At 61.5% G+C, this 56,079-nt stretch carries 60 protein-coding genes, 2 tRNA genes, 1 other RNA gene and 1 riboswitch (2 of these 64 cut by a window edge); of the genes, 7 read left to right on the forward strand and 56 right to left on the reverse strand.

The features are described 5' to 3' along the window. The 13 genes from fabK to HGA39_00905 all read right to left on the reverse strand — a co-directional run. On the reverse strand, positions 1–921 hold the 5' portion of the coding sequence (gene fabK / locus HGA39_00845) for an enoyl-[acyl-carrier-protein] reductase FabK (GenBank protein NTW27905.1). 36 nt of this gene lie to the left of the window's left edge; the window shows 921 of its 957 coding nt (coding positions 1–921); its start codon is at positions 919–921; the stop codon falls past the left edge of the window. A gap of 1 nt (position 922) precedes the next feature. Beyond that, positions 923–1,930, reverse strand: coding sequence for a ketoacyl-ACP synthase III (locus tag HGA39_00850; GenBank protein ID NTW27906.1), 1,008 nt, complete (start codon positions 1,928–1,930; stop codon positions 923–925). Between the two features lie 107 nt (positions 1,931–2,037). Then, positions 2,038–3,042: a phosphate acyltransferase PlsX gene (gene plsX, locus HGA39_00855; protein NTW27907.1), complete on the reverse strand. Its 1,005-nt coding sequence runs from the start codon at positions 3,040–3,042 to the stop codon at positions 2,038–2,040. A 63-nt stretch (positions 3,043–3,105) separates the two neighbouring features. Continuing rightward, entirely contained in the window at positions 3,106–3,282 is a 177-nt protein-coding gene (rpmF, locus tag HGA39_00860; protein NTW27908.1) for a 50S ribosomal protein L32, read from the reverse strand. 136 nt (positions 3,283–3,418) lie between these two features. Next, positions 3,419–3,967 (reverse strand): DUF177 domain-containing protein, encoded by a 549-nt coding sequence (locus HGA39_00865; protein ID NTW27909.1) that lies wholly within the window; start codon positions 3,965–3,967, stop codon positions 3,419–3,421. 43 nt (positions 3,968–4,010) lie between these two features. Then, the gene (locus HGA39_00870) at positions 4,011–4,469 is read right to left on the reverse strand and encodes an ATP synthase F0 subunit B (protein ID NTW27910.1); all 459 of its coding nucleotides are present in this window, start codon (positions 4,467–4,469) and stop codon (positions 4,011–4,013) included. A 12-nt stretch (positions 4,470–4,481) separates the two neighbouring features. Further along, positions 4,482–4,973 (reverse strand): pantetheine-phosphate adenylyltransferase, encoded by a 492-nt coding sequence (gene coaD / locus HGA39_00875; GenBank protein NTW27911.1) that lies wholly within the window; start codon positions 4,971–4,973, stop codon positions 4,482–4,484. Further along, positions 4,970–5,557, reverse strand: coding sequence for a 16S rRNA (guanine(966)-N(2))-methyltransferase RsmD (gene rsmD / locus HGA39_00880; protein NTW27912.1), 588 nt, complete (start codon positions 5,555–5,557; stop codon positions 4,970–4,972). The genes coaD and rsmD overlap by 4 nt, the downstream gene beginning before the upstream one ends. Beyond that, complete coding sequence (recG, locus tag HGA39_00885) at positions 5,554–7,671, reverse strand: ATP-dependent DNA helicase RecG (GenBank protein ID NTW27913.1); 2,118 nt, start codon at positions 7,669–7,671, stop codon at positions 5,554–5,556. The genes rsmD and recG overlap by 4 nt, the downstream gene beginning before the upstream one ends. Before the next feature lie 7 nt (positions 7,672–7,678). Then, entirely contained in the window at positions 7,679–8,533 is an 855-nt protein-coding gene (locus tag HGA39_00890) for a DegV family protein (protein ID NTW27914.1), read from the reverse strand. A 32-nt stretch (positions 8,534–8,565) separates the two neighbouring features. Continuing rightward, entirely contained in the window at positions 8,566–10,197 is a 1,632-nt protein-coding gene (locus tag HGA39_00895; GenBank protein NTW27915.1) for a DAK2 domain-containing protein, read from the reverse strand. A 21-nt stretch (positions 10,198–10,218) separates the two neighbouring features. Then, complete coding sequence (locus HGA39_00900; protein NTW27916.1) at positions 10,219–10,569, reverse strand: Asp23/Gls24 family envelope stress response protein; 351 nt, start codon at positions 10,567–10,569, stop codon at positions 10,219–10,221. A gap of 1 nt (position 10,570) precedes the next feature. Then, the gene (locus tag HGA39_00905) at positions 10,571–10,795 is read right to left on the reverse strand and encodes a DUF1858 domain-containing protein (GenBank protein ID NTW27917.1); all 225 of its coding nucleotides are present in this window, start codon (positions 10,793–10,795) and stop codon (positions 10,571–10,573) included. 195 nt (positions 10,796–10,990) lie between these two features. On the opposite strand from HGA39_00905, the gene HGA39_00910 reads away from it, so the two are divergent. Next, on the forward strand, positions 10,991–11,179 hold the full coding sequence (locus HGA39_00910) for a 50S ribosomal protein L28 (protein NTW27918.1): 189 nt from the start codon (positions 10,991–10,993) through the stop codon (positions 11,177–11,179). A 93-nt stretch (positions 11,180–11,272) separates the two neighbouring features. On the opposite strand, the gene HGA39_00915 is transcribed toward HGA39_00910, so the two are convergent. The 3 genes from HGA39_00915 to thiT are packed head-to-tail and all read right to left on the reverse strand — an operon-like array spanning position 11,273 to position 14,119. Continuing rightward, positions 11,273–12,832 (reverse strand): GAF domain-containing protein, encoded by a 1,560-nt coding sequence (locus tag HGA39_00915; GenBank protein NTW27919.1) that lies wholly within the window; start codon positions 12,830–12,832, stop codon positions 11,273–11,275. Between the two features lie 32 nt (positions 12,833–12,864). Next, on the reverse strand, positions 12,865–13,533 hold the full coding sequence (locus tag HGA39_00920; protein NTW27920.1) for a thiamine diphosphokinase: 669 nt from the start codon (positions 13,531–13,533) through the stop codon (positions 12,865–12,867). Between the two features lie 4 nt (positions 13,534–13,537). Continuing rightward, positions 13,538–14,119 carry an energy-coupled thiamine transporter ThiT gene (gene thiT, locus HGA39_00925; protein NTW27921.1) on the reverse strand — a complete coding sequence of 194 codons (582 nt, stop codon included), beginning with the start codon at positions 14,117–14,119 and terminating at the stop codon, positions 13,538–13,540. Between the two features lie 304 nt (positions 14,120–14,423). Here thiT and HGA39_00930 point away from each other — a divergent pair, with 304 nt between their 5' ends. Further along, positions 14,424–14,699 (forward strand): FmdB family transcriptional regulator, encoded by a 276-nt coding sequence (locus HGA39_00930; GenBank protein NTW27922.1) that lies wholly within the window; start codon positions 14,424–14,426, stop codon positions 14,697–14,699. A 97-nt stretch (positions 14,700–14,796) separates the two neighbouring features. Here HGA39_00930 and glpX read toward each other — a convergent pair whose 3' ends face one another. From glpX to HGA39_00960, 6 genes are all read right to left on the reverse strand, one after another. After that, the gene (gene glpX, locus HGA39_00935) at positions 14,797–15,762 is read right to left on the reverse strand and encodes a class II fructose-bisphosphatase (GenBank protein NTW27923.1); all 966 of its coding nucleotides are present in this window, start codon (positions 15,760–15,762) and stop codon (positions 14,797–14,799) included. Between the two features lie 51 nt (positions 15,763–15,813). After that, entirely contained in the window at positions 15,814–17,175 is a 1,362-nt protein-coding gene (locus tag HGA39_00940; protein NTW27924.1) for an rRNA methyltransferase, read from the reverse strand. Beyond that, positions 17,172–18,098 carry a methionyl-tRNA formyltransferase gene (locus HGA39_00945; GenBank protein ID NTW27925.1) on the reverse strand — a complete coding sequence of 309 codons (927 nt, stop codon included), beginning with the start codon at positions 18,096–18,098 and terminating at the stop codon, positions 17,172–17,174. Before HGA39_00945 ends, HGA39_00940 begins: the two co-directional genes overlap by 4 nt. A 27-nt stretch (positions 18,099–18,125) precedes the next feature. Next, positions 18,126–18,650: a peptide deformylase gene (gene def / locus HGA39_00950; GenBank protein ID NTW27926.1), complete on the reverse strand. Its 525-nt coding sequence runs from the start codon at positions 18,648–18,650 to the stop codon at positions 18,126–18,128. 90 nt (positions 18,651–18,740) lie between these two features. Beyond that, positions 18,741–20,981: a primosomal protein N' gene (priA, locus tag HGA39_00955; protein NTW27927.1), complete on the reverse strand. Its 2,241-nt coding sequence runs from the start codon at positions 20,979–20,981 to the stop codon at positions 18,741–18,743. 87 nt (positions 20,982–21,068) lie between these two features. After that, positions 21,069–22,301 carry a methionine adenosyltransferase gene (locus HGA39_00960; protein ID NTW27928.1) on the reverse strand — a complete coding sequence of 411 codons (1,233 nt, stop codon included), beginning with the start codon at positions 22,299–22,301 and terminating at the stop codon, positions 21,069–21,071. Between the two features lie 110 nt (positions 22,302–22,411). After that, positions 22,412–22,526: riboswitch (SAM riboswitch) on the reverse strand. A 114-nt stretch (positions 22,527–22,640) separates the two neighbouring features. Here HGA39_00960 and HGA39_00965 point away from each other — a divergent pair. From HGA39_00965 to HGA39_00975, 3 genes are all read left to right on the forward strand, one after another. Continuing rightward, positions 22,641–24,104, forward strand: coding sequence for a glutamate--tRNA ligase (locus HGA39_00965; GenBank protein NTW27929.1), 1,464 nt, complete (start codon positions 22,641–22,643; stop codon positions 24,102–24,104). Between the two features lie 104 nt (positions 24,105–24,208). Next, positions 24,209–24,282, forward strand: a tRNA-Gln gene (locus tag HGA39_00970). Between the two features lie 14 nt (positions 24,283–24,296). Continuing rightward, positions 24,297–24,372, forward strand: a tRNA-Glu gene (locus HGA39_00975). A 98-nt stretch (positions 24,373–24,470) separates the two neighbouring features. Here the strand turns inward: HGA39_00975 and HGA39_00980 are convergent. After that, entirely contained in the window at positions 24,471–26,180 is a 1,710-nt protein-coding gene (locus HGA39_00980; protein NTW27930.1) for a glutamine--tRNA ligase/YqeY domain fusion protein, read from the reverse strand. Between the two features lie 137 nt (positions 26,181–26,317). Here HGA39_00980 and rnpB point away from each other — a divergent pair. Further along, an RNA gene (gene rnpB / locus HGA39_00985) (RNase P RNA component class A) lies at positions 26,318–26,667 on the forward strand. A gap of 24 nt (positions 26,668–26,691) precedes the next feature. On the opposite strand, the gene HGA39_00990 is transcribed toward rnpB, so the two are convergent. After that, positions 26,692–27,321, reverse strand: coding sequence for a hypothetical protein (locus HGA39_00990; GenBank protein ID NTW27931.1), 630 nt, complete (start codon positions 27,319–27,321; stop codon positions 26,692–26,694). A gap of 71 nt (positions 27,322–27,392) precedes the next feature. Further along, positions 27,393–28,265, reverse strand: coding sequence for a deoxyribonuclease IV (locus HGA39_00995; GenBank protein NTW27932.1), 873 nt, complete (start codon positions 28,263–28,265; stop codon positions 27,393–27,395). Between the two features lie 79 nt (positions 28,266–28,344). Here HGA39_00995 and dinB point away from each other — a divergent pair, with 79 nt between their 5' ends. Beyond that, entirely contained in the window at positions 28,345–29,598 is a 1,254-nt protein-coding gene (dinB, locus tag HGA39_01000; GenBank protein NTW27933.1) for a DNA polymerase IV, read from the forward strand. Here dinB and HGA39_01005 read toward each other — a convergent pair. From HGA39_01005 to trpS, 31 genes are all read right to left on the reverse strand, one after another. Then, positions 29,562–30,251, reverse strand: coding sequence for a metal-dependent transcriptional regulator (locus HGA39_01005; protein NTW27934.1), 690 nt, complete (start codon positions 30,249–30,251; stop codon positions 29,562–29,564). The two genes, dinB and HGA39_01005, sit on opposite strands and share 37 nt — an antisense overlap. Positions 30,252–30,688: 437 nt before the next feature. After that, positions 30,689–31,054 carry a 6-carboxytetrahydropterin synthase QueD gene (gene queD, locus HGA39_01010; protein ID NTW27935.1) on the reverse strand — a complete coding sequence of 122 codons (366 nt, stop codon included), beginning with the start codon at positions 31,052–31,054 and terminating at the stop codon, positions 30,689–30,691. Between the two features lie 20 nt (positions 31,055–31,074). Then, complete coding sequence (locus HGA39_01015; protein NTW27936.1) at positions 31,075–31,527, reverse strand: ribonuclease HI family protein; 453 nt, start codon at positions 31,525–31,527, stop codon at positions 31,075–31,077. Beyond that, positions 31,524–32,240 (reverse strand): hypothetical protein, encoded by a 717-nt coding sequence (locus HGA39_01020; protein NTW27937.1) that lies wholly within the window; start codon positions 32,238–32,240, stop codon positions 31,524–31,526. The genes HGA39_01015 and HGA39_01020 overlap by 4 nt, the downstream gene beginning before the upstream one ends. Positions 32,241–32,251: 11 nt before the next feature. Continuing rightward, complete coding sequence (locus HGA39_01025; GenBank protein ID NTW27938.1) at positions 32,252–33,358, reverse strand: hypothetical protein; 1,107 nt, start codon at positions 33,356–33,358, stop codon at positions 32,252–32,254. Further along, positions 33,355–34,176, reverse strand: coding sequence for a histidinol-phosphatase HisJ family protein (locus tag HGA39_01030; protein NTW27939.1), 822 nt, complete (start codon positions 34,174–34,176; stop codon positions 33,355–33,357). Before HGA39_01030 ends, HGA39_01025 begins: the two co-directional genes overlap by 4 nt. Further along, complete coding sequence (gene mnmA, locus HGA39_01035; protein NTW27940.1) at positions 34,161–35,255, reverse strand: tRNA 2-thiouridine(34) synthase MnmA; 1,095 nt, start codon at positions 35,253–35,255, stop codon at positions 34,161–34,163. The genes HGA39_01030 and mnmA overlap by 16 nt, the downstream gene beginning before the upstream one ends. Then, the gene (locus HGA39_01040) at positions 35,243–35,716 is read right to left on the reverse strand and encodes an iron-sulfur cluster assembly scaffold protein (protein NTW27941.1); all 474 of its coding nucleotides are present in this window, start codon (positions 35,714–35,716) and stop codon (positions 35,243–35,245) included. The genes mnmA and HGA39_01040 overlap by 13 nt, the downstream gene beginning before the upstream one ends. Before the next feature lie 31 nt (positions 35,717–35,747). Then, complete coding sequence (locus tag HGA39_01045; protein ID NTW27942.1) at positions 35,748–36,935, reverse strand: cysteine desulfurase; 1,188 nt, start codon at positions 36,933–36,935, stop codon at positions 35,748–35,750. Beyond that, complete coding sequence (locus HGA39_01050; GenBank protein ID NTW27943.1) at positions 36,932–37,387, reverse strand: Rrf2 family transcriptional regulator; 456 nt, start codon at positions 37,385–37,387, stop codon at positions 36,932–36,934. Before HGA39_01050 ends, HGA39_01045 begins: the two co-directional genes overlap by 4 nt. Positions 37,388–37,821: 434 nt before the next feature. After that, positions 37,822–38,490, reverse strand: coding sequence for a riboflavin synthase (locus tag HGA39_01055; protein ID NTW27944.1), 669 nt, complete (start codon positions 38,488–38,490; stop codon positions 37,822–37,824). A gap of 53 nt (positions 38,491–38,543) precedes the next feature. Further along, positions 38,544–39,209 carry a ribulose-phosphate 3-epimerase gene (locus HGA39_01060; protein NTW27945.1) on the reverse strand — a complete coding sequence of 222 codons (666 nt, stop codon included), beginning with the start codon at positions 39,207–39,209 and terminating at the stop codon, positions 38,544–38,546. Between the two features lie 29 nt (positions 39,210–39,238). After that, positions 39,239–40,258, reverse strand: a complete 1,020-nt coding sequence (locus tag HGA39_01065) for an NAD(P)-dependent glycerol-3-phosphate dehydrogenase (GenBank protein NTW27946.1) — start codon at positions 40,256–40,258, stop codon at positions 39,239–39,241. Then, positions 40,255–40,926 carry a glycerol-3-phosphate 1-O-acyltransferase PlsY gene (plsY, locus tag HGA39_01070; protein NTW27947.1) on the reverse strand — a complete coding sequence of 224 codons (672 nt, stop codon included), beginning with the start codon at positions 40,924–40,926 and terminating at the stop codon, positions 40,255–40,257. Before plsY ends, HGA39_01065 begins: the two co-directional genes overlap by 4 nt. A gap of 3 nt (positions 40,927–40,929) precedes the next feature. After that, positions 40,930–42,243: a ribosome biogenesis GTPase Der gene (locus HGA39_01075; protein NTW27948.1), complete on the reverse strand. Its 1,314-nt coding sequence runs from the start codon at positions 42,241–42,243 to the stop codon at positions 40,930–40,932. A 7-nt stretch (positions 42,244–42,250) separates the two neighbouring features. After that, positions 42,251–43,561 (reverse strand): DUF512 domain-containing protein, encoded by a 1,311-nt coding sequence (locus tag HGA39_01080; GenBank protein NTW27949.1) that lies wholly within the window; start codon positions 43,559–43,561, stop codon positions 42,251–42,253. A 59-nt stretch (positions 43,562–43,620) separates the two neighbouring features. After that, positions 43,621–44,460 (reverse strand): 4-hydroxy-3-methylbut-2-enyl diphosphate reductase, encoded by an 840-nt coding sequence (gene ispH / locus HGA39_01085; protein ID NTW27950.1) that lies wholly within the window; start codon positions 44,458–44,460, stop codon positions 43,621–43,623. Beyond that, positions 44,457–45,137, reverse strand: a complete 681-nt coding sequence (locus HGA39_01090; GenBank protein ID NTW27951.1) for a 1-acyl-sn-glycerol-3-phosphate acyltransferase — start codon at positions 45,135–45,137, stop codon at positions 44,457–44,459. The genes ispH and HGA39_01090 overlap by 4 nt, the downstream gene beginning before the upstream one ends. After that, positions 45,134–45,802 (reverse strand): (d)CMP kinase, encoded by a 669-nt coding sequence (locus HGA39_01095; protein ID NTW27952.1) that lies wholly within the window; start codon positions 45,800–45,802, stop codon positions 45,134–45,136. Before HGA39_01095 ends, HGA39_01090 begins: the two co-directional genes overlap by 4 nt. A 64-nt stretch (positions 45,803–45,866) precedes the next feature. Continuing rightward, positions 45,867–47,210 (reverse strand): 3-phosphoshikimate 1-carboxyvinyltransferase, encoded by a 1,344-nt coding sequence (gene aroA, locus HGA39_01100; GenBank protein NTW27953.1) that lies wholly within the window; start codon positions 47,208–47,210, stop codon positions 45,867–45,869. Further along, a complete protein-coding gene (locus HGA39_01105; protein ID NTW27954.1) occupies positions 47,207–48,355 on the reverse strand; it encodes a prephenate dehydrogenase/arogenate dehydrogenase family protein in 1,149 nt (382 codons plus the stop codon). Before HGA39_01105 ends, aroA begins: the two co-directional genes overlap by 4 nt. After that, the gene (aroF, locus tag HGA39_01110; protein NTW27955.1) at positions 48,352–49,377 is read right to left on the reverse strand and encodes a 3-deoxy-7-phosphoheptulonate synthase; all 1,026 of its coding nucleotides are present in this window, start codon (positions 49,375–49,377) and stop codon (positions 48,352–48,354) included. The genes HGA39_01105 and aroF overlap by 4 nt, the downstream gene beginning before the upstream one ends. Before the next feature lie 77 nt (positions 49,378–49,454). Continuing rightward, positions 49,455–50,558, reverse strand: coding sequence for a histidinol-phosphate transaminase (gene hisC / locus HGA39_01115; GenBank protein NTW27956.1), 1,104 nt, complete (start codon positions 50,556–50,558; stop codon positions 49,455–49,457). Between the two features lie 100 nt (positions 50,559–50,658). Continuing rightward, positions 50,659–51,243, reverse strand: coding sequence for a histidine phosphatase family protein (locus HGA39_01120; GenBank protein NTW27957.1), 585 nt, complete (start codon positions 51,241–51,243; stop codon positions 50,659–50,661). Positions 51,244–51,247: 4 nt separating this feature from the next. Beyond that, positions 51,248–52,018, reverse strand: coding sequence for an adenosylcobinamide-GDP ribazoletransferase (locus HGA39_01125; GenBank protein ID NTW27958.1), 771 nt, complete (start codon positions 52,016–52,018; stop codon positions 51,248–51,250). Between the two features lie 15 nt (positions 52,019–52,033). Then, positions 52,034–53,053, reverse strand: a complete 1,020-nt coding sequence (cobT, locus tag HGA39_01130) for a nicotinate-nucleotide--dimethylbenzimidazole phosphoribosyltransferase (GenBank protein NTW27959.1) — start codon at positions 53,051–53,053, stop codon at positions 52,034–52,036. Positions 53,054–53,143: 90 nt separating this feature from the next. After that, on the reverse strand, positions 53,144–53,758 hold the full coding sequence (locus HGA39_01135; protein ID NTW27960.1) for an adenosylcobinamide kinase/adenosylcobinamide phosphate guanyltransferase: 615 nt from the start codon (positions 53,756–53,758) through the stop codon (positions 53,144–53,146). Positions 53,759–53,760: 2 nt separating this feature from the next. Then, entirely contained in the window at positions 53,761–54,549 is a 789-nt protein-coding gene (locus tag HGA39_01140) for an rRNA pseudouridine synthase (GenBank protein NTW27961.1), read from the reverse strand. Next, complete coding sequence (scpB, locus tag HGA39_01145) at positions 54,521–55,144, reverse strand: SMC-Scp complex subunit ScpB (GenBank protein NTW27962.1); 624 nt, start codon at positions 55,142–55,144, stop codon at positions 54,521–54,523. The genes HGA39_01140 and scpB overlap by 29 nt, the downstream gene beginning before the upstream one ends. Beyond that, the gene (locus HGA39_01150; protein NTW27963.1) at positions 55,141–55,923 is read right to left on the reverse strand and encodes a segregation/condensation protein A; all 783 of its coding nucleotides are present in this window, start codon (positions 55,921–55,923) and stop codon (positions 55,141–55,143) included. Before HGA39_01150 ends, scpB begins: the two co-directional genes overlap by 4 nt. A 37-nt stretch (positions 55,924–55,960) precedes the next feature. Beyond that, a protein-coding gene (gene trpS, locus HGA39_01155; protein ID NTW27964.1) for a tryptophan--tRNA ligase crosses the window boundary here: on the reverse strand, positions 55,961–56,079 show its final stretch. The gene runs 955 nt beyond the window's last position; 119 of the gene's 1,074 nt are visible here — the last part of the coding sequence; its start codon lies off the right edge, out of view; it ends in the stop codon at positions 55,961–55,963.

The following is a 56,079-nucleotide window of genomic DNA, read 5'->3' on the forward strand; positions in this document are numbered from 1 at the left end:
TTGGATCACCGATTCGGCCTCCGTGGCTATTTCGGTGATGATCTCGGCAGCCGGTTGGATCCTTCTTACGAGCCCCGCCACCTGCCCCGCCATGAGAGAACCCATCTCGATGTCGCCCTGACGCATCGCCAGAGCAAGTCTGCCCGTGCCGAGACGATCGATCTCGTCCACCTTGTTGTCGCGATCGAGTTCCTCGATCTGCCTCGAAAGCTTGTTCTTGAGGACCCGCACCGGATGGCCGGTGGAGCGGCCGGTGACCACCGTGTCTCTATCGCCAGCCTTCAAGACGCGCTCCTTGACCGCCATGTGGATGGTGCACTCCGTGGCGCACATGAACCTTGTACCCACCTGCACACCTTCCGCACCCAAAGCCAGAGCCGCCGCCAATCCCCTGCCGTCAGCGATGCCGCCGGCGGCGATGACGGGAACGTTCACCGCATCGACGAGCTGCGGAACCAGAACCATCGTCGTAAGTTCGCCGATGTGTCCTCCGGCTTCCATACCTTCGCCGATGATCGCGTCGGCACCTACCGACTCAAGGCGTTTCGCGAGAGCGACTGAGGGTGCGATCGGAAGTACTTTGATGCCGGCGTTCTTGAGTGCCGGCATGTACTTGCCGGGGTTGCCTGCTCCCGTCGTTACGACTCGCACGCCTTCTTCGATGACCATGGCCACGAGTTCATCGATGTGCGGAGTCAGCAGCATGAGGTTCACGCCGAACGGGCGGTTCGTCAGTGTCTTCGCGTTGCGAATCTCAGTCCGCAGGACTTCCGTGGGCATCTGGCCGGCGCCGATGATTCCGATGCCACCTGCGTTGCTGACGGCGGCGGCAAGTTCAGCCGTCGCCGTCCAAGCCATGCCGCCCTGAATGATCGGGTATTCGATGCCCAGCAACTCAGTGAGCCGAGTATGAAGCGCCATGCTAGGAGACCTCCTCGTTCGGAACAGCCATCGACCATCGCAACGTTGCAGCGCCCCACGTGAGGCCCGCGCCGAATCCGACCAGCGCGATCAGGTCCCCGGGTTGTAGCTTCCCGCGCGAATACAGTTCATCGAGCGCAAGCGGTATCGAGGCCGCCGACGTGTTTCCGGTCATGGAAATGTCGTTGTACACCCGCGACTCGTCCATGCCGAGACGTTCCTCGACGGTGTCGGTTATCCGCTTGTTGGCCTGGTGCGGAATCAGCCACGCAAGATCTTCGACCGTGTGGCCGGACTGCTCCAATGCTTCGAGCGTAACCTTGGGGATCGCTCGGACGGCGAACTTGTAGATTTCGTTGCCGGCCATTCGAAGATACTGCAGCCCGGCATGCAGGCCATCTTCCGTAAGAGGGACTGCCGAACCGCCGGCCACTACGGTAAGCAGATCGGACCCTGATCCGTCGGCACCCAAGACGATGGAGAACACTCCGGGTTCGCCTGATGCCTGAAGAACCACTGCCCCTGCACCGTCGCCGAACAGGATGCAGGTCGACCGGTCTGTGAAGTCCACGCGTCGTGTAAGCGCCTCAGCACCTATCACAAGGACCGTCTCGGCCCTGCCAGATTCGATCATGGACGTTGCCGTGTGCAGAGCATAGATGAAACCTGTACAGGCCGCATTGATGTCGAAGGCCGGGCACGTGAGGCCGATCTTGTCCTGGACGATACATGCCGTCGAAGGAAAGAACCTGTCCGCGGTTGCGGTTGCCATAATGAGCATGTCGACTTGATCGCGAGGTACCCCGGATCTCGCCAGCGCACGCTCTGCTGCGCGTGCGGCAAGGTCCGATGTGGCTTCTCCGGGGGCGACCATGTGGCGTTCTCGAATCCCCGTCCGCGAGACGATCCATTCGTCAGACGTGTCAACCATGCGCTCGAGATCCTGGTTGGTGATTATGGCCTCGGGCAGGTAGGAGCCGGTCCCCGTGATCGAAGCATAACGTGTCATTGTGAGGTGATCATCCCTGTTCTCTCGGGAAGTCGCACAGCTTGCGTAACGCGAGCATGCAACATCGGCGCAGTGTACACGACCTCATCAGGAGCAAGAAGAACCGGTCAGTCTAGTTTCGCGATCTTCTCGGCGACACGCTCGGTCAAGCCCCCCCGCACGGCCTGTGCGGCAACACGGATTGCGTTTGCCACGGCGGTTGCGTTGGAGGAGCCATGCCCGATGATACAGACACCTTTTACCCCTAGAAGCGGCGCGCCACCGTACACGTCAGGGTCGAGACGATGCTTCATGTCGGAGAGCGCAGGCTTGAGAACCGCCGCCGCAAGACTCAGGATGGGTGTTGAGGTCATCGCCTTTTTGATCTCGCCGAGCAGAACCTTGCTGGTTCCTTCCAGCAGCTTCAGTGCGACGTTTCCAGTGAACCCATCGGTGACGATGACGTCACAGGCGCCGTTCATCAGATCGCGCCCCTCAACGTTGCCGACAAAACCCGCGACGTGTTCGCTCATGAGAACGTGAGCTTCTTGTGCGAGCTGAGAGCCTTTGGTGGACTCCTCGCCGATATTGAGCAACGCGACGCGTGGAGCCGGCACCGAGAGCACTACAGACGCATAGACGGCGCCCATCCCGGCAAACTGCACCAAGTCTTCAGGCTTGCAGTCGGCATTCGCGCCCACATCGAGAAGTACGCATGGGATGCCGACGGTTGGAATCACGGTTGCGATAGCGGGACGCCTCACGCCGCGAATGCGGCCCATCACAAGAGTTGCGGCCGCCATGGCGGCCCCCGTCGAACCCGCAGAGAAGAACGCATCGGCGTGCTCGTCGGCAACGAGGCGGCAGCCCACGACGATCGACGAGTCCTTCTTGGAACGTACGGCGCTCGCAGGGTGCTCGTCCATGGCGATGACTTCTGTTGTCGGGACGGCTACTACCTTGTCCGAATGCCGTTCCGCGAAGGGCGTGATCACTTCGTCAGATCCCGTGAGAACGATCCGGATTTCAGGGTCGCTTGCGAGTGCAAGTTCTACGCCCGACAGGATCTCGGAAGGAGCTCTGTCGCCGCCCATTGCATCTACAACAACCGTGACCGGGCACACTTGGCTCATGAGCCCTCCTCGTTGTATCTGTTCACGCCGAAGGGCGAAGATGTGCTTGGCCCAGCAGAGGAACTAGTTGGTCTCGATGATCTCTTTGCCGTTATAGAAACCACACGTCGGGCACACGCGATGCGGCACCTTGGGCTCGTGGCACTGCGAGCAAAGCGAACTTGCTGTCGCTTCCAGGCTATGGGATGAACGACGCGAGTTGGTCTTCGCGCGGCCGGTCTTTCGCTTCGGGACAGCCATGTTCCTGGGTCCTTCCGTTCTCAGCGCCAAAGGGCGCAGATCAATTGGTTTACCATACTTGAATCACACGAGGTGTGATGGTATCACGCGATGCGATGTATGTGTAGAAGCTTGATACCACGATATTTCAGAAACGCTATTGAGATGAGCCGGCACTATCCTGATCGACGAGAGTCCTGAGCGCCGAGAACGGATGCCCGGGCGCCCCGTCGCCTCTCCCGCAACCGCATGTCCCTTCGTTGAGATCCGCGCCGCACTCGAGACATATCCCCGCGCAGTCCTCGGCGTGCAAGGGTGCGAATGGCGCATCGAGCACCAACGCGGCGAGCATGGCCGGGGCGAGGTCTACCGTTTCGTCGGAGTTGATGTACTCGACTTCCTGTTCCTCCGGCACGTCACTGTCTTTGCCGGGAAACACATAGAAACCCTCGACCTCGCCATTGATATCGAGAGGAAACTCGCAGAGGCACCGAGCGCACGTTGCGACCGTGGGCAGCGAAACGCCACCGTAAGCGACGATGGCTGTTCCTGTGTGAGTCACTGTGATTTCGTACTTCGCCGGGCCGCGGACAATGAACTCCTCCGCACCCACCGTCAAGTCGTCTACTTGCAGTTCACCTGACACGACAACGGTGGCGCCCAGATCTCCGAGAATCGGCGACACATCAACAAGACACGCTTCCATGCCCTCGCCTCTCTGAAGTCTCTTTGCGATATTCGTCAGTACGTTACTGGCGCTGCGAGAGCTTCCCCTGGAGACGGTCACGGCCACGCTGGACGGCGGTGAGCAGCTTACCGAGGTTCACCTCAAGGTTCGCCATCATCTCGTCAGCGTAGTCTTCGGCGCCGAGACGAATCTCACGCTCTTGGGTACGGGCCTTGTCGAGAATGTCGGCGGCTTGCGACTCCGCAAGCCGAACGACTTCCTGTTCGCTTGCAATCGAGTGCGCCCGGTCACGAGCCTCTTCCAGAATGCGGTTGGCTTCTTTCTCGGCTTCTTCCAGCATCTCCTGGCGCTCCTTGACGATCCAGCGCGCCTGCTTGAGTTCGTCGGGGAACTGAGCCCGGATCTCGTCAATGATCTCGTAGACCTTGTCCGGGTCGACCATCTTGTTGCTCGTGAAAGGTACTCCACGCGCGTTGTCAATTGTCTCTTCGAACCGGTCGATCAGGGCCATGATATCCATCAGACTGCCTCCCTAGCAGGTGCTTTTCATCTTCCGGGCGAGTGCGTCGCATACCACATCAGGAACCAAGCCACGAACAGACCCGCAGTGCGCTGCAATTTCCTTCACTGCTGAGGAGCTCAGGAACATGAACTCCGGAATAGCCATGATGAACATTGTCTCAATCTCCGAGTTCAGACGCCAATTGAGTGCGGACATCTGAAACTCGCGCTCGAAGTCGGTCATGGCCCGCAGACCCTTGATGATAACCGAAGCATTCATCTCTCGAGCAAAATCTACCAACAGCGTATCAAAAGATATGACCGAAACGTTAGGAAGATGAGCGGTTGCCGCCCTAATGAGCGCAACACGTTCTTCTGCGGTGAAGAGAGGGCCGCTTCCTTTGCCTTCCGAATGCGCGACTCCAACAACCAGCTCATCGAACAGCGGCGCGGCTCTTTCGATGATATCAAGGTGGCCGGAGGTCACAGGGTCGAACGTGCCGGGCACGATGCCACGTTTCACGACGCTCCTGTCCCCTTCTCATAGACGGCTATGTCGACTTCGGTAGTACCATACCTCTTACGCCATTCGAGTTGGAAATCTTGCGCCCATAGAGGCTCGATCCCAACCGCATGTTCGAAAACGACGACGGCCCCATCTTGGATTCGACCATGCATCGCCAGTGCCGAAAGCAACCCAGCGACTACTTCCTGCCCAAGTCTATACGGCGGGTCGAGTAGAAGCAATGTGAATGGTCCACCCGGAATTGCGTTTCGTGTCGCCAAACCAATCGCGTCACCTGCAACGATGCATGCGCGAGTTCCGACTCCCAATACCGTCACATTCGACCGAACCGTCATCACGGCTGCGGAATCGAGTTCCACAAAGGTTGCGGAGGCGCACCCGCGCGACAGTGCCTCTAGGCCCAGAGCCCCGCTGCCCGCGAACGCGTCCAGAACCGCCCCTCCGGCAAGGCCGGGTCCCAGTCGGGAGGTCAGTGCCGAGAACACCGCCTCTCTGACTCTATCCGAGGTGGGTCTTGTAGTGTCCTGCCCGCGGGGAGCCTCCAGGTGGCGTCCGCGCAGACTTCCCGAAATGATCCTCATCCGCTGCTCACCCACTCCCACGCCGAGGAGAAGACGCGACGGACCTCTTCGCGCAGTGGGGCATGCGCGGGCAGCACAAGATGAGGATCCTTCTCGACGATCGCACGGGCATCGGCTCTGGCCTGTTCGATGAGCTCCCCGTCCGCTATGACCGACGCGAGCTTCAGAGCCGGAAGCCCGTGCTGCTGGTCGCCGAGGATATGGCCTTCTCCGCGCAACTTCAAGTCCAGCTCAGCGAGTTCAAAGCCGTCTTCGGTCGCCATGATCGCGTTCATACGCTCTTGGCTATCCTGGTTGCGCGGATCGGCGACGAGATACACGCATCCCGAATAGGCGCCACGTCCGACACGCCCTCGGAGCTGGTGAAGCTGCGCCAAGCCAAACCGGTCGGCGTCTTCCACCATCATGACGGTCGCATTGGGGACATCGACGCCAACCTCAATCACCGTGGTTGCTACAAGCACGTCAATCTCGCCGCTGCGAAACTCGTGCATTGTCTTGAGCTTGTCCGATGACCGCATCCTGCCGGTGAGAAGACCGATCCTGAGTTCGGGAAAGACCTGACTTCGGAGACGCTCCACCTCAACTTTCGCGGCCTTGGCTTCGGCTGCTTCCGACTCTTCGACAAGCGCGCAGACGACATACGCCTGCCGGCCTTCTCTGACGGCCGTCCGGATGGCGTCGTATGCCTTCTGACGCTCTCTGGGACGCACCAAGGCGGTCGTCACACCAGAGCACGCATTGGGCCGTATGCGGAGGTAGGAGGTCTCCAGATCGCCGTAGAGGGTCAGCGCCAGCGACCGGGGAATGGGGGTAGCGGTCATTACCAGCAAGTCTGTCGCTGTCCCTTTCTCGCGCAGGCCAAGTCTCTGGTTCACACCGAAACGATGCTGCTCATCAACGATCGCAAGGCTGAGCCGATCAAAGACCACGCTTTCTTCCAGCAGTGCGTGAGTCCCAAACAGCACTTGTACCGCGCCTTCGGCGACTCGGCCGAGAATCTCCCGCTTCTTGGCTGCAGGCGTAGATCCGGTGAGCAGCCCCCACGATACTCCGGATGAGTCGAGCAGAGGCCCGATGGCGCTAGCGTACTGCGTGGCGAGTACTTCTGTTGGAGCCATCATCGCGGATTGTGCGCCCGTGTCGGCTGACGCGACCAGGGCATGGGCCGCCACAAGGGTCTTGCCGGTCCCCACGTCCCCAAGCAGAAGTCGGTTCATAGGGTGAGGAGACACCATGTCGTCATGGATCTCAGCGATCGCGCGCGCTTGGTCCTTGGTCAGAGTGAACGGGAGTGCCGCCTCAAGCGCTCTGAGATGAGGTCCACCGACGATATGTGCGGTTCCTGTGCGTTCGCGCGTGAGTGCATGTCGGCGTATCGCCGTATACAGCTGCAGCAGGAGGATTTCGTCGTATGCCAACCGCGTACGAGCTTCCGTGATGGAAGCGAGATGCTCGGGGAACTGGATTTCCCTGAGCGCAGAGCCTAGCGGCATCAAGCATCGCGCTTCACGCAGTGCGGAAGGCAGATGGTCCGGAATGCCGCAGTAGTCGTCGACAGCTGCGGCGACGAGTCTCCTAAGCCAGTTGGTGCTCAGTGCTTCCGTCGCCCGGTGAACAGGAAGGATGCGACCCAAGCTGGTGATCACTCCGTCTTGCTCCGTCGGAAGCTTTTCGACAAACGGCGTCTTGATCTGTTTGAACCCGTAGTCGAGTTCAACTTTCCCGGCAAAAGCAACCCTGTCTCCCGGTGCAAACCTGCGTTCCACGTATGGTTGATTGAACCAGACGCCGAGCAACACTCCGGTGCCGTCGACAATGCCTATTTCAGTGATGGTCAGGCGAGGCCGAGGCTTCTTGATCCGGATTTCGTGTACGCGCCCAACGACGGTCACCTCGGCTCCAACCTTGACCTCTCGGAGGCTCGCAACCGTACTGAGATCGAGATAGCGCATGGGATAGTGGCGGATGAGATCGCCGACCGTGTTGACACCCATGCTGCGCAAGGCCTTCGCCCGCGCCGCGTCAACGAAGCGAGCGCTCTCTATCGGCGATGCGTGAGCGGCCAGCCGAGTACACCTGTCCGGAGAGTGGTGTACTGGGGTTTCGGACACCTTGTGACTAGCCGACAGGATAATAGGCGGCGCCGACAGTGCGTTGGCCGGTATGGACTCCGATCACGGAACCGATGAGGCCGTGGGAGTCATATTCCACATCAGCGCCGGCGGCGGTGATCGCATCCTCGAGTTCCTGCGCCGAATCGTCGCAGCAGCCGTGGAGCATCGCCACCCTCATGTGGCCGTTGGCCTTGGAGTCTTCCGCTATGTGCTGTGCCAGTGCCGCTATGGCTTGCGGTCGGCCGCGAACTTTCTTGAATGGCTCGATGATGCCGTCCGAATTTACGCGCAGAACAGGTTTGATGTTCAACAGCGCCGCTGCCAGCCCTGCCGCCTTTCCAGCGCGACCGCCTTTCACGAGGTTATCGAGGGTGTCGAGCACGAAGAAGAGGCGAGTTGAGCGGGCTACTTTCAGTGCGACAGCCTCGATTTCCTCGGCGGTCTTGCCTTGAGAGCGCGCTTCCACCGCAGCTTTGACGACCAGACCTGTAGCCTGAGATGCCAACTTCGAGTCGACGATCCTCACCGGAACGGAGGCGGTCTCGGCGGCCAGCATTGCGGACTCGAACGTGCCTGAGAACGTCGAAGAAATCGTTATGACGACGATCTCCTCAGCACCATTAGCGACTTCGCGACCGTAGGCGGCGGTGAAGTCCGCTGGTGAAGGCTGCGAAGTCGTAGGCAACTTCGCCGAAGCGGCCAGCCGCTCGTAGAACTGCGTCGGCACCATCTCAATCCAGTCGCGGTAGCCTTCATCTCCGAAATGCACGATGAGGGGGACCATCGTCACATCCATCGCGGCTAGCTGGTCAGGGCCAAGATCACACGTGCTGTCCGTAACAAGTCCGACTTTCGGCATTGCTGCTCCTCTTTTGTTCGTGTGCGAAACGACTATTCGGCGGCCAGAATGACCGGGTAGAGGGGCTGGCCACCACGATGCGTCTCAATATCCACATCGGGATAGGCCTTGCCGAGTTCTTCTGCGAGTGCCTCAAGGTCAGGATCGGACAGATCCTCTCCTGCAAGTACAGTGAGTGTCTCGGCTCCATCGGCGAGAAGCACGCCGGCCAAACGCACAGACACCTCGCCGACCGCTGATCCTATGATCTCGATCTCGTGTTCGCTGATGCCGATGATGTCACCGGTCTTGATGTCCCCTGCCTTGCCTTTGGCGTCTTTGACGGCCGTAGTGACCTCGCCGCTTCGGACTCCCTCGGCAGCCTCCGTCATCGCTGAGGCCAAAACATCCAAGTCCTGTCCGCCATCAACAGCAAGCATCGCCGAGAATGATTGCGGCACCGAGGTGGTAGGAACCACCACCGTCGGCCTCGACGCGACCGAAGCCGCCGCGTTGGCCGCCATCACGATGTTCTTGTTGTTCGGAAGTACGATGACCTTGTCCGCATGTACGGACTCAATAGCCTCAAGAAGCTCCTGTGTGGACGGATTCATGGTTTGACCGCCGCTGACGACGACGTCTGCGCCCAAGGAATGCAGTATTTCCGCTAGACCGTCACCGGCTGCCACGGCCACAAAGCCAATCGGTTTCGCCGGAGCCGTGCGCTTGGCGGCCAATGCCGCCGCATTCTCCGCTTTGAGGCCGCGATCACGGGCCTCGGTCTGGCGGCGCATGTTGTTGACGTGAACCTCGGCAACCTCGCCGAGTACCGTCATGTACTGCAGAACAGCACCAGGGTTGTTCGTGTGAACGTGGACTTTGTATTCTCCGTCGCTGCCGACGACGAGCTCGCTACCACCTTGCGAGGACACGTACTCCTCGATCAGTGCCGGATCAACGTTATCGCCATACAGCAGGAATTCCGTGCAGTACAGGTATTCGCTGTCATCCCAATCGTCCACGGGCACGACACCCATGAGGGGAGCCGAGGCCGACGACACGTCTTCGATATGTACCGCTGCCCCCAAAGCCCCGGCCACAAACCCTTCGATCAGAATGGCCAGCCCAAAACCACCGGCGTCGACAACCCCGCTTTCCTTCAAGACGGGGAGCAGTTCGGGAGTGCGACGAACGGACTCAAACGCCGCCGCGCTGATGCGTGTGAGGGCATCGGCAATGGGAGCGCCGTCATTTGCCGCCCGTCGAGCCGCTTCCGCAGTGTCACGAAGAACAGTCAGGATCGTACCTTCAACCGGTTTACGCACAGCCTGAAACGCAACAACAACCGAGCGCTCAAGAGCCTTGGCGACCGCTTCTGCGTCGAATTCGGTGGCGCCTTCAGCGCCTTCGCAAAGCCCCCGCAGAATCTGGCTCAATATGACCCCCGAGTTGCCTCGGGCCCCCATGAGCGATCCATGTGTGATGGCTTGCGCGATGGTGTGGAGGTTCGCGTCGTCACCCAGTTTGCCGACCTCGGCTACGACGACATCCATTGTGAGCGACATGTTGGTTCCCGTGTCACCATCGGGAACCGGAAACACATTCAGCCGGTTCACTTCCTCTTTGCGCTCTTTGAGAGTCTGCGCAGCAGAGGATACCAGGCCGACGTACAGAGATACGGTCATAGGAGCTGCTCCGGATTCGTATTACTGGTTGCGGACCTTAACACCCTGCACGTGCACGTCTACAACGACAACCTTAAGGTCGGCCGTGTCAGTCAACACGTATCGAACGCGATTTGCAAGGTTATGCGACACCTCGGCCAGATTGGTGCCGAATTCGATGATGACGTACAGGTCGACTGCAACGCCATCCTCGGTTGGCGAAACCCTGACGCCGCGACGCAGCTTCTGCGCCGGGAGGAGCTGTGCTACACCGTCGCGCAGGGACGGGCTTGCCATTCCGACGATGCCATAGCTTTCCAGAGCTGCATATCCTGCCAAGTCTGCAAGCACATCGTTCGCAATGTTCACACTGCCGGAGATTGGCTTTGGCATGTCACTCCTCCTCCGTGGAACCGGCATTTAGCGCGTTCAGATCCGCAAGCAGGCTCTCGACCGACACCTCATGCATGCTTGCAACCGCTGCAACAGTCTCCATGCCAGAGGCTAGGCATGAGGGACAGCCGAGACCGTGATCTATGAACACGTCGGCAGCTCCTGGGCAAGCCCTGAGTACGTCGCTGATGAGCATGTCCGGCGTAATCGTGTTCACTGTCTGCATCGCCCACCCTGGTCAGCCGGCTGATCAATGTCGCGCAGGCATCAGTATAGCCGAGAATTGCATCATAGCCGGGGAGAACATGCCCCGAAGACGTTCTTGTCGCGGCAATACGGCGTGTGATAGCATTACCTGCGTTTTTCCATTGAACAGTCCGAGGGATCAACAGATCTCTTACATGCAAGAGGAGCGTATCCGATGTCACAAGTTTGTGCAGTCTGCGGGAAGCACCCGGTTGCCGGCCGCAACGTCAGCCACTCCCACCGCGTGACCAACCGTGTCTTCAAGCCCAATATCCAGAGGGTCACGGCAGTCATCGAGGGGCACGTGAAGAAGGTCAACGTGTGCACCAAGTGCATGAAGGCCGGCAAAGTAACCCGCGCGTAGCGTTTGCTGCGAGGATCGCCTGAAGGCCGCCCTTGGGCGGCCTTCTTCGTTTTGCATCGATCGAGATATCAGCGGTTCAAAGACGCTCTCGGACTATTCGCCTAGGTTCAACACCGCAACGAAATGTTCAACTATGTCGGGGTCGAATTGCCTGCCGGCTTGAGCCCGCAGCTCGGATATCGCGCTCGCGCGATTCAGTGTTGCACGGTACGGCCGGTCGGAAGTCATAGCCACATATGCGTCGACAACGGCTAGTGTTCGCGCTCCGAGAGGTATGTCTGTTCCGGACAATCCGGCCGTATACCCCGCTCCGTCGTATCGTTCGTGATGGTGGGACACGATCGGCACAACGGCATGGAGTGCCGGCATTCTCGCGAGTACGTCTCCGGCAATCGCAGGGTGCATCTTGAGCATCCCCCACTCAACTGTAGATAGCGGCCGATTGGATACGGTTACGGCTTCACCCGCCGCCAACATGCCTACATCGCGCAACATGGCAGCAATGCGCAATGCCTCCAGATCCGCATCGGAGAAGCCCATAGCTTCTCCCAATAGCATTGAAAGCCCGATGACCTTCTCAGTTCCTCGATGCGAATAGGGATCCTTGGATTCCAGTGCCAGCACAAGTGCTTCAAGCGTCTGAAGGTACATCTCCCGCGCCGAATCCATCGACCAGGCGTTTCTCAGCGCGCTTGCCGCTGCTCGTCCGAGTGTCTCGAGCGCATCTACGTGATGGGGCATGAAGCCAGCCCCGAAGTCCGCCGATCCCACGTTGATGACACCGAGGCTACCTTGATCGTCACGAATCGGAACACTCATGGCGGAGCGCACGCCGCGCCGCGAGTTCCGGAGCGCATCTCCGTTTAGATCTTCAATGACGAGCCCGTGACCACTGGCGAGCACCCAGCCTGAGATCCCTTCGCCCTCGGCGACTTCCGTAGATGCGACGACGTCCTCAGGAAGACCCTCGGAAAACAGTATGCGCATTCGCGTATTGTCAGCGTCGAGAAGCATGACGCTCCCAGTCTGCGCATGGCTAAGCCGCATTGCGGTATGCAGTGCCTCGCGAACTACTCCATCGGCGGACTTCGCCTGCGTCAGTGAACTGCCGGCTTCAAGCATGATTCGAGATATCGTCAGATCAACTCGGGCAACGTGAAGAGCCAACGCCGCCGTCAACGAGCCTCGAAAACGTGCCGCGATCATGGTGAGAACCTCAGAGTCCGGTCGGGTGGCACACGTCATGTCCACCACAGCCACTCCCCGAACCTCCGGGGTATCGAGCGGAATCACGAACTGCCAAACCTTTCGGCATTCGTTCGCACAGAGAGCGTCGTCGGCTTCCTCGAGCTTCGACATGCCGGTAGTCAGGGCGTCACCCAGAAGCGTCCCTGTGGTTGAAACCGGCAGCAAACCGCATGCGGCGTCGCCTTCGGTGATCACCAACCGCAGCGTACTTGAGTAGCTGTCCTCAATCCATAAGTGCGCCGCGCAAGCGTCTTGGACCTTTCGGACGCTCGCGAGCAACGCACGCAACACGTCGACCGGCTCGACGCCTCGGGGTGCGCTGAGATCAACCCGGTCAAACGCCGAGGTAGAAGATGTTGTTTGCCTGGAAACGAGAGCCTCCCCCACATTGATATTGAATGACACGCAGCTTCATATCATGCCGTAGTAGACACTGACTACTCTTCAGTGGCACGCCCTTGGCCATCGATAGCAGACGATATCACGATGAGCGTGCCACTCTGCACGCTCACACATGCAGTATCGGCTTGGTTGATCACATTACTTAGTCCCAAAGTCGAATCCGGTGCAATCTCATGCTCAGCCAACGGCCACTTCACGCCGGTGACAGACACTGTGGCCGGTCCGCCAAACGCAACAAGTGAGATGATACTGCCCGTGCCACAGAGATGCAGATTCTCCCGTCCGCCGGGGGTCAGGATCCAGATGGCGGTGGCGCGCTCAAGGAGCCGAGGACGCAGATCCGCGCCATGAACTAGCGCCGACAAGCCGAGGAGTTCGTGATCGGCACGCCCTCCCCATCCCCCGGTCACGGTTGCCCTCTTGGCTCCCATGGAACGCGCCTGATTAAGCGCCAGCACAAGATCGCTCTCGTCCTTGTCGGCGGGCAGCTGCACCAATTGGGTGCCTGCCATTTCCAGAGCGATCTTGTCGGCGGGGGTAATTGAATCCAGGTCGCCGATGAGAGTGTGAGGCACGATGCCTGCACGCAAACACAGGTTTCCGCCGCCATCAACGGCGATGACGACATCCTCTTGCGCGGCGAGTTCTGCGACCCACTCAGGATCCGGCGCTGCCGGCGATGCGCATACCAAGAGGACGTTCACTGCCCTACCCTTTCGCGGATGATGACCCGGTTGGCACTGCACGCTCAAGAACCGGAAGCACTACTGCTGCGACGATGATGGACCCTATCAGTGAAGGCGCCAAGTAGCTGAGATTGTAGACAACGGAGTAGAGCCAGACAGGCTGATCGGCCGGCGCATAAGCTGCGAAGAAAAGTACCCCTGAGACCCAGTGGGAAGCGAATCGGGCAACTCCCCCGGCGAGCATCGCGAGTACCGCGAGAGCAGACGCCTTCAGCGGGGACAAGGCAATCAGTCGCTTGTATGTTGTTGCCCAAAGCCCGCTGAGACCGACCAGAGCGAATGCAATCGGGTAGTCTAGGAGAACCTGTGCCCAGAATACGATGTAGGGCTCGACGAGCAGATCGACGGTGCCCCAGATTGCCCCGGCAACAAGCCCCACTGCAGGCCCTCGGCGCAAAGCGATTATGAAGAGAGGTACCATCGCGAGCGAAATCTCGCCGCCGGCGATATTGATGGGCAGCCTGAAACGCAGCATGTTCAGAACCGCACACAGAGCAACCGTCAGTGCGATTTCAACTAAGGTGCGGATTCGTTCAGATCTCATCGTATCCTGTCCTTCTCCTGGGCCCATGACGAGAGCCGAAAAGGCCAGACAGGGAGACGTCGCAAGAAAACGTCGTACCATCGTGCGGCTCCGCATTATCGGAGCCGTCCTTTCGGTCGCGGCGCGTACGCCGCCTCTCAGCCGCCTTTCCAAGCAGCTCCCGACACGGTATGTGATTATCTTCACGCATTCTCGCCCAGAGGACGCAAGTTCGCAAGCGCTCTCGGTTGTGCGCTCGCCCAAACCGCGAGTATCCTGCATTCTCACGCAACTACTTGCCGAGCCGAAAGGAGCGCCCGTACCAATGACCCGCTACGATTATCGCTGCACCGCTTGTGCCGAGTCGTTCGAAATCAGCAAGCCGATGGGCAAGACTGACGACGAACAGTGCCCGGTATGCGGTGCATCAGCAAAGCGCATCTATTCTGCCGCCGCAATCGCATTCAAAGGTTCCGGGTTCCATAACACGGACTACAGATCTCAGCCCAAGGACGGCCAAAGCCACTCGGATTCCGCCCCCGGCTGCCCCGCCGAGAGCGGGACAGGATCCTGCGCGTCATGCCCGGCGGCGACTGGCTGATCTGCTTCACCGAAGCACACAGACGGCCTCCCCATGAGTTATGGGGAGGCCGTCTCATTCCTATGACCCTTGGGCGGGGCAGGGATTCTGCTTATTGTTAGTCCATCCGTACCCAGAACTTCTCGGTTCCGGTGCGAAACACCGTATCTACGAAGCGGACCGTCCTGCTGCTGGCATCCATCGCCACTGAGTGCGTGCGTGCGCCAGAACCGAAATACCGCACGCCGCGCAGCATCTCACCGTCCGTCACGCCGGTTGCAATGAAAGCGGCCTCGTCGGTATTGACGAGAGTGTCCATGGTAAGGATTCCGTCCAAGTGAGGGGTACCCATTTCGACGGCACGAGCCCTCTCTTCATCACTGCGCCACTCAAAGCGGCCCATGAAGCAGCCGCCAATGCATTTCATCGCCGCACACGCGAGAACACCTTCCGGGGCAGCACCGGTTCCAAGGTACAGGTGGATTCCGGTGCCCTCGATAGCGGTGGCAACAGCGCCGAAGACATCTCCGTCCGAGATCAGCCTGATGCGTGCTCCCGTTCGGCGCACCTCGGCGATCAGATCAATGTGCCGCTCCCGCTCAAGGATGCAGACGACCAGGTCCCCAACATCGCGCTTGAGCGCGTTGGCGACGGCATTGATGTTCTCCGTGGGAGTGGCATCGATGTGAACTGCATCAGCTGCTTCAGGTCCGACTGCGATCTTCTTCATGTAGGTGTCCGGCGCATGAAGCAACGTACCGTGAGGGGCGAAAGCCAGAACAGCAAGAGAGTTCGACTGGCCGTAGGCCGTCAGGTTTGTTCCCTCGAGCGGGTCAACAGCGATATCGATGAGCTCGCCGCCTTTTCCGACCTTCTCGCCGATATAGAGCATCGGGGCTTCATCGCGCTCACCTTCGCCGATTACGATCGTTCCGTCGATCTCAACGGAGTTGAACGCTGCTCGCATTCCCTCCACAGCGGCATCATCTGCAGCGTGCTTGTCGCCCTTCCCCATCCAACGACCGGCAGCCAAGGCCGCAGCCTCGGTCACTTCCATCATTTCCATGACACGAGTAGCGCGCATGTTTCCTCCCTCGGGACACATGGAACCCATCGGCGGGTCACCATGAATTCATTATGAAATGCGTACAAGCCGAGCAGCAAAATGGCCGTCGAGACCTCCGGGCTCAGGAAGGGACTGAAAGTACCCTTCCGCCGTGACGAACCGCTTCCACGTTTCCGGGACGTCTCCAGCGACCGAATCCACTCGGAAATCGTGTCCGGACACCGATTCGAGAAATCCGCGAATGACTGCATCGTTCTCTCGCTTCGCGATGGTACACGTCGAGTACACCACGAAACCCCCTACACGGACAAGACCGGCAGCCTCAGTCAGAAGTTCCTGGCCAAGTGATGCCATTGCATTGACGTCTTCCGAGGTCACACGCCACCTCTTGTCCGGATGGCGCCTGAGTGTTCCGAGACCCGAACAGGGAGCATCGACCAGAACCGCATCCACAGAGCCCGACACGGGGGCGTCGGCGATGGACGACATGTCCCGCGCGTCGCCGGTGAGTCCAACGACGCCGGGCACGCCGAACGACGCCATGCGCTCCGCAAGTATGCGTGTCTTGAACTCGTGAGAATCGATCGCCGTGATGCTTGCGGGACCTCCGGAGCGAACCGCCTCCGCCTGAAGCAGTATGGACTTGGTGCCTCTCCCCGCCCCAACCTCAACGATTCGCTCTCCGGACCGAGGTCGTACGAGCATGCAGACCAATTGCGCGCCGGCATCGGCGACGAGGACTTCACCCCGCGCGAGCGCGTCGCCGCCAACCGCGGATGCGGGATTATCCACACTCAGGCATCCAGGCAGGATGCACGATGTCGCTGTGGTTCCCTCCGCTCTGAGAGTCGCAAGCGCTTCCTCCGCCGAGGCGACAAAGGGATTCACGGCCAAGTGGAGCGGTGCGGGCTCGTTGTCCGCAGCCAGGACTGTCGCTGCGATGGCGTGACCCAGTTCGGTGACCCACATGTCTGTCAACCACAGCGGGTGCCCGTAGAGTCGTGCGAGCGCCGCCGAGTCGGCATTCGGGTCACCCCAGGGAAACCCTGCGACATCGTCTGCAAGACGGCGCAGGATGGCATTCGCGAGCCCTGCCGCCTGCCGCCTGACCTCGCGAACGAGTTCCACGCCCTGATGGACCGCCACTCGGTCCGGCGTGCGAAGGTAGATCAACTCGTACGCTGCGACACTGAGTGCGTCCATGATCCGCGGCTCGACGCGCTTGCCGTCGAGATAGCGCTCGACGGTCTCCCTCAGCGTTCCGCTGGTCTGGATAGACCCGTACGCAATTCTCGTTGCCAAGGCGGTGTCAGCACTCGACAGATTCGCTGCCTTGAGCGCGGCGTCAAGCGTTTCATGCGCGAATGAGCCGCGCTCTCTGACGCGGGTGAACACCTTGCGCGCTACCCGCCGAGCAGGACTGGCGCTCAAAGGACAACTCCCCAAACGGCATTCGCGAGGTCACGAGCTCCTCGGGCCCATGCGCACACGTCCATTTCACTCCTGCTTTCGGGTTTCACTCGAGTAACCTCAAGCACTCCATCTGCGAAGCCAAGGAGCAGTGCCTCATCCTTGCAGACAACTGATCCGGAAGGTATGTGATCCGACCCCACATGTGCATCAAGAAGCGTCAGAACGTAGCCGGCAACCTGTACCCGTGACGGGGCTGTCGGAAGCGAGGCGCGGATTCGGCGCAGAGCTTCGTCGGCACTCATTTCGGGTCCGACCAAGACGTCACCCTTGGTGACCTTCTCGGCGTATGTTACGAGGGCCTCGTCCTGCCGAGTCCACTCGGCACTTCCGCCTTCGATCGCCGGAAGCGTTGACACGAGCAGTCCCGCGCCCATCACGGCCAGCTTCTCGGTCAGATCGCGCGCAGTCAGATCGTCAGATGGTATCCCGGCTTGGGCGCAATACGCGCCGGTGTCCAGACCCTCTTCCACCCGCATGATCGAAACGCCGACGGCACTGTCACCGGCCAGGATGGCGCGCTGAATGGGAGCCGCGCCCCGCCAGCGAGGCAACAGGGATGCGTGCACATTTAGTGTGCCCAGAGTCGGAATCTCAAGGATGTTCGCCGGTAGGATCAAGCCATAGGCGACCACGACGATCAGGTCGGGGGCCAGTTCGCGCAGAATCTCATGCTCGTCTGTGGACCGTAGCGTCCTTGGCTGGTGAACGGGTATGCCGAGCTCATCCGCAGCAACCTTCACCCCGCATGGTCGCCGAGCAGACCCTCGGCCCGACACAGAGTCGGGGCGTGTGTAGACGGCGAGCAGAGTGTGCCCCGCTGCATCCAAAGCCTTCAACGAAGGCACGGCAAACGCGGGCGTCCCCATGAATACGACGCGCATGAACAATCCCCTCACATTTGCGTCGGACTAAATGATATGCGTTTGACCCGGCTTCGCGCCGTGAGCGAGTGCATCGCGGTATCGTTGCAGTGCTGCTTTGCGCTCTTCGGGCGTTGCCCTGTCAATGATCAGCATTCCGTCCAAGTGGTCGATTTCGTGCTGAAGGACGCGGGCGTGGAAATCCGACGCCTTGATGCGAACCTTCTTGCCGTTGAGGCTCAGTGCCTCGCATGTGACTCTCACAGGGCGCAGTATCGGCACGGTAATCCCTGGGAGCGAAAGACAGCCTTCGTCGTCGACTTCGCATGCGTCACTGGCTTCGACGATCCTCGGATTGCACAGAGCGATCGCGCTGCGCTTGCCTTCGTCGACGTCGTAGACGATTACGCGCTTCAGCACGCCGACCTGCGGGGCAGCCAGACCCACCCCTGGCGCCTCGTACATGATCCGGGCCATCTGCCTGGTCAATTCACGCAGTTCATCGTCCGCTGTCGGATCGACCTCTTCCGACCGCGCCTTCAGGACTGTATTCGGATGCAGAAGTACTTCCATCGTTCTTGCTTTCCTCGTGTCTCGTGGCAAACGAACCTACGCAGCGCTCAATATCGCCTTCTTCTGCAGGTATCATACCAGCCCTTCAGCTCAGAGCATGTCGACCGGATCGATATCGGTGACAACCGATACGTCGCTGCGGCGGCGCACCTGATGCAGCACATCCCCAACCAGACCCGGAAGGTCATCTCCGAGAGGAGCCTTCACCATTGCGTGCCAACGCCAGACTCCTTTGAGACGAGCGATCGGCGCCGGACTTGGCCCAAGAATCAACCACGCTTCAGGTGCAGTTTCGCGCAACCGGGCCGCAATCTCGTGTGCGCATTCAGAGACCTGTGCCGCGTCTTCGCCCCAGATCATGACGTTCGCCAACCGAGAATATGGTGGGTAGCTGAGCTCTCGGCGCAGCTCTCTCTCCGGAACGTAGACAATCTCAGGATCGTGCGCCGCGACGGCGGCGATGGCGGGGTGGTCGGGCCAATAGGTCTGTATGACGACGAGACCGGGCCTGACTCCACGGCCGGCTCTACCGGCGACCTGTTCCAGAAGCTGGTATGTCCTCTCGGCAGCACGGAAATCGGGCATATGAAGGGTCGTATCGGCGTTGATAACCCCCACCAGCGTCACGTCGGGATAGTCCAGCCCCTTGGCGATCATCTGGGTGCCGAGGAGGACGCCGCTTTCGAGGCTCTCAAACTCCGCAAGAGCCCGTTCGTGACCGCCCTTGCCTTTGGTCGTGTCCGCGTCCATGCGCACACGCGGGAGATCGGGAAGAAGAGCAGCCAGTTCGGCCTCTACACGCTGGGTGCCCGCTCCGAACTGCCGCAGATACGGACTCGCGCACCTCGGACACACCGGAGGGACACTCTGCGAGATGCCGCAGTGGTGACAGACAAGCTTGCTTCCGACTTCATGATAGGTCAGCGACGTGGAGCAAGTTTCACACGTGGGCACGAACCCGCACTCCCGGCAGAGCAGAAACGAAGCGAAGCCGCGCCGGTTCAGGAAGAGAACCGCTTTCTCACCCCGAGCCGCGACTCCGTGCAGCGCCTCAGCAAGCGGGCGAGAGAACATGGACCGGTGACCTGCCGCGAACTCTGCCGACATGTCGACAACGCAAACCGCAGGCAAGTCCCGGCCTGTCACGCGCTCAGGCATGTGCACGCGCGTCCATTCACCGTCTTGGCAACGGCGTTGCGCCTCCATTGACGGCGTAGCGCTGCCGAGCACCAAGGGTGCGCCTGTCAGACTGGCGAGCTTGGCGGCCACTTCTCGTGCATGATAGCGGGGCGAGGATCCTTGTTTGTACGAAGGTTCGTGCTCCTCGTCGATCACGATGAGGCGCAGATTGTTGAACGGAGCGAAGATCGCAGATCGGGCGCCGATGACCACGTGCGCCGAGCCCTCGCGAACGCGGTCCCACTGGTCGTAGCGTTCGCCGGAGGAAAGGCGGGAGTGGAGCACGGCGATATCCTCGCCAAACCGTGAGCGGAACCGTCCGACGGTTTGCGGCGTCAGTGAGATTTCCGGCACTAGGACGCAAGCACATCCTCCGCATGCGATTGCGGACTCGATCGCCCGAAGGTAGACTTCCGTCTTTCCTGAGCCGGTCACTCCGTCCAGAAGAATGACTTCCCCTACACCCTGTGAGACGGCACCTTCGATGGTCTCAAGCGCCAGTTTCTGCCCATCAGAAAGGTTCGAGTGTCTCGGAGCGGCGCGACGGACTCCGCCAGCACTCCGAACGCGTCGTCGGTACTCGATGCCGACAGCACCCGCCTCTTGGAGCCGCTTGAGAGCCCCGTCACAACTGCCGAGATTGGCGACAAGCTCCGCCGCCCGAACCGGTCCTTCGCTGAGGGCGTCAAGCACGGCTCGCTGAAGTGTAGCTCCGCGCTTGGGGACGAAACCGTTTCTCTCTGGCGTCCGAACCACCCAGCGGTCATCGACAGGGCCGACTTCGGCGGCTTTGAGAACCCACTGCGCACCCGTTTCCCTGCCTCTGACGATCCGTGGTGTTGCCCCTGGTGGCAGGAACAGCCTAACTGTCTCCGCGAGGGGTGCCACGTATTCCTTGGCCATCCACTCCGAGAGCCATACCCCATGATCGCGGAAGAACGGCTCCCCCATCACGGCTTTGATTGGCAGGAGCTGTTCATGCGCGCTGACCTCGGCCAGCCCGACCACATAGCCTATTGCTGGCCTGTGTCCGAAATCCACAAGAACACACGATCCGACTTGGACGTTGCCAAGGCCGACCGGAACGTCATAGTCAAACGGCTTATCGAGCTGCCGTGTCGGAATATCGAGGATGACGCGTGCGACGCTCAAAGGGCCTCCGTGTTCGCTGAACGTGGCAAGCATACACAAGACCGCCGACACGCCAAGGCGTCAGCGGCCCGGAAGTGCCCGTCGCCCCTAGGAATCCAACCGTGCGGCCGCGACCAGCTGGTCAACCTTGTCGGTGCGTTCCCACGTGAAGTCCCTGTCGGTACGCCCGAAGTGTCCGTATGCAGCTGTCTTGCGATAGATTGGACGCAGCAGATCGAGATCGCGAATGATCGCGCCCGGGCGCAGATCGAACACCTCTCGCACCGCCTCCACGATGCGGGCAACCGGGAGCGTCTCGGTCCCGAACGTCTCCACCATCAGCGAGAGCGGATGCGCCACGCCGATCGCGTAGGCGAGCTGGATCTCACAGCGTTGCGCGAGGCCGGCCGCCACGACGTTTTTCGCGACCCAGCGGGCGGCATACGCGCCGGAACGGTCGACCTTGGTCGCGTCCTTTCCGGAGAATGCTCCGCCTCCGTGGCGCCCCATGCCGCCGTACGTATCGACGATGATCTTGCGTCCGGTGAGCCCGGTGTCTCCCATGGGTCCGCCGATGACGAAACGGCCTGTAGGATTGATGAAGATCTCGGATGCCGACCAATCAAGGTTTTCGAGTTGAAAGACGGGCGCAATCACGTGTTCGATGATGTCGGGCCGGAGAAGCTCCTCGACGTCGACGCTCTCGGCATGCTGGGTCGAGATGAGGATCTTCTCGACGGCAACCGGTCTTCCGTCGACATAGCGGACAGAGACCTGAGTCTTCCCGTCCGGGCGCAGGTATCCCAGTACTCCGCCTCTCCTGACGGCGGCAAGCCGTTCAGCCAACCGATGGGCCAGGTATATCGGCATGGGCATCAGTGTCGAAGTCTCGTCGCAGGCATATCCGAACATCATGCCTTGGTCACCGGCGCCGATCTCGTCCAGTGGATCCGCGGTCTCGCCTCTCTGGGCCTCGAACGACTCGTCAACTCCCAACGCGATGTCGGGACTCTGCTCGTGTATCGTTGAGACGACGCCGCAGGTCTCAAAATCAAACCCGTATTTCGCCCGTGTATATCCGATGTCACTGACCACGCCCCGGGCGATGGACTGAACGTCGACATACGCGTTCGTCCTGATTTCGCCGCCGACGACGATCAACCCGGTCGTGATGAACGTCTCGCATCCGACTCGTGCGCGGGTAACGTCACCATCTTTGCCGAGTTCGATCTCCCGGGCGAGTATCGCATCCAGAATGGCATCGGATATCTGGTCGCAGATCTTGTCCGGATGACCCTCCGTCACCGACTCCGACGTGAAGAGGAATCCTCTTTCCGACATGATGTCTCCTTGCCTCGCTATTCGTAAGCTTCAGTCGCGCAAAACAAAAGAACCCCGGTCTGGAAAGACAGGGATTCTGCTTGAAGGCTGGCATGCAGCCGTCAGCTGTTCCTTCATCTTCCAGGCCTTTGTGCAGCCTGCCGAGACTTGGCACCGTACGTCGCTTTTGACGCCGGTTGCCGGGGTTTCACAGGGCTCGGTCCCTCGACCCGCTGCGATCGAAACACGATCGCCTCTTGATGATAGGAAGACTGTAGCACGATATCGGCAACCGACAAGAGCTCAAGTGCTACCATAATGGGTCATTCGACCCAAGATTCTCTCAAGGAGCTTCCAGTCGTGACCGACACCGTCCGCGTTCGCTTTGCCCCAAGCCCGACCGGAAACCTTCATATCGGAGGAGCCCGTACTGCCATCTATAACTGGGCCTTCGCCCGCCGTCATGGTGGCACGTTTGTCCTGCGAATCGACGACACCGATCCTGAGCGTTCAACCGACGAAAACACCCTCGCGATTCTTCGAGCCATGAGGTGGCTCGGGCTTGATTGGGACGAAGGCCCCGAGGTGGGCGGCGATTTCGGCCCCTATTTCCAGACGCAACGCTTCGCCCGCTACGCCGAGGGTCTGGAACTCCTCAAGGCCGCTGGTGCGGCATATCCCTGCTTCTGTTCGGCAGAGGAGCTGTCGGCCAAGCGCGAATCCGGACGTTTGGGCGACGGCCCAGCGGGCTATGATCGCACATGCCGTTCGCTGTCCGCCGAGGAGGCCGAAGCGCGAATCGCTGCCGGGGAACCGCACACATGGCGCCTCTTGGTGCCCGAAGACCGCGGAGAAATACTCTTCACCGACGCCGTGCGCGGCGAGGTGTCCTTTGCTGCGGAGTCCATGGACGACTTCGTTCTGATGCGCAGTGACGGCACTCCGACCTACAACTACGCCACGGTCTTAGATGACGTGGACATGAGGATCACGCACGTCATTCGCGGTGACGATCACCTGTCGAACACTCCGCGCCAAATCCTTGTCTATGAGGCGTTGGGTGCTCCCGTGCCGATATTCGCGCACCTTTCGATGATCTGGGGGCCCGACGGTAAGCGCCTCTCCAAGCGCCATGGAGCAACCAGCGTAGAGTCCTATCGGGACATGGGCTATCTCCCTGAGGCTCTCATCAACTACCTGGCTCTTCTCGGCTGGTCACTCGACGGCGAAACCACGATCATCAGCCCAGCTACGCTGAAGGAGAACTTCTCTCTCGATCGCATCTCCAAGAACCCGGCCATCTTCGACGCCGAGAAACTGGATTGGATGAACGGCGTCTACATGCGTGAGTTGTCCCCCGCCGAGTTTGTCGACCGCATGCTTCCATGGCTAGAGGCAGCACATCTCTCGGACGCTGCGGATGTGGATTCACGTCGGGAATGGTTCCTTCGTCTCGCACCCCTCGTCTCAGAACGAGTCAAACGGCTTGACGAAATCGTGCCCAAGGTTGCCTTCCTCTTTGCCGACGTCACTGTCGACGACGATGCGCGCGTCAAGGTTCTCGGCAAGGAAGGTGCCGGGCGCTCCCTCTCGGCGGCAGCCGAAGCCCTCAAGTGTGCGCCATGGACCACCACCGAGATCGAGACCGCCCTGCGCGATCTTCCGGCACAGCTCGACCTCAAGTCGAAGATCGTGTTCCAGGCGATACGCGTGGCGGCGACGGGCACCGCTGTCTCTCCGCCGTTGTTTGAATCGCTCGAACTGCTCGGCAGGGAGAAGACGCTCGCTCGAATCGCCGCTGCCGTGCCCCTGGCGCGTGAGTAATCGGGCCGCTGACGGCGAAGAAAGGGGTTGACACTCGCCTGCGGCGTCCGTAACATTCCGTCCTGCGCCTTTGCAGGGCGCGCTTGAAAGAAGCGAGTAGCCGTTGGGGTGTCGTCTAATGGTAGGACAGCGGCTTCTGGTGCCGTATGTGAGGGTTCGACTCCTTCCACCCCAGCCAAGACACCATCGCATGGCCCGTTCGTCTAGCGGTTAGGACACCGCCCTCTCAAGGCGGAGATCACGGGTTCGAATCCCGTACGGGCTACCAGCAACATCACAGGCCAGAGGTTCAATCCTCTGGCCTGTTCTATGCTCTGATGAAGGACTCCTCAAGACAGACTCTCTCGAAGCCCAGAATCCGGTCTGCTATGCCGTGTCGTGACGTCCCTGCGCCATGAGCTTGGCCCACGTGTCCTTAAGGGTGAGTGTGCGGTTGAAGACAGGCGCTCCGACAGCGGAGTCCGAGTCGGCGCAGAAGTAGCCGATCCGCTCGAACTGCACGGTCTCCCCTATCGCCGCTTCTCCAAGCATCGGCTCCACGTAGCATCCGGAGAGCACCGTTTCTGAGTTCGGGTTGACGTCACCGAGAAGATCGCGGCCTTCGCTGCCCGGATGCGAGCTGACAAAGAGGTGGTCGTAGAGCCTCACCTCGGCAGGTATGGCATGCGCAGCCGAGAGCCAGTGCAGCGTCGCCTTCGGCCTGCGGCCGTCCGGTGCGCTCCCACCCCGGGTCGCCGGGTCATAGGTGCAGCGCAGCTCGACGACAGCACCGTCGGCGTCCTTGACGACCTCGTTGCAGGTGATGAGGTACGCCGAGCGCAACCGCACTTCTCGGCCCGGTGCGAGACGGAAGAACTTCTTGGGAGGATCCTCCATGAAGTCCTCGCGCTCGATCCAGAGTTCTCGCGAGAACGGCACGCGCCGAGTTCCTGCGGACTCATCTTCAGGGTTGTTGGGGACTTCCATCTCCTCGACTTGGCCCTCGGGGTAGTTCTCGATGACGACCTTCAGCGGGTCGAGCACCGCGAATCGGCGAAGCGCCGTTCGGTTCAACACGTCGCGTACCGCGTGCTCAAGCATCTCAATCTCAAGCACGCTGTCCGCGCGGCCGACACCGATCATAGCCGCGAAGTTGCGAATGGCCTCAGCAGGGAAGCCGCGACGTCGCAGGCCGGCAAGAGTCGGCATCCGAGGGTCGTCCCAGCCGCGCACTCGGCCGTCCTTAACGAGCTGCAGGAGCAGACGCTTCGAGAGCACCGTATGCGTGAGGTTCAAACGGGCGAACTCGTACTGATGAGGGCGAGAGGGAACCGGCAGATTCTCAATGAACCAGTCGTATAGCGGCCGGTGGTCTTGAAACTCGAGGGTGCAGATCGAGTGTGTGATGTGCTCGATCGCATCCGACTGTCCATGCGCGAAATCGTACGACGGATAGATGCACCATGCGTCGCCCGTACGTGGGTGCTCGGCATGCAGGATGCGGTACATCACCGGGTCGCGAAAGTTGATGTTGCCCGAGGCCATGTCGATCTTCGCACGCAGTACTCGGGAGCCGTTGGGAAACTCACCTGCACGCATGCGCTCGAAGAGATCGAGGTTCTCCTCGGCGGATCGATCACGCCAAGGACTGTTCTTGCCGGGCTGTGTCAAAGTGCCGCGGTACTCGCGAATCTCCTCGGCGGTCAGGTCATCGACGTATGCCTTGCCTTCGCCGATGAGGTGCACGGCCCATTGGTAGAGCAGCTCGAAGTAGTCGGAGGTGTAGTACAGGTACTCGCCCCAGTCGAAGCCCAGCCAGCGCACGTCGGCTTTGATCGAGTCGATGTACTCCTGCTCCTCTTTGATGGGGTTCGTGTCATCGAAACGCAAGTGACATCGGCCGCCGAACTCCTGGGCCATGCCGAAGTTCAGGCAGATCGACTTCGCGTGCCCGATGTGGAGGTAGCCATTGGGTTCCGGCGGGAACCTCGTGACGACATGGTCGATACTACCCCCAGCAAGATCGCTCGAGATGATGTCGCGAATGAAGTTGCCGCGCTCTGACGAATCCGTTGAAGAGAGAATGTCGTTGTCCATAGAGGCGAAGATATCACAGAAGCGGTGGGTCTGCCTCCTGCGCGTGCAGGGCAAACCGCAGGATTCGGGGAGCAGCGGATGCGGCTTCTGTCGTCTTTAAGACGCACGACGCGGGATTGGCTGGTACACTTGTCGGCGGAGTGGGCCGGGCGGTCGCGCGTCCCTTCGTGGGGCGTGAGGAAAGTCCGGACCCCATAGGGCAGGATGCCTGCTAACGGCAGGGCGGGGCGACCCGACGGAAAGTGCCACAGAAAAGAAAACTCCCTCGCTTCTAACGCGAGGGAAAAGCTGAAACGGTGCGGTAAGAGCGCACCAGCGCCGGGGCAACCCGACGGCTTGGCAAACCCCATCCGGAGCAAGGGCAAATAGGAGCGACTAAGACCGGCCCGGTCAACGCTCGGGTATGCCCGCGAGAGGCCGACGGCGACGTCGGTCCCAGATAGATGATCGTCCACGACAGAATCCGGCTTACAGGCCCACTCCACCCACAACCTGTCCGTGCGTTTGCAGGCTACCTGCGCTGGAACGTCCCGCACTCATCCGGTGACTTCAGCCCCGCATCAGGGCATGTCTCCGGAAACACGCACGTCTCGCACGAGTCTGAGTCGATCGGCTGGGCTTCCGCATTCTGAGGGTCCGGCGCGCCAGAAACGCCCTCGTCGGCCACGGTCGCTGGTTCATCTAAAGACGGCGGTGTCGCGCATATGTCCTCAACGACACTTGCGATCAAGGTTCGAAGCGACGCCGCGGCGACTTGGAATGAATCACCATGAGGGTCGATGACGAACAGGTCGGAATCCGCAGACAACACCGCAGTCTGAGGCTCGAGAACGAGCTCCGCGTCTTTGGTGGGAAGCGTCTCGACGGCCGACTCGGCGCGCACGCTCGGCACCGCCGGGACTGCGATCTCGGGCGTCTGCGCGCTTGGAACGCCGACAGGTGCCACCGGAGGCCAGACGATGAGCACCGGCTGTGCCGTCTCGATATCGAGTAGGTAGACCTCGGCACCGCGCAGATTGGACTCAGCCTCGCCGGCCAGTGTTTCAAGCCGCACAAGAGCATAGCGCGAAGCGGTGAAGGGCTCTTTCGAAAGCAATCGCACGGAGCCGTCAGGGTCACGCGCAATGAGCACCAAAGCCATCTTCATGCCTTCCTGCTTGGAGTGATCGTCCTCATTCTAGGGACACTGACAGCCGAGAACAACCGGAGGCTTTACAGACCGTCGTTGCACGCAGCTTCGCGAAGGACCTTGAGCCGCGCGATGTTGACGATATCCTTCTCAGGCGCCTGCCCTGGCATCTCAGTACACGCGCACGTATCGCGTAACTCCGCCATGTGGACCATCGCCGAGAACCCCGTTTCGCCGATGAAGCCCTGACCGATCCACGCATGCCGGTCTCTTCGGGAGCCGCGCTCGAACATGCTGTCATTGGCGTGCACGAGACCAAGGCGTTCGATTCCGCACGTGTTCGTGATGGTGTGTAGCGTCTGTTCCCAACCATCAGCCGTGTCCAAAGCCATGCCGAATGCGAACCCGTGGCATGTGTCCAAGCAGACGCCCAAACGTTCCGAGGGAAGTCCGGAGGCCTCGATGCAATCCGCCAGTTGCTCGAACGACGATCCGAAGGTGTGGCCGGCACCAGAGGTGTTCTCCAGGAGCAGACGGGTGTTGCATGCGTCGCCGCCCGCCAGTTCGAACGCGGCATTGACCGCCTCTCCTATCCGCCGTGCAGCCGCAGCGCAGTCATCGTCCGGATCGCTGCCTAAATGAGTCACCACGCCTGCAGCGCCAAGCGCGGAGCCACGAAGGAGTTCATCACCGAGAGCCGCAATCGATTTCTCCCGATGGACTGGATCAGAAGTCGCTAGGCTGATCAGATATGCACCGTGCGTGAAGACAGGTCCAAAGCCTCGCTCTGCGCGCAGAGACCGAAACCTCTCGGCGGCCAGCGGATTGATGGGTTGCGCATTCCATTGCCGAGGACTCTTGGCGAATATCTGGATGCATTCACAACCTACCTCAACCGCATAGTCCAGCGCCTTCTCGTATCCCCCGCCGACCGAAACATGAGCGCCGATGAGCATGTGCCTCTTCTCTCCGATACCTGTCCCAGCGGCCTGAAGGGAACAACGCCGTGACAGTGTCAGGTTGTACACTCACAGCATGAGCGAAACAGTCGACAACTGCGAGTCTACGCCTTGGGAGGGACGCGCGATCCTGCATGTGGATCTCGATGCGTTCTTCGCGGCCGTAGAGCAGCTCGATCATCCCGAATGGCGCGGCAAACCCGTCATCGTTGGAGGGGATTCGCGGAGCCGAGGCGTCGTTTCGACGTGCAGCTACGAGGCGCGCGTCTTCGGCGTTCATTCTGCGATGCCGTCCTCACAGGCCGAGAGGCTCTGTCCGCAGGCGATCTGGGCCCCTTGCCGTTTTGCTCGCTATCACGAAATATCCCTTGCGGTTCGCGCCATCTTTGCCGAGGAGACTCCTCTTGTGCAACCCGTATCGATTGATGAGGCGTATCTCGATGTGACTCCAGGCCGCCATCTCTCTGAACACCCCGTCGCGATCGCTCGACGAATACGATCCAAGGTTGCGGCTCTCGGAATCACGTGTTCGGTGGGCATCTCCGCGGTCAAGTCCGTCGCCAAGATAGCCAGCGACTACCATAAGCCTGATGGCCTTACGGTCGTGTGCCCGGGCCACGAACGGGAGTTCCTCGCGCCGCTCCCCCTTCGAGCGCTGCCTGGGCTGGGTCCCAAGACCGCGAGACGGCTGGAAGGTCTGGGTATCCGCACGCTGGCCGACCTAGCGGGTTTGGACGACCTCACGACGATTGAGGTGCTGGGCGCTCACGGATCGGCACTTGTCGTGCGCGCGCGCGGACGAGATTCGCGAGATGTTCACGAAAACGATGGCGTGAAGTCTCTCTCAAGCGAGCACACCTTTGCTACCGATGTCCGAAGTCTGGAAGATATCCAGGATGCGTTGCACGCACTGACGGCCAAAGTGGGACGCCGCCTCCGTCGCAAAGGGCTGGCCGGAAGAACCATCACCGTCAAGCTGCGCTTCTCGGACTTCACGACCAAGACAGTGCGCCGAACGCTACCGGTCCCCACGGACGACGAGTCCTGCTTCATGCCTGTTGCGCGGGAGTTGCTCGCATCGGCATGGTCGCCGGGAATCGGGCTCAGACTCCTCGGAGTGGGCCTTTCCGGATTCGACGAGAAAGCGACCCAGCTCAACCTGCTCGAAGGCCTCGGCCACTCGGCGACGGCCGACGAAGCCAGCCCGCGACCTGAACGGCTGGTTCGAAGCATCGACTCGGTCCGTGACAAGTTTGGCGAGAAGGCGATCCGTTTCGGAAGGGACATGCGAACTCACTCGGCTGCCGAGGATCCTTCCGAGGACGCATGAGCCGTGTCGCGTGATTCAACGGTAACCAGGCCTGCAACCTCGCAGGACAAGGCGATGCGTTTGCCGCCTATATCGATGCTCAGAGGTCCGTTGAATGGCGCTCTTTCTGATACCAAGACCGACGTGCCAGGCGTTAATCCCAGTTCACCGAGATAGCCCAAGAGCTCGTCGTTGCTCTCATCAACTCTCAACACCGTCACTCGCGATCCACTTTCTGCTTCAGACAAGAGGAGACCGGGCACCGTCGTGACACGCCCATCGGCCGAGGGGATGGGGTGACCGTGCGGGCAAGACTCCGGGTTCTGAAGAAAGCGCTCAAGCGCTTCGAGAACTCGCGGCGAGAGTGCATGCTCAAGCAAACAGGCGTCCTCGTGCGCGACACCCCAGTCCATGCCGAGCGTGTTCACGAGAAATGCCTCCGCAACGCGATGCCGCCTTACGATGTCAAGAGCCCGTGCGGTCCCCTCGGCCGTGAGTACAACCGCGGTGCCTGTCCGCGTGATAAGGCCCTGTCCTTCCAGCCGGTGCAATGTCGCAGTGACAGTCGCACCAGAAACGCCAGCCGCCTCCGCAATCTGTGAGGGTTTGACACAACCCCGCAGTGACAACTTGTAGACCGTCTCCAAGTACTCTTCGAGAGTGGCTGTAGGCATCAGGTGGCTTTCTCGTTGACGGGATGACGATCTCGCGTCGTGATTTCAGTCTAGGCAGTTTGCCAAGTTGGCGCAAATGCGGTGATTGTGCTGGTGAGGATAACCGTCAGTACCGTTAATCAGTCTATTGGAACCACTGATAGTAAGTCTATGACCGTATGTCAGGAATACCACGATCAACGCAAAATCGCGTTGACACAGTCATGAAGTCTGAGTAGAGTCCATCTTGTCCCGAGAGGTCGGACGCAGCGGACTCCGAAAGACGGTTGACCAGCAGCTGCCCGAGAGGGACCCGATGAAGGTGACAAGCCGTGAGGTGGTCACGCTGATACGGGGCCTTGGAGGTAAGAAACGGAAAACCGTTCCGGTACGAGGAACCCGTCGGCGAGGTCTCTCGGGATTACTACGTTCTCACACCCGGCTTGCCTGCCATCGTTTCAAGGCCGATACGTCAGCTTGGCGACCGGTGACTCCCATACACTCACTTCGACAACCTTGATCGACGGGTCGACGCGCAAGGCAAGACGCTCGTAGATCTCCCGCGCAAGGTTCTCCGCGGTTGGATTCCGGGTGTCAAACGGTGCAACGTCGTTCAGGTACTTGTGGTCGTAGTCTTGCAGTACTCCAGCCAAGTCCTCTTTGAGACGCTTGAAGTCGTAGACGATTCCTATCTCGTCGAGCGTTTCAGCAGCGATCATGACCTCGATATCCCACGTGTGACCGTGCAACTGCCGACATTCGCCCGGATAGCCGTGCAGCGCGTGGGCGGCGTCGAAATGTGACTTGACCGTGAGTTCGAACATGGCAGTCTCAGGCTCGCTTCCTAGAACAAGGTTGGGGCGGAGGAACCGCCGGGGCCGCACGGAGCGTCGCCGACCGTCCCCCGTGAATCCATCGCCGCATTTGCCATCGCGTCTGCTTGGACATTTTGCTCCCGGCGTACGTGAACCACCTTGGATGAACGAAAGGCTCGCAACAAGGCGGCGGCGCGCACAAAGAGCGGACGCAGGTTCTCATTTCGTACTCGGTACTGACCGTTGATCTGTTTGACCAGCAGCTCACTGTCCGCGTAGACGGTCACCTGGTCGAAGCCAAGCGCGGCTACATTCTCCAGTCCCCAGATCATCGCCTCATACTCGGCAACATTGTTGGTCTGGCTGCCAAGAAACCGACCGCCTCGGCAGATGATTTCGCCGTCGCGCTCGATCACAAACCCGGCGCCGGCTGGTCCCGGATTGCCGCGCGAGCCGCCGTCGGTTCGCAGTACCGCGCTCACTCATGATCCGATCTCACGACGATCATGCGGTGGCACTGTGGGCAGACGCCTATCGCATCCCCGGCCTCGAGACTGGCAACCCGCTGGGCGGGCAGCAGCATCCGACAGGCCGAGCACGCTCCAGCCTCCAGCCTCCCAACACCCACGCCGCCCTTGCTCGCTCTGACGGCCTCGTAGCGCTCGGCGAGCTCGACCGGCAGGCTGCTCGCGAGTGCGGCGCGCCTCGCCTCGAGTGCGGCGATTTCGCTCTGCGCCGCTCTTCCAACCGTTTTGTAACGTTCTACCAGCGCCGCATCCTTGGTCTTGAGCTGTTCAAGCGCTTCATCGATCGTGCCGATCTGCCCGGTCGCCTTTTCAACGCGCTCCATGAGCGCTATGGCCTCGACTTCCAGCTTGTCCCGCCTGCGTCTCAGCCCGTCCATCTCCCGGGTCATCGAGGTGATGGCACGATGATCCGTAGACGCCGAGACCTTCGCCTGTTCACCCTTGATCTTCTCGGAGAGCATGAATACCTCGTCTTGGTGAGCCTTGAGATCCTTCTGCAGCTTGCCGAGCAGTACCTCCGCTCTGGCATGCAACGCCATTACCTCACGCTGTTTCGCTCTCAATTCGAGGATCGCTTGTTTCTCCGGCAGTTCATCTAGACGCTTCTTGTTGCGGAGGATCTCCAGGTCAACGGCCTGAAGGTCGAGCAGTGCTGCAGCCTGAGTCATCCGGATCTCCTTTAAGGGGTCCACCACCCTGGTATGGCTGGCAGAACATGCACTCCGTTTTGGTCGATGCCTGCAACCGACAGAACCGCGTCGCGCAGGAGATCGACAAGCGGCCATTCTGAGACGTCGTGTCCAAGCTCAATCACAGAAAGCCCTGAACCGACAGCTTCCAAGGCATCATGATAGCGTACCTCACCGGCGATCAAGACTGACGCACCGCTCGCGCGGACATCTCTCATCAATCCCCCACCTGACCCTGTTGCCGTCACGACGCGCTCGACCTCGGCGTGAGGGTTTCCCCAGACCCGCGGTCTGGCTCCAAAGACGCTGTGTGCTCGATCGGCAAGCTGCCCGAGTGGGACCGGCTCCCGCGTACAACACAGCATTCCCATCCGCGCCGACGAACGAAGAACCGCCGCCTCGAAGGCAACGATGACCGGCTCTTCGTACGGATGAGCCGATCGAGCGGCAGCCAGAACGGCGAGTCTGTGTCTTCTCGGCGCAACCATGCGTACCTCCACCTCGGTTGCGGAGGATCGTTCACCCGGTGAGCCAATGTAGGGCGTACCAGTCTCAGGAGCCGTGAACTCGCCGGCTCCGACGGCGGACGTAAACGCGCAACCCACATAGTCGCCCACACGACCTGCTCCGGCTGCGGTCATCGCGCTGATGATGCCCTGTGCGCTCTCGGGCGGCACGAAGACGCTGATGAGCAGCATCGGCATCGGCGCCTGCTCAACGGGTCCTTCGGGCACGAGGTCCAGCAACTCGCCGAGGAGTCGCCCGGCACGCGGAGCGCGATCGAGATTGGTGTGCGCATTCACGAGAGCGACCCCGGCGTCGACCGAAGCGAAGACAATGCCTGCTGCTCCGTCGCTGGGCACAAGCCGGTCGGGAGACGTCAGGAACGCCGGATGGTGCGTCACAAGCACATTGGCACCGAGCGAGACAGCCTCAGCGAGCGCTTCGCGTGTAGGGTCGAGAGCGCACACCACGCCCGTAACCAACCGGTCGGGATCGCCCACGAGTAGTCCGACGCGATCCCAGTCCTCCGCCCACTCCGGTGGGAAATTCCGAGCGAGCGCATGCTCTATGTCTGCGATGCGAACGGTTGTCACAGCGCCAACTCCCTCCATCCTCCGGAGCCGTCGGGAAAAGCGACACTCGCGTAGCCTGCGCGCGCCATGGCGTCGTAGACCTCTGAGATCCCTTCGCCTACCTCACTTGGCGCGTGAGCGTCTGATCCTGCAGTCGCGCTCACGCCGGCGTGGTGGAATGCGCGCAGCAGATCGAATGCGGGGTAGATCTCTCCTACCGGCTTGCGCAGCCCCGCCGATGAGACCTCGACCCGTACACAGCCCTCTGACGCGGCTGCTGCGGCCTCGCGGTAGAGATCGCATGGGTCAAACGACGGACGGTGTCCGAACTTCTTCACCAGGTCCGGGTGCGCCATCACGTCGAAGAGCCCCGAGCGCGCCGCGCCGCACCACCGGTCGAAGTAGGCTCGCCACACCGAGTCGATATTTCGGGTATCCCATTCGGCGATTCGGCTGGGGTCGTCGAATGCCCAGCCGTCTTCCAGAAAGTGAACACTGCCCAAAACGACGCTTACACCGCGGAGACGCAGTTCCTTAAGGGTCGCAGCCGTCTGTGCTGCACGGCCGGGAAGATAGTCGGCTTCAAGGCCGGTCACGATGGCAATCTCCGGATGCAAGTCCCGAACTGCGGCGATCTCGGCGAGGTAATCACTCATCTCTTCCGACCTCATGGACAGCGTGCGAGACGGATCGAGGTCCTCCGGCAGCGCGAGATGCTCTGTGAAGACGATACCCGATAGGCCTCGCTCGATGGCCACGCGGACGCATTCCTCCGCTGTGCCGGCTGCGTGGCCACACCGGCGCGTATGAATGTGGCAGTCTGTCAGTTCGCGCGACATATGGTCCCTCCGCCGATCACGACGTCTCCCCTATAGCATACGACGGCCTGGCCGGGAGCGACTCCAAGAAGAGGAGAATCGAACACCACGTCAAGCGTATCACCCACAACTGAAGATTTCGCGGCCTGTGGCTCCATGCGGTATCGCACGACGGCGGCAACATCCTCTGTCGGCTCGCCGCCCCAGACGATGTCATCTGCCTCGACCCGCGTTATGGCCGAGGCTTCACGCGGGCCGACGACGACCCGGTTTGTTCCGAACTCCACGCCGAGTACATAGAACGGCCCTCCGCTGAGGCCAAGCCCCTTGCGTTGGCCTACAGTGTAGTTGGCGATCCCTTCGTGCGTGCCCAGAAGTTTTCCGTTGACGTCAACGATCTCTCCGGGCACCAGAGCATCGGGCCTTCTCTCGCGCACGACACGAGTGTGCTCCCCAGCCGGCGCGAAACAGACCTCTTGGCTGTCTGGCTTCTCTGCAACGTGGAGGCCGAGGCGCTGGGCATACGCGCGAACGTCATCTTTGTGAAATTCGCCCACAGGGAAGAGAACATGCTCCAACTGAGTACGTGTGAGCCGGTAGAGGAAGTACGACTGGTCCTTCCACAGGTCCAAGCCGCGCGCAAGCCTGGGTACCCCGTCCGGTTCGCGCACGATTCGCGCGTAGTGTCCTGTAGCAAGGAAACCGGCCCCCTGCAGCGACACCTTGGCGAGCAGCTCAGAGAACTTCAGGCGATCGTTGCAGACGATGCAAGGATTGGGAGTAAGCCCTCGTGCGTAATCGTCGGCAAACGGGCCAACGACCTCACGCTCGAAAGCATCACGAAAGTTCAAGGTATAGTGCGGTATTCCGAGGAGGTCGCACACCCGCCGAGCGTCCCGGACGGCCGAAACCGAGCAACAGCCGCCTTCATCTTCCGATGACGGCCACAGCTGCATTGTGACGCCTGTGACGTCGTATCCCTGCTCGATGAGCAGGGCAGCCGATACGGACGAGTCGACTCCACCGCTCATGGCGACGAAGACGCGTTTCGTCGCGCCTTTCCCCGCGCTGTCAGCGGGGCGAATGCTCACAGGCCGCATGCCTCGGCGTCATCGTGTGGCTCGTCCTCGTCGGAATGAGGATCGAAGTTTGGGTCGGCCGACTTCACTTCGCCGGCAATGCGTTCACGCCCGTGCTTGACCAAGTAGTCGTCGACTGCGACCTTGAGGCCGTCGGTGGCAAGTACCGAGCAGTGCATCTTCGCGGCCGGCAGACCACCCAACTCATCGGCAACTTGCTGCTTCGATATGCCTACGGCGTCCTGAATAGACATGCCTCTTGCAAGTTCAGTGACGATCGATGAGGTCGCGATGGCAGCGCCACACCCGAGCGTCTGGAATTTGACGTCGGAGATATGGTCCGTGTCGTCAACCTTGATGGTGATCTTCATGATGTCGCCGCAGACAGGGTTGCCGACCTCCCCTACTCCATCGGCGTCTTCGATCACTCCGACGTTACGCGGGTTATTGAAATGCTCCATGACCTTCTCGGTGTACTGCAACGTAAAGTCTCCTAACAACGATCGCTATGCATTAGCGGGAAGCAGATCCAAACATTCTCTCGTACACAGGCGACATCTGGCGCAGACGCTCGACGATGGGCGGAAAGACCTCGAGGAAGTAGTCGACATCGGCCTCGGTCGAGAAACGGCCCAGAGACAGGCGAAGCGACCCATGCGCGATTTCCTGACGAACGCCGATAGACAACAGCACGTGACTGGGTTCGAGAGAGCCCGACGAGCATGCCGAGCCGGTTGAAACCGCAATTCCTTTGTTGTCGAGCTGCAGAAGCATGGCTTCGCCCTCGACACCGTTGATGAGAAGCGAGGCTATGTGGGGCAGTCGAGGACCCACCGGCGCGGTGGCCTGCGTGTTCTCAAGCGCGGATATGACTCCGTCAGTCAGCCTGTCGCGCAAACGCGAGAGCCGCTCAATCTCAGCCTGCTGGCCTTGAAGCGAGAGTTCGAGCGCCTTGGCGAAACCGACTGCGCCGGGTGTGTTCTGAGTGCCGCTTCTGCGCTTCGACTCTTGTCCTCCGCCTCGAATAAACGGAGAAAACGGGGTGCGCTTCCTCAGGTACAGCGCCCCGAACCCTTTCGGACCATAGATCTTATGGCTTGAGAACGATGCGGCATCCACACCGAGTTCCTGAACGTCAAACGGGATCTTGCCCAGTGTCTGGACTGCATCTGTGTGCATCAGCGCGCCACCCTCATGAGCGACGACTGCAAGCTCGGCCATCGGGTTGATCGACCCGATCTCGTTGTTTCCGTGGATGATCGACACGAGCTTGGTGTTAGGCTTCATCGCTGCGCGCAGGTCTTCCGGTGACACATGACCGTCGGTTCTCGGCTTGAGGATCGTGACCTCATAGCCGAGACGCTCAAGGTGGTGAGCGGGCTCCAACACGGCATGATGCTCATACGCCGAGACGATGAGATGTGCCCCGCCGTCCGGCGCGATTCTTGACAGAATACCGAGAAGTGCGGCGTTGTCGGACTCGGTTCCGCCGCTGGTGAAGATGATTTCTTCTGGAGTTGCAGCCCCGATTGAGGCAGCTACGCGCTCACGTGCATCCTCAAGCGCCCGATATGCGTCACGGCCAAGCCCGTAGAGTGAGTTCGCATTGCCGAACCTCTCGGTGAAAAATGGCAGCATCTCGGCGACCACACGTTCATCAACCGGTGTCGTGGCGGCACAATCGAAATACACGGTGTTCATGACTGCTCCTTGTCTTGCGGAGTACCTTTGCTCTGGTCCAACAAACCTTGCGTGGAGGCCAGTGATGCCAGCGTCGTCGTCGCGAAAACGTCCCTGAGTGCATCGGTCGCTCGCGCCCACACCGGAGCTGCAGCACACGATCCGCTGCAGCTGCAGATCTCATCGCGTTCGCTATCGCATACGCTTGAGGTTAGGGGGCCTTCGAGTGCCTGAACAACATCAAGCACGGTGACCAACTCGGGGTCTCGAGTCAGTGCAAACCCGCCATGTGCCCCGCGGACTGCGGTCACGATACCCGAGCGGCGAAGCAAGACGAGCAGTTGCTCGAGGAAGCGGGGCGGAATGTTCCTGCGCTCGGCGATCTCACGTGCACTCACCGGGCCAGCGCCATGAGTACAGGCCAAGTCGATCGCGGCAAGCAACCCATACTCGCTCTTTGCGGTCAATCTCACAGGTATCCCCTCTGCTGGCAATTCCTACTAACTCAGTAATGATTGTATGATACCCCTTGGATGGGGCGTGTCAAATCTCTGTGATGGTCTATTCCCACTGAGGCACTCAGATTTCAGAATTCGGCTGATCGGTGTGCCGAATCTCACGGGCATCGCACGATGAATCGGTTGTCGATACGTCCTGTTGTCGCCCGATGGTAGCCTGTCGTGACATGTATCGGACCGTTTGTCAGATGGTCCCGTGCCGTTCTTGTAGACGGACAACCCAGTCGGCTAAGATAGCGCCCCGTCTCGTTTTGCGAGACAGAAGTGTGGGAGCAAGGTTCATGGTTGACAGCCGCTGGCGGCGAGAACCCACTGTGCCTGATGCGCTAGAGGCCCGGCAGGTGCAGTCGCAGCGGCCGGGCCTCTCACTGTATGCATGCCGTATTCGGCTATCGACCTTCTCTGAACTCGCGAAGCGCATCGCCAAGTCCGCGCCGAGTGGTTTCCGGACCTTCCGCGCCAGTTCGAGCGTAGAGGTCTACGAAGCGTTTGACGTACCGGGCCATGATGTCCACCTCGATGTTGACCATCGAATCGATGGGCTTGTCTCTAAGGGTGGTGCTCTCCTCCGTTTGCGGAATGACAGCAGCCGAGAATCCCTCGCCGCGAACCTGCGCGACAGCCAGCGAGATGCCGTCCACAGCAAGCGAACCTCTCGGCACGATGTATTCCATCAGTGCGGGAGGCATGTGGAACGTATATATCGTCGAGTTACCGGCGGCCTGGCGCATGACAAGTCTACCCACGCCATCGACGTGACCGGTGACCATATGCCCACCCATACGGTCGGAGAACCGAAGTGCGCGCTCAAGATTGACGGTTGATCCGCTCCTCAGATCGCTGAGCGTCGTGCGATCCAGCATATCGCCGCTCACGTCGGCGACGAAGGCACCACGTTGGAACTGCGACACCGTGAGGCTGACACCATCCACACAGATCGAATCGCCCATTGCCATGTCTCGACCAAAATCCGGTGCATAGACCTGCAACCGAACGCCGCCGGACACCGCCTGCACCGCCGTGACGGAGCCTCGGGTTTCGATGAGTCCTGTGAACATGCTTCCCCCTCGCCTAGTTCGCTCGCATTGGTCCAAAACCGGCCGGTAGTCAGCTAGATCTCGGCCGCCTCGCGAATAGCTCGGATCGCCGACGCAACGTCCGGAGTGCCAAACACCGCATTTCCGGCGACGAGGCAGCGGGCGCCCGCCGCAGCGACGATCGGCGCAGTCTCAGCCGTGATGCCGCCGTCAATCTGGATGAGCGGATGCGCGCTCTCCTGCTCGCACAGCGCCGTCAACTCGCGGATCTTGGCGGCCGTCCTCGGAATGAATGCTTGCCCGCCGAATCCCGGGTTCACGCTCATAAGGAGCACCATATCGACGTCGGCGATGATGTCGCGCAGGACATCGACGGGCGTGGCAGGATTCAGTGCTACCGCCGGCGACACACCCGCTGAACGAATGCGCTGAATGACCCGGTGCAGGTGATGAGTGCCCTCGGCGTGCACCGAAATGATGTCGGCACCGGCGTCGAGATACCAGCCGATCGTGTCGTCAACATTGTCGATCATCAGGTGGACATCAACAGGCTTGGTGGCTACCCGCTTGATAGCGGCCACAACCGGCGGGCCTATAGTGAGATTGGGGACGAAATGTCCGTCCATGACGTCCACGTGTATCAGATCGGCCCCACCGCCCTCGGCGAGCTGGATTGCATCGGCAAGACGGGCGAAGTCCGCCGACAAGATCGACGGAGCGATCAGGATCCCTTCAGGCAGCACGGTTCCCCCTCGTGTCGTCGTGCGCACTAGTCCTCCACAAGTCCAAGTCCATGCAGTTCGTCACGAGCTTCACGGCCGAGCAAAGCGTCCTCGGCGTTGGTGACCTGCACTCCTTCGTACAGGATCGCTCGAACCTGCTGGGTTATCGGCAGTTCGAGACCTTCGCTCTTCCCCAGCTCATCTACGGTGATGCAAGCCAGCGCGCCCTCGGCGACCATGTGAGTCTGCTCGTAGAACTGCTCCATCGAGCCGCCCTTTGCGACCAGCTCGCCCAGCGCCCGGTTGCGTGAGTGACGCGAAGTACACGTCGCGATGAGATCTCCCATGCCTGCAAGACCCATGTACGTGAGCGGGTTGGCGCCGCGAGCGCGACCCAGCCGGCTCATCTCCGCCAGCCCGCGAGTCATCAGAGTGGCTTTGGTGTTGTCTCCGTAGCCCAAGCCGTCGGAAATGCCCGCCGCGAGCGCGATGACGTTCTTGCTCGCACCACACAACTCAACGCCCACCACATCGGGATTGGTATAGACGCGGAATGAGCGGGTCATGAAGATGTCCTGAAACAGGCGACCGACGCTCTCGTCATACGCAGCGACGACCGTCGCAGAGGGGACACCGCGGCTGACTTCTTCGGCGTGATTGGGGCCCGAAAGGCCGGCGATGCGCTCTCGTCTGCCGAGAACGTCCTCAAGAACCTCCGTCATCAGCATTTTCGTGCCGCCCTCGACGCCCTTGGACAGAACGATGACAGGCGTGGTGGTAGGCAGGTACGGACCCATGGATTCGGCGGTACCGCGCACGCCGATCGACGGCGTGACCATGACCACGGCTTCGGCGCCGGACAGAACGCTTTCGATATCGGTGCCGGCAACCACGTTGGGCGCGAGAATGACCTCGGGGAGATAGATGGGGTTGCGGTGCTCGGCATTCACGCCCTCGGCGATATCGGCTTCACGCGCCCACAGCTGAACGTCGTGGCCTTTGCCTCCCAGCAGCCAGCAGACGGCTGTCCCCCAGGAACCGGCTCCGATAACGGCAACCTTCATCAGGAGCCCCCTTTCATCCTTTTCGCGACGCTGCCACGCTCTTTGAAGGATATCCTATTTTCTTCGCCCCTGAAGATACGGCCGATATTGCTTCGATGCCGCCAAATGACGATTGCGGCAACAGCCAGTGCGAAGATCAGCCGAGGCCAGTCGCGCGGGTAGACAAGTGCGCATGCCAGAGGATAGGCGGCCAAAGCAAGTATCGATGCCAGCGACATGATTCGAGTCGAAAACAACAGTGCGAGCCATAGCGCGAAGATCCACGGCAGCGCCCACGGGCTGAGCACTAATAACGCGCCGCCGGTCGTTGCCACACCCTTCCCTCCCGCGAACCGAATGTAAGGAGAGTACGAATGTCCAGCAACGGCGCAGATTGCCGCAAGGATCATTGCCCACTCCCGTGCAATGAGACCGAATTGGCCGCTGCTGACAAAGAGCATTGCGAGCCCCACGGCCGCGGCGCCTTTGCCTATGTCCACGACGGCGGTGCCGATCGCCGCCTTTGCGCCCAATGTCCGGAGTACGTTGGTCGCACCGAGGTTCCCCGAGCCGTGCTGCCTCACATCAACGTGGTAGAAGATCTTGCCTATGATGAGGGCCGATGGCATCCCACCAAGCAGATACGCCACAACGGCCAGAGCCACCAAGTGTGCGACGAGTAGCCAGTCCACTGCCTAATCCTTCTTGCGGAACTTCAGGATGATTGGGGTGCCGAGCAGGTCGAACGCGTCTCGCATCCGGTTTTCGACGTACCTCCGGAAGTTGTCGTCGGCAAGTATCGGGTGATTCGCGAAGAAGGTGAAGCCTGGGGGCGCCGTGCGAGTCTGTGTGACGTAGTTCACACGCAGTGTCATGCCGTTCTTGTTGACAGTGTGACCGAAGTCCCTCATCTCAGTGAGCATCTTGTTCAGGCGGCTCGTGGAGATCTCCTGCATGTAGTTTGCGTACACGGTTGCGATCGCATCCCAGATGCGATCAACACCTTTGCCGGTCAGGGCGCTGATGCGAAGCACCGGTGCAAAGCTGATGAATCCCAAGCGGTCGGTGATCTTCTCGGCGATCGCATCTTTGGCTTCCTGGGTCTCAAGCGCGTCCCACTTGTTCAGCAGAACGATGATGGCACAGCCACGCTCAAGCGCGAAGTTGGCCACACGCTGGTCCTGATCGGTCAGTCCGATCGTGGAGTCGATGACCAGCAGCGCCACCTGCGCGCGGTCGATCGCCCGCATTGCGCGCACGAAGCCGTAGTACTCGACATCGGCGTCGATGAGGGCCTTGCGTCGGATGCCGGCGGTGTCCACGAGGCGAAATGCGCGTTCGTCGCGCTCAACCAACAGGTCGATCGCGTCGCGCGTTGTGCCCGCCACGTCCGAAACGATTGCTCGGTCAACGCCGGACATGCGGTTCAGGAGCGAAGACTTGCCAGCATTCGGACGGCCGATGATGGCGACGTCGATGGCCTTGGTCTCGTCCTCAGGCTCGCCCGTGGTGACAGGCAGGGCTTTCACGATCTCGTCCAGCAGGTCTCCGGTGCCGTGACCGTGAGTTGCCGAGACCGACCAAGGCTGCCCGAGGCCAAGATTCCAGAACTCGAACGCCTCGTCTTCGCGGTTGGGTGTGTCCATCTTGTTCACAGCCAGGAACACGGGCCGGCTTGAGCGCTTCAGCACTCGCGCGACCTCCATGTCATCGGGCGTGAGGCCCGTCTTGCCGTCGACCAGAAGGATTATGACGTCGGCTTCCTCGGCGGCCATGAGTGCCTGAGCACGGATCGAAGACTGGAACTTGTCGATGTTGCCGCTCTCAATACCGCCGGTGTCGATGAGGAGGAAGTCCACACCGTTCCAGTCGGCCTGATGGTAGCTGCGGTCACGCGTAACACCGCGCGCTTCGTGAACGATGGCGTCAGTGGTCTGCGTCAGACGGTTGACCAACGTCGACTTGCCAACGTTGGGCCGGCCGACGACTGCGACTATTGGTAGCGCCATGGGCGCATCACTCCTCTGGGTTGGAAGCGGGTACTTCCGCTGCGGTTCGTAGCGCCGAGAGCAACCCGGCAGCGTCACAGGATACCAGACGAACATCTTTCCTTGAGAGAGTACCCAGCTGCGAGGCGGGGACGTCGTCAAGCAGAAGCCCGTCGGCATTCACGACGACGTCGGGAACGAGCACTATCGCGCCCTGTGCCTGCTCCGTGATCGCGGGCACGAGGTCGCTTCCGACCAGGAGTCCTGTAACGCTCACATTGCCTCCGAAGAACCTGTTCTCGACCGCGAGGACTTGAATATGGGCGTGCGGGTCGGTCTCGGCGAGAAGCCGTTCAAGTACGGGAGCGAAGAGCATGCCGCTGACGAGCGTTACCGCCGGATGCCCTTGAAGGCGCAAGACTGCGTCTTCGAACTGATCGTGCAGCTCGAAGGAATCGTCGATGAAGCTGCGGACGAGGCCGATGCCGTTTTCATACTGCGGGAAGTCGTCATAGTACCGGGCGGGGGGAATGTCGACCTCGGCGTTGAGGTAGAACTCATCGGCAAGGTAGAGCCATGTGATGCCGTCTCGCTTGCGGAAGGCTTCCTGCCACGGAGTCACCTGCGCGATCACGGCTCGTGCTGCTTGCGCACTCTCAAACGAACCCGAGAACCGCTCCTGATGCGCCGTGTAGCCGAGCGGAACGACGCCGACCGAGAGCACGCCCTCGCGCTCGGCGAGCCAGGTGAGCGTTCGCTCAAGAACAGGACCGTCGTTGATGCCGGGAACCAGGACGATCTGCACATGCATCTCGATCCCGGCATCCAGGAGTTCGTCGAATCTCTCGAGCGCACGGTCCTCCTGCGCACAGACGAGTGCGGCGCGCACATCGCGGTCGATCGCATGGAGCGAGACGTAGAGCGGTGAGAGGAACTGCTCGGCGATGCGGCCGAGATCGGCGTCGAAGAGGTTGGTGAGAGTTATGAAGTTGCCTTGCAGAAACGACAGCCGGAAATCGTCGTCGCGAAGGTAGAGCGCCGGACGCAGGCCTTTGGGGAGTTGCGTCATGAAACAGAATGCGCAGTTGTTGCGGCAGGTGCGTACGCCGTCGAAGACGGTGTCGGCGAATGTGACGCCCCACGTCTGGCTTGCTTCGCGCGTGAGCGTGGTGCGACGCGCGGGCTCCCCTGCCACCTCGACCGTGACACTCGCGTTGTCGGCCAGCCACTGCCAGTCGATCACGTCGCGCAACGGTTGGTCATCGGCGTGCGCGAGAATGTCCCCCGGAGTGAGTCCTGCAAGCGCCGCCGGGCTGCCCACATCGACGGCGGCGATCATACCGCCGCCTCGCTTCAGTAGCGTTTTGCCACCATAGTCGGCACGCGCGGGCACGACCGCTATCCGATCGCTCGAATGGCGTGCACGACGGCCTGCATCTGTTCGTCAGGCGTAGATGCGCCCGCTGTTACACCCACCGACTCGGCTCCTTCAAACCACGAGACGTCGAGCTCGTCCGGCGTCTCTACGTGATGCACGTGGGCGTTGACTTCGGCGCAGATCTCGGCGAGGCGGGTCGTGTTACCCGAGTTGTGCCCACCGACAACGATCATGACGTCCACGTCGCAGGCAAGCTCTTCGGCCGCCCTTTGGCGTTTGCCGGTCGAGGCGCAGATCGTGTTGAAGACGCGCAGTTCGCTGACTTTTGGCAGGATCGCTGCGACGACCTCGTTCAAGCGCCTCGCAGACTGCGTGGTCTGCACGACGATGCCCACGCGCGCGCTGGGCATGCGCTCCGGAAGCTCTGACGCCGAGGAGACCACCAAGGCCGAGCCGCCCGCGTGCGCCAGAATGCCCTCGACCTCGGGGTGTTCGGCTTCCCCGACGATGACGATCGTGTACCCGCCGTTGAGGAGTTCCGCGGCGGCCTCATGCGCCTTGCTGACGTGAGGGCACGTCGCGTCGACGACGTCGAGCCCGCGCTTGCGTGCTGCCTCGATGATCGCCGGCTCCACGCCGTGAGAACGGATGACGAGAATCCCCTCGGCGGCATCGTCGAGAGTCTCGGCAACTCCGACGCCCTGGTCTTTGAGCGCCGAGACGGCCTGAGGATTGTGGATCAGGGGACCGAGCGTGTGAACCGCAGCGCCGCTCTCCGCGGCCTGTGCGGCCATCCTGAGGGCGCGCTCAACTCCGTAGCAGATGCCCGCAGATTTTGCGACCTCGACGCGCACGCTCACACCACTCCCGCTTTGTCGCGCTCCTCGCCGATACGCTTCATGATCTCGGCGGTCATAGCCTCCATGCGTTCCTTGCGCTCGCCATCTTTGAATCGCGATGGTGAGACCGGCTTGCCGAAGCTGATGCGCACCTGCGGGAAGCGCGGGATCCGCGCGCCGGCCGGAAGGGCTTTCTCGGTACCCGAGATCCCGACCGGGATCACCGGCACACCGGCATGCATCGCTATGAAAGCCGCACCGAGGTGCGCCGAGACGGTCTCATCCTCGTCTCCGGGCCGCCTGCGCGTGCCCTCGGGGAATATGGCCACCGGCTCGCCGGCCTTCAGGAGGGTTGTCGCGCGAGTGATGGCCTCACGATCGCTCTCGCCGCGGCGAACGGGAAACGCCCAAAGCCGGGAAAGCCCCCAACCCATCAGGGGCGAGGACCAGAACTCCGCCTTGGCCATGAAGTGTGTGGGTCGCGGCACGCACGACCACAACAAGGCCGGATCGAGGTAGCTGACATGGTTGCCGGCGAGGATGTAGCCTCCCTTGGCAGGAAGGTTCTTCACGCCCTCGACCCGCACTCGGTATATCACTAGCAGAAGCGTGGCGATCGTCGATTGCACAAAGTGTGCGAAACGCCATTTGGGCGCTCCGGGACCTTCTGCACGGCTTCCCAGTGGCGGGGCACTCATGGCTGACGCTCCTTTGCTAGCGATACGATACGGTCAACAACTTCTTCGAGAGACACGCCAGTGGTATCGATTTCCACCGCATCATCGGCCGACGTCAGCGGCGAGTGTTCGCGTGTCGAGTCAATCTCGTCGCGTCTCTCGATCGCGTCCCTGACATCCGACTGTGCGACCTGCATCCCGCTGGCCTTCTGCTGCGCTGCTCGGCGACGTGCACGCTCTTCAGGCGCCGCTGTGAGAAAGACCTTCAGTTCAGCGTCGGGGAACACGACCGTACCGATGTCACGGCCCTCCATCACGACGTTACCGATCCGAGCGAGTTCGCGCTGCTGATCAACCAACGCCTCGCGCACGTGAGGTATGCGTGCGACGACGCTCACGGCCTCGTCGATCCGAGGCATTCTGATCGCCGATGTGACGTCCGTCCCAGCGATCAACACCTTGGACGCACACGACCCCCTCTCCGGCACGAATTCAATCGAATCGCGTCGCGCCAGACGAGTGACAGCGCCCTCATCGGCAAGCGCGATTCCCTCGTCAAGCGCGCGAACGGCGACTGCGCGATACATGGCGCCCGTATCCAGATAGCAGAAGCCGAGTTGTGCAGCTACCCTCTTCGCTACGGTTGACTTGCCGGAACCAGCCGGGCCGTCGATCGCTATGATCATCGTGGTTTCAGGTCGCTTTCGGCGAGGTGGCTTTCGGTTCTGTATCGTATCACGCGCAGAAGAGTCAGGTGCCTGCTTCGGCCTGGAGTAATGCGATGTCACGAGCAAAATCGGGGTAGCTCACGGAGACGGCGTCGAAGTCTTGTACGGTGACCGCTCCGTCGGCAACAAATCCCGCGACAGCCCAGGTCATGGCGAGACGGTGATCGCCCAGGGAATCGAGCGAAGCGCTCCGCAACCGGGACGGCCCCACAACGATAAGCGTATCGTCTTCTGCAGAAGCCACCGCGCCCAGAGCGGTCAGCCCGTCAACAATCGCCGCCAGCCGGTCGGACTCCTTCACGCGTAACTCGCCGACTCCTTCAAACCGGGTTTCGCCGTGCGCCTGAGTCGCCACGAGGGCCAGAATCGGCACCTCGTCGATCAGGAACGGCACCTCTCCTGCACAGACAGTGGTCGCAGCAAGCACCGGTGTGTGCCGCACTACGATCTCTCCCACCCGCTCGGCACCCGTCTGAGGCCACGGCACGACCTCGATCCGGGCACCCATCCGGTCGAGCACACGGAGGAAGCCCGTGCGCGTCTCATTGAGCGAGACCCCCGGCAGCGTGACATGACTGCCGGCAACCACCAGGGCGGCCACTGTCAGAAACGCTGCCGAAGAGGGATCGCGGGGCACTACGATCTCACCCGCCGAGTGCAGAGTCGCCGGTCCTTCCACCGCGGCAGAGCAGGTGTCCCGCTCCACCTCGACGTCGACCCCGAACACGGGAAGCAGCAACTCGGTGTGGTCTCGGCTCTGTTTCGGCTCGACGACTTTCGTACGGCCATGTGCGCGAAGTCCCGCGAGAAGAATCGCACTCTTCACCTGCGCCGAAGCGACCGGGGACTCGTATGCGATCGGCTCCAGGGCGTCACTGCCCCTTATCGCCAGCGGAAGCGTCCAGTTCACGCCGCACGCCGCGCAGTTCATCTCAAAGGTCGCGCCCATCTGTTCGAGCGGTCGAATGACTCGACGCATGGGACGCTTCGACAGCGATTCGTCACCGGTCAGGGTCACCGTCATCGGCCACCCTGCGAGAACCCCCATCAGTAGGCGCGCAGTCGTCCCGCTGTTTCCACAGTCGATCGTAAGGCCCGAGTCCGCCTGCGGCCCGCGCTCTCCCCAGCCCTCGATGGTGCCGGCGAGCGACCCATCCGGCTGGCTCTCCAGCATGACGTGAGCGCCAAGCGAAGTCACCGCCCGGATGGTGGATCGCACGTCTGCCGAGTTAAGCACGCCCGCCACCCGCGTCACACCTTCGGCCATCGCCGAGAACAACACCGCGCGATGCGACAGCGACTTGTCTCCGGGTACGTGCACTTCGCCGCACAGAGGGTTCGACCCGGGTCCGAATGACGCGATCATGCGTCCTCCCCTGCCGCTTCAAGCGGGGTTAGGCGTGGCTCGTAACCGCGCGACATCAGGTCCTCAAGCAGACCACCCATGTCGCCCTCATCGGTGAGCACCAGCACGAGCACAGCCGTATCTTCACTCTGGTGATCGATGTCGATCCCTTCGATGTTGCCTCCTACGCGCGAAACCGCACTGGTGATCTCGGCGACCTGACCGGGGCGGTCCAGCATCGGCACCGCGAGTTCGAGGAGCCGGGAAGTCGCCGGTACCCACTGGCTGGGCAAAGACCTGCGGATTTCCGATGCCGAGGAAAGCCACTCGCGAATGGCGGCTGCGTCACGAGCGCGCACAAGCGCCTCAAACGAGCCGAGCCGTTCGCGCAGCTCCTCGATCCCCTCGGCAAGTGCGGTGGCGTTGTCGAGGCAGATGCCGGTCCACAACTCCGCGCTGCCAGCGGCGATGCGTGTGGTGTCTTTGAAGCCACCTGCGGCCAACCGCATGAGCTCGCCGCGCTCGCCAGAGTGAGCCGCCGCGAGACCGACCAGTGCCGCTGCGGTGACGTGTGGGACGTGACTCACGATCGCGACAGCCTCGTCGTGCGCGGCCGCGTCGACCGAGATCACGCGCGCGCCGATGGCGGCGATGAGCGCGTAGACAGCGCTGAACAGGTCGGGATCGGTGTTGTGCGAGGGCGTAAGCAGCCAGTACGCGCCGTCGAAGAGGTCGGCGCGCGCCGCGGTGATGCCGGATCTTTCACTGCCGGCCATTGGGTGTCCGCCGACGAACTGCGACGGATCCGCCAGCTCCTCGCGCACGGCCGCAAGCACGCCGGCCTTCGTGGAGGCGACGTCGGTCACTGCGCCGCGATACCCCGCCGAGCCCAGCACCCGAAGCCACTCGCGCACGTACTGTGCGGGCGTGGCCAGCACCACAAGATCGACGCCCTCGGCGCCGAGCCACTCGGCAACCCGGGGATCGTCCGCTGGTGCGCCCTCATCCACGATGCCGTGCTCGACGGCGTAGCGAAGCGCCGCCGTATCCGAGTCGATGCCGACCACACGCGGCGCATCCGGCAGCCGCTTGAGCGCCGCCGCGAGCGACCCGCCGATCAACCCGACGCCGATGACAGCGATGCGAGAAAAGCCTCCGACGCTCATTCGTCGACTCCCATGTGTTTGCCTTCCAGAGCCACGAGCGGCGTGACCCGCTTCATCAGCTCGGTGAAGTCCGCCGGCTTCAAGGACTGCGGCCCGTCGCAGCGTGCGCGTTCAGGGTCCGGGTGAACCTCGACCATCACGCCGTCTGCGCCCGCAACAACCGAGGCGCGCGTCATCGGCACGATAAGGTCTCGGCGGCCTGTGGAGTGCGACGGGTCCACGATCACAGGCAGGTGCGTAAGCGTCTTGAACGCCGCCACCGCCGCAAGATCGAGCGTATTGCGCGTGTAGGTCTCGAACGTGCGGATGCCGCGCTCACACACCATTACGTCGCGGTTACCACCCTTGAGCACGTATTCGGCGGCAGAAAGCGTCTCTTCAATCGTCGCCGAAAGTCCCCGCTTGAGCAGCACCGGCCGGTTCATCTTGCCCAGTTCCTCAAGCATCATGAAGTTTTGCATGTTGCGGGCGCCGACCTGGAGCACGTCGGCCCACTCGCCGACCGTCTCGGCGTCGCGCACGTCGAGTACCTCGGTGACAACCGGCAGGTTCACCATGTCGCCGGCCGCACGCAGGAGTTTGAGGCCCTCAAGGCCCATACCCTGGAACGCGTACGGGCTCGATCGCGGCTTGTACGCGCCGCCGCGCAGCATCGTAGCTCCGGCCGCGGCGACTTCACGAGCGGCCGACATCATCTGCTCCTCGGACTCGATCGAGCAGGGTCCGGCGATCATCGCGAATGCACCGCCGCCGACTGTCGCGCGGCCGATCCGGATGACGGTGTCCTCGGGTTGGAAATCGCGGGTCACGAGCTTGTACGGCTTGAGGACCCTGATGACTTCCTCGACCTCGGGTAGACCCTCAAGATCGAGCGTGTAGATGACCTCGCGCGGACCGATGACTCCAATAATGGTCTTGATTTGGCCCTGAGACAGATGCGCCTCGGCACCGGCTTCGTGCAAGAGCTCGACTACGTGATCTATGGACATCTGGGACGCATGGTCCCTCATGACTACCAGCATGTGCTCACCCCTGTCGCTTCGCGTTGTTAAGCGGTCGTTTGCATTCCGCCGCAAAGCCCGCTTGAAAGGGTGCTTCCCTAGATCGAGCCAAGCTTCGCGACGGTGGCTTCAAAAGCCGCGACGGTGGCGTCCGTGTCGCCTGGGGTCCCGATACCGACCCGCAATGCCTGCGACGTACCGAAGTCGCGAACGATCACGCCTTCGGCAAGGAGCGCCTCAAATACTTCGACCGGCTTCTCCGTCAGGACATAGACGAAGTTCGTTTCCGACGGCACGTACGCAACGCCGAGCCGATCGAAGCACGAATACAGGTACGTCTTCTGTTCCTGATTTTCGCGCCTGCGGCGTTCGACTTCGGCCACGTCATCGAGCGAGTAGTACGCAGCAATCTGCGCGACGGTGTTCAAGTTGAACGGCTCGCGGACCTTCTCGACTGCAGCGACGAGCGGCTCCGGCAGCACGCCGTAACCGACGCGCGCGCCCGCAAGCGAGTAAATCTTCGAGAACGTGCGCAAGACGGCGATAGGACGCGTGCCGTCGAAGTAGTTGAGCCCGTTGGGCATCTCGGGAGAGGTCGCGTATTCGAAGTAGGCCTCGTCGACGACCACCAGCACATGCTCCGGCACCTTCGCAAGGAAGTCCTCAAACGCAGTTCGCGAGTAGATTGTGCCTGTCGGGTTGTTGGGGTTGCAGAGGAAGACGAGCTTCGTGCGCTCGGTGATCGCCGCGAGCATGGCGGGAAGGTCGTGAGTCTCACCGTCGGTAAGGGGAACCATCACTGCCGTAGCACCCATGAGCTGAGTCGACATCGGATAGACGACGAAGCTCGGCCACGCGAAGACGCACTCGTCGCCGGGGCGCAAAACGCACTGCGCGATGATACGCAAAAGCTCGTTGCTGCCGGAGCCGGTCACGAGATAGCGCTCATCGACGCCGAGATGCTCGGCGAGACGGCCTTTGAGGGCGCGCGAACCGCCTTCGGGGTAACGGTTCAGGTGAGGGAGCACGGCGCGCATGCCTTCGATGGCGCGCGGCACCGGGCCATAAGGGTTCTCATTGCTGGAGAGTTTGTGGATCACATCGCAGCCGGATCGCTCGCGCACTTCACTCGCGCGCAGGCCGGGAGCGTACGGCGTCATCGGCGTGAGTTCCGGTCGTATGAGCGCGTCCCAGTCCATCATGAGTCCTTCCGTCCGTACGCCGTGCCGGTGGGTACGTGGTGCGGACGATTGTCGCAGGTCAGCGACGAGGAGGCAACCGTATCCGCCGTGGCGCTCGATCCTATGCCCGCACGAATTCGACGAGCATGCCGTGTCCGTCAATGATCCGGACCGTGGCAACTTGGGCGTTATGTATCTGAAACGCCCAGATGTCGTCGGCACAGAGTCCGAGCAACTGCACGAGAAGCACACGGAATACGCCCGCGTGGGTGACTATTGCCACGCGGTTTCCATTCTCCACCAACTCGGTCGCGATCGATGCCACACGCCGCCCCAGCGAGTGTCGTGACTCCCCTTCCGGTGCCACCGGTTCGTCCATCGACCGATAGTTGAACTTCAAGCCGGCTGCTTCGATCTCGGCATACGTCTTTCCCTCGGCGAGGCCGAAGTCGATCTCCATCAGACGATCGTCGCGGCGCAACGGCACGCCGGTCAGCTTCGCGGCATCCGATGCCACCACCAGCGCGCGTTCCAGAGGAGACGACCACACGGAGGCGGGTGCAAACCTGGCGATGACAGCCGACAGACGGCGTGCCTGCAGCTCCCCTTCCGCTGTGAACGGAGAGGTACCGCGGCCCACAAACCGGCCGGCCACGTTGGCTTCGGTCTCGGGATGTCGGATGATGAGGATGGTGGTATCGGCCATGGCTTTACACCACCGCCAGCACGAAAGCGACAAGCAGCACTGTCTCGGTGAGCAGGACGCTCGCGCCCATGACATCGCCCGTGACGCCGCCGAAACGCTCCGAAAGGACATGCGGGATTGCGAGAGCCAGGAGCATCCCAAGTCCGCCGAGAACGGCACCCGTCACGCCGAAGCCGAACCACAGGACCGCGAACGCTATCGCGACCGTGAGCCCCACGATAGCGAGCGAAAGCGGCGTAGGAGCGCCCATCACCGAGCGCCCCAGCCCGCCTGGGCGCGCAGGCTTGCCGAGCCATGCGGCCATCGTCGCCGAGAACCGCGCGAACGCCGGAACGACGATCAGAACCGATTCATGAGACGCCGAGAGGATCGCGGCAATCGCGGCGACTTGCAGGATCGCCGTCAGCGAGAGCACGGTTGCCCCAAAGGCGCCCGTGTGGCTGTCTGACATGATCTCCAGACGGCGAGCCGTATCGTGCGAACCCCAAAAACCGTCGGCAACATCGGCCAGGCCGTCCCAGTGTAAGAGGCGCGTAACCAGCGCCCACGCCACAACGATGCAGCCAGCGACAACAAGGGGGGCGCGCAGCGCTCCACCGGCGAGCGCGGCTAGCTTCGCAGCGCCGTACCCTGCGATGCCGAGCAACAATCCGACGGCCGGGAACCACGCCGCGCTCTGCACTCGCCCGTCCTCCGGCCAACCTGCGCGCGTCGGAATGGCCGTCAGCAACGACAGCGCCAAACCCGCATCGCGCAGAGGATGCTCAGTCGCCATTCGCGTCCTACTCCTTTAAGCCTCGTCTACGCCGGCCTCTGCGAACGTGGCCATGCCCGACATCATCCTGCAAGCAGCATCGATCACGCCCATCGCGAGCGCAGCGCCGGTTCCCTCACCCAGTCGCATGTCCAGATCGAACACAGGGGTCAATTCGAGATGATCCAGCACCGCGCGATGCCCGGGCTCGGCCGAAAGATGTGACGGGAACACGTAGTCGCGCGCGGCGGGACACAGCGCAACGGCCGCAAGCGTCGCCGAGCTCGCGATGAAACCGTCGCTCACGACGGCCACGCCCTCCTCGGCAGCGCCGAGCACGACTCCGGCCAGGGCTGCGATCTCAAGGCCCCCAACCGCGGCGAGCACGCCAAGCGTGTCCAGAGTACCGATACCGTTGACTTCGAGTGCTCGCCGGACGACCGACGCTTTGTGCGCGACACCTGTATCGTCAAGCCCCGTACCGCGCCCGACGACCGCTTCCGGCGCCATCCCGGTGAATGCGGCGGTCAGCGCCGCGGCTGCAGTCGAGTTGCCGATCCCCATCTCACCGGTGCCGATGAGCGTGAAACCTTGCTCCGCAGCTTCGCGGACCGCTTCAACGCCGACGAGCATCGCCTGCGCGCACTCTTCACGCGTCATGGCCGGACCGGCCGCCATGTTCGCAGTGCCATGCGCGACGTTGGTGTGACGGATGCCGGGGGTATCGGCGAGGTCGCGCACCACGCCGACGTCGAAGACCTCGACCTGCGCGCCGACAGTCTGGGCGATCTGATTGATCGCCGCGCCGCCACCGATGAAGTTCGCGACCATCTGCCAGGTGACGTCCTGCGGGTAGGGAGCGACCCCCTCGGCGACAACGCCATGATCGCCTGCCATGAGCAGAATCGTCTTCTTCGCGACGCTCGGCCGGTCGGTGTTCTGGATGCGTGCGACCTGTGCGGCAATCCGCTCAAGACGTCCAAGCGAGCGAGGAGGCTTGGCGAGACTGTCAAGACGTTCCCGTGCACGGGTCTCGGCGGCTGGATCCGTCACCATGACCGAGGCGATAACCTCGGCAAGCTGATTCTCAAAGGTGTGAGAGAAACTCACGAAGTTCCTTTCGTTGGTTCGCAAAGGAGAAGTGTGTCAGTCCTCAGGCCATGGCGCCGTCTGCGGCAGCACGCTCAAGTCAACCAGTCGACCCGCCACACACAAGTACGCCGATTCGGCGCGATCCACTATCCTGCGGTTGGCACGCCCCAGCGCATCGCGAAAGATCCGTCCGCTGAGGTACGCGGGAACGACGCCGCCGCCAACCTCGTTGGTCACCACGATCGTGTCCCCTATACGCGACAGCAGCCACGTGAGCGTCGGCTCGAATGCCCGATCCAGCGCCGCCTCAAGGCCCGCGGGAGCAGTCTCACCTGCGTCCGCCAGCACCTCGCCACCCGTGCAGGCCTCCCACGCCGTCTCCATCGCAAGCCCGAGCAGCGTGCCCAGGCAGTCGACCACCAGCAGCGCGTCTGAAGGCACCTGCGCCATCCACCCCTCGGCGGAGCGAGACTCGAGCGTCTCGAACCCGGCGGGCCGGCTCGCACGATGGCGCGCGACGCGCTCGGCGAATTCGGCATCGAGCGGCTCCTCGCGACCGAACACCGCGACCACTACTCGTGTTCCATCGAGAGCGCGGGTCTCGGCCAGCCGCTGAGCAGCGCGAGATTTCCCGCTTCGCGCTCCTCCGGTGAAGACGACAAGCGCCATTGCTATCCAACCTCGCCCATGTCGACCGCCGCCTTGAGCTCGGCGACCTCTTTGGCCGTCAGGTAGCGCCACTTTCCTTTGCCGAGCGAATCCAGCGTGATCGGCCCGAAGCTCACTCTGGTCAGTTCGATCACCGGGTGGCCGACCGATGAGAACATACGACGGACCTGCCTCTTGCGCCCTTCGCTGATCGTGATCTCGCAGTAGCTGGTTGCTCCCACGCGCAGTGCTCGCACCTGCGCAGGCGCCGTCATGCCGTCGTCAAGCAACACGCCCTCGCGCAAGCGACCGAGCTCGGCTGCGGTGATGCGCCCGTCGACCTCGGCACGGTAGACTTTCTCGACATGCCAACGCGGATGAAGGACGCGGTGCGCCAGTTCGCCGTCGGTCGTGAACAGCAAAAGACCGGTGGTCTCGAAGTCGAGGCGTCCCACCGGGAACAGCCCCGGATGCTCGCGAACAGGCACGAACGATGTCACGGTGGTGCGCCCCTGCGGATCACTCATCGTCGTCATGACACCGGCGGGCTTGTACAGCGCAATGTACACCGCTTCATCGGCAATGGAGACGGGCACCCCATCGAGCGTGACCACGTCTGTAGAGGGGTCGACTTTCGCGCCGAGCTCAGTCACGACGACGCCGTTGACGCACACTCGGCCGCCGGTCATGAAGTCTTCACTGCCGCGCCGAGACGCCACACCGGCCCGCGCAAGGAACTTCTGCAGGCGCATGGGAACCACGCGCTCTTCGTTTGCGCCTTCGTCAGTCAATGGTCTCGAGCATTTCGTCATCGGCGTACTCGGATTCCGGCATTCCAGCCTGTCCGCTGGAGAGCCGATCGCGGATGGCTTGCTGAGTCGTCGGATCCGGAGCGAACTCGTCTAATGGGGGCAGACCGGAGAGATCCTTCAGTCCAAACTTCTCGAGGAACGTGCGGGTGGTTCCGTAGAGGATTGCGTTGCCCGAGTTCTTGTCGCGAGCGACTTCGCGCACGAGGCCCTTCTCGACGAGCGACGAGATAACGGCTTCGCTGTTCACCCCGCGGATGGCGTTGACGCCCTGCCGGGAAACAGGCTGATGATACGCGACTACAGCGAGCGCCTCGAGCGCCGCCTGCGACAGCTTGCGTGTGTCCCACGACAGCACATACGCCTCGATGACGTCGTGGAAGCCCGGATGTGTGTACAGTCTCCAGCCGCCAGCGACCTCGCGCAGCTGAAAGCCGCGCTCCGCTTCGCGGTACTCCTCGGCGAGGTTCGATAGCGCCTCGTCGACGTCACCCGGCGAGGCGTCGAGCACCTTCGACAGGCGAACCGCCGATACCGGCTCGTCGGAGACGAACAGCAGCGCCTCAAGTGCGCCGCGAAGTGATGCATTCTCATTCATCGAAGATCCTCCGGGTCCTTCAGGCTGCGGCGGGCAGCCTCTTCGTCGTCCAGGTGCGTGATCATGATGTCGCCGAACAGGTCGTCCTGGCTCACATCGGCCATCCCGCGTTTGTAGAGCTCAAGGATAGCCAGCAGCGTGACGACGACGATTTCCGGTGTTGCATTCTCGCCGAGCAGCTCACTGAAACGCGCAGAGCCGTTGCGAACGAGTTGGCGGTGCACGCTTTCTGCATGCAGTTCGAGCGACACCGGCATCGAGGCGACATGCTCGGCTTCCAGCAGAAAGGTTTCTTTCCGGTTCGCAAGATCGGCGCAAATGACGGCGAGGCCTCGGAGAGTGATGCCTTCGAGGTAGTCCGGCATCAGCCCCAGGAAACCCTGCTCCAGCCCGGATTGCCTCGGGTGCATCTTGTCCTCGGACTCCATGCGCGCGGACAGCTCTGCGGCTGCGTTCTTGAACTGCTTGTAGGCGAGCAGGCGGGCCACGAGGATGTCGCGCGCCTCGTCCGGCGAGAGATCATCGAGTTCATCGCCGAAATAGGCTTCCTCCTTAGGAAGAAGCGACGCAGCCTTGATCTCCAGCAATGTGGCCGCGACGAGCAAGAAGTCGCTCGCGACATCAAGATCGAGGTCCTGCATGCGGTCGATGTACTCGAGGTACTGATCGGCCACCGTCGAAACGGAGATCGTGTTCACATCGAGCTTCTGGCGGGAGACAAGGTGCAGTAGCAGATCGAACGGTCCTTCGAAGACGTCTGTTCTTACTACGTAGCCCACGCTCTAAGCACTCGCCTTCCGGAGCCGAGAGACGGTATTACGCATCCGAATCCGCGACCGCAGCGTTGGATGCGGCTTTGCCGCTGACGGGCTTCTCAATCCCAGCAGAAAGCGCTGTGCGTGCCGAGACGCCCACGAGTTCGCGACACGTCGCCA

The organism is Coriobacteriia bacterium, assembly GCA_013336165.1.
Classification (GTDB): Bacteria; Actinomycetota; Coriobacteriia; order Anaerosomatales; family JAAXUF01; genus JAAXUF01.

What these genes read in the sequence shown, in the direction of transcription:
- HGA39_00850 (NTW27906.1), bottom strand. Translation starts at nt 1,930, where the DNA reads ATGACACGTTATGCTTCGATCACGGGGACCGGCTCCTACCTGCCCGAG.
- plsX (NTW27907.1), bottom strand. Translation starts at nt 3,042, where the DNA reads ATGAGCCAAGTGTGCCCGGTCACGGTTGTTGTAGATGCAATGGGCGGC.
- rpmF (NTW27908.1), bottom strand. Translation starts at nt 3,282, where the DNA reads ATGGCTGTCCCGAAGCGAAAGACCGGCCGCGCGAAGACCAACTCGCGT.
- HGA39_00865 (NTW27909.1), bottom strand. Translation starts at nt 3,967, where the DNA reads ATGGAAGCGTGTCTTGTTGATGTGTCGCCGATTCTCGGAGATCTGGGC.
- HGA39_00870 (NTW27910.1), bottom strand. Translation starts at nt 4,469, where the DNA reads ATGGATATCATGGCCCTGATCGACCGGTTCGAAGAGACAATTGACAAC.
- rsmD (NTW27912.1), bottom strand. Translation starts at nt 5,557, where the DNA reads ATGAGGATCATTTCGGGAAGTCTGCGCGGACGCCACCTGGAGGCTCCC.
- HGA39_00890 (NTW27914.1), bottom strand. Translation starts at nt 8,533, where the DNA reads ATGCCGAAAGTCGGACTTGTTACGGACAGCACGTGTGATCTTGGCCCT.
- HGA39_00895 (NTW27915.1), bottom strand. Translation starts at nt 10,197, where the DNA reads ATGACCGTATCTCTGTACGTCGGCCTGGTATCCTCTGCTGCGCAGACT.
- HGA39_00900 (NTW27916.1), bottom strand. Translation starts at nt 10,569, where the DNA reads ATGCCAAAGCCAATCTCCGGCAGTGTGAACATTGCGAACGATGTGCTT.
- HGA39_00905 (NTW27917.1), bottom strand. Translation starts at nt 10,795, where the DNA reads ATGCAGACAGTGAACACGATTACGCCGGACATGCTCATCAGCGACGTA.
- HGA39_00910 (NTW27918.1), top strand. Translation starts at nt 10,991, where the DNA reads ATGTCACAAGTTTGTGCAGTCTGCGGGAAGCACCCGGTTGCCGGCCGC.
- thiT (NTW27921.1), bottom strand. Translation starts at nt 14,119, where the DNA reads ATGAGATCTGAACGAATCCGCACCTTAGTTGAAATCGCACTGACGGTT.
- HGA39_00930 (NTW27922.1), top strand. Translation starts at nt 14,424, where the DNA reads ATGACCCGCTACGATTATCGCTGCACCGCTTGTGCCGAGTCGTTCGAA.
- glpX (NTW27923.1), bottom strand. Translation starts at nt 15,762, where the DNA reads ATGCGCGCTACTCGTGTCATGGAAATGATGGAAGTGACCGAGGCTGCG.
- HGA39_00945 (NTW27925.1), bottom strand. Translation starts at nt 18,098, where the DNA reads ATGCGCGTCGTATTCATGGGGACGCCCGCGTTTGCCGTGCCTTCGTTG.
- def (NTW27926.1), bottom strand. Translation starts at nt 18,650, where the DNA reads ATGGAAGTACTTCTGCATCCGAATACAGTCCTGAAGGCGCGGTCGGAA.
- HGA39_00960 (NTW27928.1), bottom strand. Translation starts at nt 22,301, where the DNA reads ATGTCGGAAAGAGGATTCCTCTTCACGTCGGAGTCGGTGACGGAGGGT.
- HGA39_00980 (NTW27930.1), bottom strand. Translation starts at nt 26,180, where the DNA reads ATGGACAACGACATTCTCTCTTCAACGGATTCGTCAGAGCGCGGCAAC.
- HGA39_00990 (NTW27931.1), bottom strand. Translation starts at nt 27,321, where the DNA reads ATGGCTTTGGTGCTCATTGCGCGTGACCCTGACGGCTCCGTGCGATTG.
- HGA39_00995 (NTW27932.1), bottom strand. Translation starts at nt 28,265, where the DNA reads ATGCTCATCGGCGCTCATGTTTCGGTCGGCGGGGGATACGAGAAGGCG.
- dinB (NTW27933.1), top strand. Translation starts at nt 28,345, where the DNA reads ATGAGCGAAACAGTCGACAACTGCGAGTCTACGCCTTGGGAGGGACGC.
- HGA39_01005 (NTW27934.1), bottom strand. Translation starts at nt 30,251, where the DNA reads ATGCCTACAGCCACTCTCGAAGAGTACTTGGAGACGGTCTACAAGTTG.
- queD (NTW27935.1), bottom strand. Translation starts at nt 31,054, where the DNA reads ATGTTCGAACTCACGGTCAAGTCACATTTCGACGCCGCCCACGCGCTG.
- HGA39_01020 (NTW27937.1), bottom strand. Translation starts at nt 32,240, where the DNA reads ATGACTCAGGCTGCAGCACTGCTCGACCTTCAGGCCGTTGACCTGGAG.
- HGA39_01030 (NTW27939.1), bottom strand. Translation starts at nt 34,176, where the DNA reads ATGTCGCGCGAACTGACAGACTGCCACATTCATACGCGCCGGTGTGGC.
- mnmA (NTW27940.1), bottom strand. Translation starts at nt 35,255, where the DNA reads ATGCGGCCTGTGAGCATTCGCCCCGCTGACAGCGCGGGGAAAGGCGCG.
- HGA39_01045 (NTW27942.1), bottom strand. Translation starts at nt 36,935, where the DNA reads ATGAACACCGTGTATTTCGATTGTGCCGCCACGACACCGGTTGATGAA.
- HGA39_01055 (NTW27944.1), bottom strand. Translation starts at nt 38,490, where the DNA reads ATGTTCACAGGACTCATCGAAACCCGAGGCTCCGTCACGGCGGTGCAG.
- HGA39_01075 (NTW27948.1), bottom strand. Translation starts at nt 42,243, where the DNA reads ATGGCGCTACCAATAGTCGCAGTCGTCGGCCGGCCCAACGTTGGCAAG.
- HGA39_01080 (NTW27949.1), bottom strand. Translation starts at nt 43,561, where the DNA reads ATGATCGCCGCCGTCGATGTGGGCAGCCCGGCGGCGCTTGCAGGACTC.
- HGA39_01090 (NTW27951.1), bottom strand. Translation starts at nt 45,137, where the DNA reads ATGAGTGCCCCGCCACTGGGAAGCCGTGCAGAAGGTCCCGGAGCGCCC.
- HGA39_01095 (NTW27952.1), bottom strand. Translation starts at nt 45,802, where the DNA reads ATGATCATAGCGATCGACGGCCCGGCTGGTTCCGGCAAGTCAACCGTA.
- aroA (NTW27953.1), bottom strand. Translation starts at nt 47,210, where the DNA reads ATGATCGCGTCATTCGGACCCGGGTCGAACCCTCTGTGCGGCGAAGTG.
- HGA39_01105 (NTW27954.1), bottom strand. Translation starts at nt 48,355, where the DNA reads ATGAGCGTCGGAGGCTTTTCTCGCATCGCTGTCATCGGCGTCGGGTTG.
- aroF (NTW27955.1), bottom strand. Translation starts at nt 49,377, where the DNA reads ATGCTGGTAGTCATGAGGGACCATGCGTCCCAGATGTCCATAGATCAC.
- hisC (NTW27956.1), bottom strand. Translation starts at nt 50,558, where the DNA reads ATGATGGACTGGGACGCGCTCATACGACCGGAACTCACGCCGATGACG.
- HGA39_01120 (NTW27957.1), bottom strand. Translation starts at nt 51,243, where the DNA reads ATGGCCGATACCACCATCCTCATCATCCGACATCCCGAGACCGAAGCC.
- HGA39_01125 (NTW27958.1), bottom strand. Translation starts at nt 52,018, where the DNA reads ATGGCGACTGAGCATCCTCTGCGCGATGCGGGTTTGGCGCTGTCGTTG.
- cobT (NTW27959.1), bottom strand. Translation starts at nt 53,053, where the DNA reads ATGGTGACGGATCCAGCCGCCGAGACCCGTGCACGGGAACGTCTTGAC.
- HGA39_01135 (NTW27960.1), bottom strand. Translation starts at nt 53,758, where the DNA reads ATGGCGCTTGTCGTCTTCACCGGAGGAGCGCGAAGCGGGAAATCTCGC.
- HGA39_01140 (NTW27961.1), bottom strand. Translation starts at nt 54,549, where the DNA reads ATGACGAAATGCTCGAGACCATTGACTGACGAAGGCGCAAACGAAGAG.
- scpB (NTW27962.1), bottom strand. Translation starts at nt 55,144, where the DNA reads ATGAATGAGAATGCATCACTTCGCGGCGCACTTGAGGCGCTGCTGTTC.